This is a genomic window from Psychromonas aquimarina ATCC BAA-1526, assembly GCF_000428725.1.
GTDB lineage: Bacteria > Pseudomonadota > Gammaproteobacteria > Enterobacterales > Psychromonadaceae > Psychromonas > Psychromonas aquimarina.
Genome location: NZ_AUAM01000008.1, coordinates 1 through 56,767, shown reverse-complemented (window position 1 = coordinate 56,767; position 56,767 = coordinate 1). Strand labels below are relative to the sequence as shown.

The 56,767-nt window shown below is 44.3% G+C and carries 62 protein-coding genes (1 of these 62 cut by a window edge); 15 read left to right on the top strand and 47 right to left on the bottom strand.

Annotated features, from left to right (window positions below; translation table 11 throughout):
- The 3 genes in view from G337_RS0101435 to glnG are tightly spaced (at most 14 nt apart) and all read left to right on the top strand, a layout consistent with a single transcriptional unit that may run on beyond the window.
- Positions 1-198 carry the end of a DUF4124 domain-containing protein gene (locus G337_RS0101435; RefSeq protein ID WP_028862285.1) on the top strand. The gene continues 369 nt to the left of window position 1, outside the view, so 198 of the gene's 567 nt are visible here — the last part of the coding sequence; the start codon falls outside the window, past its left edge; it ends in the stop codon at positions 196-198.
- A gap of 12 nt (positions 199-210) precedes the next feature.
- Entirely contained in the window at positions 211-1,281 is a 1,071-nt protein-coding gene (glnL, locus tag G337_RS0101430; protein WP_028862284.1) for a nitrogen regulation protein NR(II), read from the top strand.
- 14 nt (positions 1,282-1,295) lie between these two features.
- A complete protein-coding gene (gene glnG / locus G337_RS0101425; RefSeq protein ID WP_028862283.1) occupies positions 1,296-2,696 on the top strand; it encodes a nitrogen regulation protein NR(I) in 1,401 nt (466 codons plus the stop codon).
- Positions 2,697-2,763: 67 nt separating this feature from the next.
- Here the strand turns inward: glnG and putP are convergent, their stop codons facing one another.
- From putP to recG, 3 genes are all read right to left on the bottom strand, one after another.
- A complete protein-coding gene (gene putP / locus G337_RS0101420; protein ID WP_028862282.1) occupies positions 2,764-4,260 on the bottom strand; it encodes a sodium/proline symporter PutP in 1,497 nt (498 codons plus the stop codon).
- Between the two features lie 175 nt (positions 4,261-4,435).
- The gene (locus G337_RS0101415; RefSeq protein WP_028862281.1) at positions 4,436-5,782 is read right to left on the bottom strand and encodes an AsmA family protein; all 1,347 of its coding nucleotides are present in this window, start codon (positions 5,780-5,782) and stop codon (positions 4,436-4,438) included.
- Positions 5,775-7,847, bottom strand: coding sequence for an ATP-dependent DNA helicase RecG (recG, locus tag G337_RS0101410; protein WP_157619152.1), 2,073 nt, complete (start codon positions 7,845-7,847; stop codon positions 5,775-5,777). The genes G337_RS0101415 and recG overlap by 8 nt, the downstream gene beginning before the upstream one ends.
- A gap of 135 nt (positions 7,848-7,982) precedes the next feature.
- Here recG and G337_RS0101405 point away from each other — a divergent pair, with 135 nt between their 5' ends.
- Positions 7,983-8,840: a phospholipase A gene (locus tag G337_RS0101405; protein ID WP_028862279.1), complete on the top strand. Its 858-nt coding sequence runs from the start codon at positions 7,983-7,985 to the stop codon at positions 8,838-8,840.
- A gap of 96 nt (positions 8,841-8,936) precedes the next feature.
- On the opposite strand, the gene G337_RS0101400 is transcribed toward G337_RS0101405, so the two are convergent.
- From G337_RS0101400 to G337_RS0101375, 5 genes are all read right to left on the bottom strand, one after another.
- Positions 8,937-11,162, bottom strand: a complete 2,226-nt coding sequence (locus G337_RS0101400; RefSeq protein ID WP_028862278.1) for a glycoside hydrolase family 3 protein — start codon at positions 11,160-11,162, stop codon at positions 8,937-8,939.
- Positions 11,163-11,427: 265 nt separating this feature from the next.
- Positions 11,428-12,822, bottom strand: coding sequence for a GTPase/DUF3482 domain-containing protein (locus tag G337_RS0101390; protein ID WP_028862277.1), 1,395 nt, complete (start codon positions 12,820-12,822; stop codon positions 11,428-11,430).
- Complete coding sequence (locus G337_RS25335) at positions 12,815-14,260, bottom strand: DUF2868 domain-containing protein (protein ID WP_051302881.1); 1,446 nt, start codon at positions 14,258-14,260, stop codon at positions 12,815-12,817. The genes G337_RS0101390 and G337_RS25335 overlap by 8 nt, the downstream gene beginning before the upstream one ends.
- Positions 14,261-14,282: 22 nt before the next feature.
- A complete protein-coding gene (gene trmH, locus G337_RS0101380; protein WP_028862276.1) occupies positions 14,283-14,972 on the bottom strand; it encodes a tRNA (guanosine(18)-2'-O)-methyltransferase TrmH in 690 nt (229 codons plus the stop codon).
- Positions 14,973-15,173: 201 nt separating this feature from the next.
- Positions 15,174-15,767: a superinfection exclusion B family protein gene (locus G337_RS0101375; RefSeq protein WP_028862275.1), complete on the bottom strand. Its 594-nt coding sequence runs from the start codon at positions 15,765-15,767 to the stop codon at positions 15,174-15,176.
- A gap of 149 nt (positions 15,768-15,916) precedes the next feature.
- Here G337_RS0101375 and oxyR point away from each other — a divergent pair, with 149 nt between their 5' ends.
- Complete coding sequence (gene oxyR, locus G337_RS0101370; protein ID WP_028862274.1) at positions 15,917-16,819, top strand: DNA-binding transcriptional regulator OxyR; 903 nt, start codon at positions 15,917-15,919, stop codon at positions 16,817-16,819.
- Between the two features lie 71 nt (positions 16,820-16,890).
- On the opposite strand, the gene rplQ is transcribed toward oxyR, so the two are convergent.
- The 28 genes from rplQ to rpsJ all read right to left on the bottom strand — a co-directional run bounded on the left by rplQ (position 16,891) and on the right by rpsJ (position 30,445).
- Complete coding sequence (gene rplQ, locus G337_RS0101365) at positions 16,891-17,271, bottom strand: 50S ribosomal protein L17 (RefSeq protein WP_019613700.1); 381 nt, start codon at positions 17,269-17,271, stop codon at positions 16,891-16,893.
- 37 nt (positions 17,272-17,308) lie between these two features.
- On the bottom strand, positions 17,309-18,295 hold the full coding sequence (locus G337_RS0101360) for a DNA-directed RNA polymerase subunit alpha (protein WP_019613699.1): 987 nt from the start codon (positions 18,293-18,295) through the stop codon (positions 17,309-17,311).
- Between the two features lie 25 nt (positions 18,296-18,320).
- Entirely contained in the window at positions 18,321-18,941 is a 621-nt protein-coding gene (rpsD, locus tag G337_RS0101355; protein ID WP_028862273.1) for a 30S ribosomal protein S4, read from the bottom strand.
- A gap of 33 nt (positions 18,942-18,974) precedes the next feature.
- Positions 18,975-19,364, bottom strand: coding sequence for a 30S ribosomal protein S11 (rpsK, locus tag G337_RS0101350; protein ID WP_019613697.1), 390 nt, complete (start codon positions 19,362-19,364; stop codon positions 18,975-18,977).
- A gap of 11 nt (positions 19,365-19,375) precedes the next feature.
- Positions 19,376-19,732, bottom strand: a complete 357-nt coding sequence (gene rpsM, locus G337_RS0101345; RefSeq protein WP_028862272.1) for a 30S ribosomal protein S13 — start codon at positions 19,730-19,732, stop codon at positions 19,376-19,378.
- Between the two features lie 130 nt (positions 19,733-19,862).
- Positions 19,863-19,976 (bottom strand): 50S ribosomal protein L36, encoded by a 114-nt coding sequence (gene rpmJ, locus G337_RS0101340; protein WP_005417265.1) that lies wholly within the window; start codon positions 19,974-19,976, stop codon positions 19,863-19,865.
- Between the two features lie 37 nt (positions 19,977-20,013).
- Positions 20,014-21,342, bottom strand: coding sequence for a preprotein translocase subunit SecY (gene secY, locus G337_RS0101335; RefSeq protein ID WP_019613695.1), 1,329 nt, complete (start codon positions 21,340-21,342; stop codon positions 20,014-20,016).
- A gap of 6 nt (positions 21,343-21,348) precedes the next feature.
- Entirely contained in the window at positions 21,349-21,783 is a 435-nt protein-coding gene (gene rplO / locus G337_RS0101330) for a 50S ribosomal protein L15 (protein ID WP_028862271.1), read from the bottom strand.
- A gap of 2 nt (positions 21,784-21,785) precedes the next feature.
- Positions 21,786-21,968, bottom strand: a complete 183-nt coding sequence (gene rpmD, locus G337_RS0101325) for a 50S ribosomal protein L30 (protein ID WP_028862270.1) — start codon at positions 21,966-21,968, stop codon at positions 21,786-21,788.
- A gap of 6 nt (positions 21,969-21,974) precedes the next feature.
- Complete coding sequence (rpsE, locus tag G337_RS0101320; protein WP_028862269.1) at positions 21,975-22,475, bottom strand: 30S ribosomal protein S5; 501 nt, start codon at positions 22,473-22,475, stop codon at positions 21,975-21,977.
- An 11-nt stretch (positions 22,476-22,486) separates the two neighbouring features.
- The gene (rplR, locus tag G337_RS0101315; RefSeq protein ID WP_028862268.1) at positions 22,487-22,837 is read right to left on the bottom strand and encodes a 50S ribosomal protein L18; all 351 of its coding nucleotides are present in this window, start codon (positions 22,835-22,837) and stop codon (positions 22,487-22,489) included.
- 9 nt (positions 22,838-22,846) lie between these two features.
- Positions 22,847-23,380 carry a 50S ribosomal protein L6 gene (rplF, locus tag G337_RS0101310; RefSeq protein WP_028862267.1) on the bottom strand — a complete coding sequence of 178 codons (534 nt, stop codon included), beginning with the start codon at positions 23,378-23,380 and terminating at the stop codon, positions 22,847-22,849.
- Between the two features lie 10 nt (positions 23,381-23,390).
- Positions 23,391-23,783 carry a 30S ribosomal protein S8 gene (gene rpsH / locus G337_RS0101305; RefSeq protein ID WP_028862266.1) on the bottom strand — a complete coding sequence of 131 codons (393 nt, stop codon included), beginning with the start codon at positions 23,781-23,783 and terminating at the stop codon, positions 23,391-23,393.
- A 26-nt stretch (positions 23,784-23,809) separates the two neighbouring features.
- Positions 23,810-24,115, bottom strand: a complete 306-nt coding sequence (rpsN, locus tag G337_RS0101300; RefSeq protein ID WP_028862265.1) for a 30S ribosomal protein S14 — start codon at positions 24,113-24,115, stop codon at positions 23,810-23,812.
- Between the two features lie 10 nt (positions 24,116-24,125).
- Complete coding sequence (gene rplE / locus G337_RS0101295; protein WP_019613687.1) at positions 24,126-24,665, bottom strand: 50S ribosomal protein L5; 540 nt, start codon at positions 24,663-24,665, stop codon at positions 24,126-24,128.
- 12 nt (positions 24,666-24,677) lie between these two features.
- Positions 24,678-24,992, bottom strand: a complete 315-nt coding sequence (gene rplX / locus G337_RS0101290) for a 50S ribosomal protein L24 (RefSeq protein ID WP_028862264.1) — start codon at positions 24,990-24,992, stop codon at positions 24,678-24,680.
- 10 nt (positions 24,993-25,002) lie between these two features.
- Positions 25,003-25,371: a 50S ribosomal protein L14 gene (gene rplN / locus G337_RS0101285; RefSeq protein WP_019613685.1), complete on the bottom strand. Its 369-nt coding sequence runs from the start codon at positions 25,369-25,371 to the stop codon at positions 25,003-25,005.
- A 163-nt stretch (positions 25,372-25,534) separates the two neighbouring features.
- Positions 25,535-25,786: a 30S ribosomal protein S17 gene (gene rpsQ / locus G337_RS0101280; RefSeq protein ID WP_019613684.1), complete on the bottom strand. Its 252-nt coding sequence runs from the start codon at positions 25,784-25,786 to the stop codon at positions 25,535-25,537.
- A complete protein-coding gene (gene rpmC, locus G337_RS0101275) occupies positions 25,786-25,977 on the bottom strand; it encodes a 50S ribosomal protein L29 (RefSeq protein WP_019613683.1) in 192 nt (63 codons plus the stop codon). The genes rpsQ and rpmC overlap by 1 nt, the downstream gene beginning before the upstream one ends.
- Positions 25,977-26,387 carry a 50S ribosomal protein L16 gene (gene rplP / locus G337_RS0101270; protein ID WP_019613682.1) on the bottom strand — a complete coding sequence of 137 codons (411 nt, stop codon included), beginning with the start codon at positions 26,385-26,387 and terminating at the stop codon, positions 25,977-25,979. The genes rpmC and rplP overlap by 1 nt, the downstream gene beginning before the upstream one ends.
- An 11-nt stretch (positions 26,388-26,398) precedes the next feature.
- A complete protein-coding gene (rpsC, locus tag G337_RS0101265) occupies positions 26,399-27,088 on the bottom strand; it encodes a 30S ribosomal protein S3 (protein ID WP_028862263.1) in 690 nt (229 codons plus the stop codon).
- A 3-nt stretch (positions 27,089-27,091) separates the two neighbouring features.
- A complete protein-coding gene (rplV, locus tag G337_RS0101260) occupies positions 27,092-27,427 on the bottom strand; it encodes a 50S ribosomal protein L22 (RefSeq protein WP_019613680.1) in 336 nt (111 codons plus the stop codon).
- Between the two features lie 8 nt (positions 27,428-27,435).
- Positions 27,436-27,711 carry a 30S ribosomal protein S19 gene (gene rpsS / locus G337_RS0101255; RefSeq protein ID WP_019613679.1) on the bottom strand — a complete coding sequence of 92 codons (276 nt, stop codon included), beginning with the start codon at positions 27,709-27,711 and terminating at the stop codon, positions 27,436-27,438.
- A 14-nt stretch (positions 27,712-27,725) separates the two neighbouring features.
- Complete coding sequence (gene rplB, locus G337_RS0101250) at positions 27,726-28,553, bottom strand: 50S ribosomal protein L2 (protein WP_028862262.1); 828 nt, start codon at positions 28,551-28,553, stop codon at positions 27,726-27,728.
- 11 nt (positions 28,554-28,564) lie between these two features.
- Positions 28,565-28,864, bottom strand: a complete 300-nt coding sequence (rplW, locus tag G337_RS0101245) for a 50S ribosomal protein L23 (RefSeq protein ID WP_019613677.1) — start codon at positions 28,862-28,864, stop codon at positions 28,565-28,567.
- Positions 28,861-29,466, bottom strand: a complete 606-nt coding sequence (gene rplD, locus G337_RS0101240; RefSeq protein ID WP_028862261.1) for a 50S ribosomal protein L4 — start codon at positions 29,464-29,466, stop codon at positions 28,861-28,863. Before rplD ends, rplW begins: the two co-directional genes overlap by 4 nt.
- Before the next feature lie 13 nt (positions 29,467-29,479).
- A complete protein-coding gene (gene rplC, locus G337_RS0101235) occupies positions 29,480-30,118 on the bottom strand; it encodes a 50S ribosomal protein L3 (RefSeq protein ID WP_028862260.1) in 639 nt (212 codons plus the stop codon).
- 15 nt (positions 30,119-30,133) lie between these two features.
- Positions 30,134-30,445, bottom strand: coding sequence for a 30S ribosomal protein S10 (gene rpsJ / locus G337_RS0101230; RefSeq protein WP_011771756.1), 312 nt, complete (start codon positions 30,443-30,445; stop codon positions 30,134-30,136).
- Between the two features lie 360 nt (positions 30,446-30,805).
- Between rpsJ and G337_RS0101225 the strand changes: the two genes are divergently transcribed.
- The 3 genes from G337_RS0101225 to G337_RS0101215 are packed head-to-tail and all read left to right on the top strand — an operon-like array spanning position 30,806 to position 33,837.
- On the top strand, positions 30,806-32,842 hold the full coding sequence (locus tag G337_RS0101225) for a tRNA(Met) cytidine acetyltransferase TmcA (RefSeq protein WP_028862259.1): 2,037 nt from the start codon (positions 30,806-30,808) through the stop codon (positions 32,840-32,842).
- Entirely contained in the window at positions 32,829-33,521 is a 693-nt protein-coding gene (gene rsuA / locus G337_RS0101220) for a 16S rRNA pseudouridine(516) synthase RsuA (RefSeq protein ID WP_028862258.1), read from the top strand. Before G337_RS0101225 ends, rsuA begins: the two co-directional genes overlap by 14 nt.
- A 1-nt stretch (position 33,522) precedes the next feature.
- Positions 33,523-33,837, top strand: a complete 315-nt coding sequence (locus tag G337_RS0101215) for an MGMT family protein (RefSeq protein ID WP_028862257.1) — start codon at positions 33,523-33,525, stop codon at positions 33,835-33,837.
- Here the strand turns inward: G337_RS0101215 and G337_RS0101210 are convergent.
- The 6 genes from G337_RS0101210 to G337_RS0101185 all read right to left on the bottom strand — a co-directional run bounded on the left by G337_RS0101210 (position 33,834) and on the right by G337_RS0101185 (position 44,712).
- Positions 33,834-36,005: an alpha/beta fold hydrolase gene (locus G337_RS0101210; protein ID WP_028862256.1), complete on the bottom strand. Its 2,172-nt coding sequence runs from the start codon at positions 36,003-36,005 to the stop codon at positions 33,834-33,836. The genes G337_RS0101215 and G337_RS0101210 overlap by 4 nt on opposite strands.
- A gap of 5 nt (positions 36,006-36,010) precedes the next feature.
- Entirely contained in the window at positions 36,011-37,906 is a 1,896-nt protein-coding gene (locus tag G337_RS0101205) for an acyl-CoA dehydrogenase family protein (RefSeq protein ID WP_028862255.1), read from the bottom strand.
- A 14-nt stretch (positions 37,907-37,920) separates the two neighbouring features.
- The gene (locus G337_RS0101200) at positions 37,921-40,056 is read right to left on the bottom strand and encodes a 3-hydroxyacyl-CoA dehydrogenase NAD-binding domain-containing protein (RefSeq protein WP_028862254.1); all 2,136 of its coding nucleotides are present in this window, start codon (positions 40,054-40,056) and stop codon (positions 37,921-37,923) included.
- Entirely contained in the window at positions 40,056-41,345 is a 1,290-nt protein-coding gene (locus tag G337_RS0101195) for a thiolase family protein (RefSeq protein WP_028862253.1), read from the bottom strand. Before G337_RS0101195 ends, G337_RS0101200 begins: the two co-directional genes overlap by 1 nt.
- Complete coding sequence (locus G337_RS25330; RefSeq protein WP_169719598.1) at positions 41,342-43,141, bottom strand: AMP-dependent synthetase/ligase; 1,800 nt, start codon at positions 43,139-43,141, stop codon at positions 41,342-41,344. The genes G337_RS0101195 and G337_RS25330 overlap by 4 nt, the downstream gene beginning before the upstream one ends.
- A 257-nt stretch (positions 43,142-43,398) precedes the next feature.
- Positions 43,399-44,712 carry an anaerobic C4-dicarboxylate transporter family protein gene (locus G337_RS0101185; RefSeq protein ID WP_028862252.1) on the bottom strand — a complete coding sequence of 438 codons (1,314 nt, stop codon included), beginning with the start codon at positions 44,710-44,712 and terminating at the stop codon, positions 43,399-43,401.
- 1,111 nt (positions 44,713-45,823) lie between these two features.
- On the opposite strand from G337_RS0101185, the gene G337_RS0101180 reads away from it, so the two are divergent.
- Genes G337_RS0101180 through G337_RS0101170 form a run of 3 tightly spaced genes read left to right on the top strand, consistent with a single transcriptional unit; the run spans position 45,824 to position 48,277 of the window.
- Positions 45,824-46,651 carry a DUF3100 domain-containing protein gene (locus G337_RS0101180; protein WP_211235772.1) on the top strand — a complete coding sequence of 276 codons (828 nt, stop codon included), beginning with the start codon at positions 45,824-45,826 and terminating at the stop codon, positions 46,649-46,651.
- Positions 46,644-47,093 (top strand): hypothetical protein, encoded by a 450-nt coding sequence (locus tag G337_RS0101175; RefSeq protein WP_028862250.1) that lies wholly within the window; start codon positions 46,644-46,646, stop codon positions 47,091-47,093. The genes G337_RS0101180 and G337_RS0101175 overlap by 8 nt, the downstream gene beginning before the upstream one ends.
- Entirely contained in the window at positions 47,093-48,277 is a 1,185-nt protein-coding gene (locus tag G337_RS0101170; RefSeq protein WP_028862249.1) for a M20 metallopeptidase family protein, read from the top strand. Before G337_RS0101175 ends, G337_RS0101170 begins: the two co-directional genes overlap by 1 nt.
- A 55-nt stretch (positions 48,278-48,332) precedes the next feature.
- Here G337_RS0101170 and G337_RS0101165 read toward each other — a convergent pair whose 3' ends face one another.
- Complete coding sequence (locus G337_RS0101165) at positions 48,333-49,304, bottom strand: LysR substrate-binding domain-containing protein (protein WP_028862248.1); 972 nt, start codon at positions 49,302-49,304, stop codon at positions 48,333-48,335.
- Between the two features lie 749 nt (positions 49,305-50,053).
- Positions 50,054-50,917 (bottom strand): YicC/YloC family endoribonuclease, encoded by an 864-nt coding sequence (locus G337_RS0101160; protein WP_028862247.1) that lies wholly within the window; start codon positions 50,915-50,917, stop codon positions 50,054-50,056.
- Positions 50,918-51,003: 86 nt separating this feature from the next.
- On the opposite strand from G337_RS0101160, the gene G337_RS0101155 reads away from it, so the two are divergent.
- Complete coding sequence (locus tag G337_RS0101155; RefSeq protein WP_028862246.1) at positions 51,004-51,576, top strand: GTP-binding protein; 573 nt, start codon at positions 51,004-51,006, stop codon at positions 51,574-51,576.
- On the opposite strand, the gene G337_RS0101150 is transcribed toward G337_RS0101155, so the two are convergent.
- The 3 genes from G337_RS0101150 to G337_RS0101140 form a co-directional block, all read right to left on the bottom strand.
- Complete coding sequence (locus G337_RS0101150) at positions 51,573-52,403, bottom strand: HDOD domain-containing protein (RefSeq protein WP_028862245.1); 831 nt, start codon at positions 52,401-52,403, stop codon at positions 51,573-51,575. The genes G337_RS0101155 and G337_RS0101150 overlap by 4 nt on opposite strands.
- Positions 52,404-52,483: 80 nt before the next feature.
- Entirely contained in the window at positions 52,484-52,924 is a 441-nt protein-coding gene (locus tag G337_RS0101145; protein ID WP_028862244.1) for an HIT family protein, read from the bottom strand.
- 11 nt (positions 52,925-52,935) lie between these two features.
- The gene (locus G337_RS0101140; protein ID WP_028862243.1) at positions 52,936-55,281 is read right to left on the bottom strand and encodes a fatty acid cis/trans isomerase; all 2,346 of its coding nucleotides are present in this window, start codon (positions 55,279-55,281) and stop codon (positions 52,936-52,938) included.
- A gap of 128 nt (positions 55,282-55,409) precedes the next feature.
- Here G337_RS0101140 and G337_RS0101135 point away from each other — a divergent pair, with 128 nt between their 5' ends.
- The 3 genes from G337_RS0101135 to dapB all read left to right on the top strand — a co-directional run bounded on the left by G337_RS0101135 (position 55,410) and on the right by dapB (position 56,757).
- Positions 55,410-55,628 carry a DUF1289 domain-containing protein gene (locus G337_RS0101135; protein WP_028862242.1) on the top strand — a complete coding sequence of 73 codons (219 nt, stop codon included), beginning with the start codon at positions 55,410-55,412 and terminating at the stop codon, positions 55,626-55,628.
- A 4-nt stretch (positions 55,629-55,632) separates the two neighbouring features.
- A complete protein-coding gene (locus G337_RS0101130) occupies positions 55,633-55,962 on the top strand; it encodes a DUF2956 domain-containing protein (protein ID WP_028862241.1) in 330 nt (109 codons plus the stop codon).
- Positions 55,963-56,025: 63 nt separating this feature from the next.
- A complete protein-coding gene (gene dapB, locus G337_RS0101125; RefSeq protein WP_028862240.1) occupies positions 56,026-56,757 on the top strand; it encodes a 4-hydroxy-tetrahydrodipicolinate reductase in 732 nt (243 codons plus the stop codon).
- The last annotated feature ends 10 nt before the right edge of the window (positions 56,758-56,767 follow it).

The window sequence follows — 56,767 nt, the reverse complement described above, 5'->3', positions numbered from 1 at the left end:
CAGCTGTATTTAGACGGAAAAGCCTTAGGCAGTCCGCAGATATCTCCGACAATGAGTGCTAGAAATATCGACAGGGGAACACATCAGGTACAGGTTCACCTGCTTGATGAAAAAGGGAATGTGCTGGCTAAAACACAGATAGTCACAGTTCATCTTCAACGCGCAACTGTTGGAGTCCTAAAAGCCAATATTAATTAATGAAAGGTAATAATGTTAAGCAGCCAGGCAGTAGATTTTCCTTTAGCAATACTCGAAGAAGCAAATACTGCTTTTGTTGTAATCAGCTCTGAACTGAAGCTGATTTATGCCAATCCGGCCAGTGAATTATTATTATCACAAAGTACCCAGCGCCTCTACCAGCAGAGTCTGCAGCAGCTGGCGGCGCATTACCATTTTAATCCGGCTTCAATTGAAAGACTGTTTATAAGTAAAAGTGCTTTTACCGAAAATGAAGTCACTTTACTGATTGATGGTTTACCTACTCTAATTGCTTTAAGCGCAACCCACCTGAACTTCGATAATAAGCAGCATGCCATTATTGAAATGCGCTGTATTGAGCAGCAGCGCAAATTCAGTCAGGTCTATTACCAGGAGCACCAGCAGAAAGCGGCCCAGGAACTGGTACGCGGACTTGCTCATGAAATAAAAAACCCATTAGGCGGATTACGCGGCGCGGCACAGTTATTAGAAAGTGAATTAGCGGATCCTGAACTTAAAGAATTTACCCAGATTATTATTGAGCAGGCAGACCGCTTGAGTGCGCTGGTAAACCGCCTGTTAGGCCCGCAGAAAATGGGCCTGCGCGCCGCAGATAATATTCATTCGGTACTCGAAAAAGTGCGTAAATTAGTACAGCTGGATCTGCCTGAGCATATTACAATCCATCAGGATTACGATCCAAGCATCCCCGATTTTGAAATGCAGTCCGATCAGCTGCAGCAGGCATTTTTGAATATTATTCAAAATGCTGTACAGGCGCTAATGCCGGACAACAGACACGGGGGGCAGATAACCCTGCGCACACGCACTGCACATCAAGTCACCATTAACGGGCTGCCGCAGCGCCTGGCAACGGAAATTAAAATTATCGACAACGGGCCGGGCATTCCCAGTCAGTTAAAAGACACGCTTTTTTACCCCATGGTAACCGGAAGAAGTGACGGCACAGGGCTTGGCCTGTCTATTGCACAGGAGCTGATTAAGCAGCATAACGGACGTATTGAATGCCGGAGCACACCAGGGCATACCGAATTTCTTATCTATTTACCCATGACACTTTAAAAGAGAACTAACAGATGGCAACAGCTTGGATAGTAGATGACGACCATGCAATTCGCTGGGTTTTAGAACGCACATTAAAAAGTGAAAATATTGAACACGCCAGTTTTCCTGACGGTGAATGTTTATGGCGCCAGCTGCAGATAGAGCAGCCGGAAGTGATCATCTCCGATGTACGCATGCCGGGTATTGACGGCTTAGCTTTAATGGAACGTATTCACGAACGTTTTCCGTTGATCCCGATTATTATCATGACTGCGCACAGTGATTTAGACAGTGCAGTCAATGCCTATCAAAGCGGGGCATTTGAATACCTGCCTAAACCCTTTGATATTCACGAAGCAACTGCACTTATTCAGCGGGCAATCAGCCACAGCATTGAATTAAAGCAGAAGAAGAAAAAGCCGGAACTGATGGTTTCAACACCGGAAATTATCGGTGAAGCCCCGGCAATGCAGGAAGTTTTTCGAATTATCGGGCGCTTATCGCGCTCCAGTATGAGTGTATTAATTAACGGTCAGTCCGGTACCGGTAAAGAACTTGTTGCCCATGCGCTGCATAAGCACAGTCCGCGCAAAGAAAAGACTTTTATCGCCCTGAATATGGCTGCCATCCCTAAGGAGCTGATTGAAGCAGAACTGTTCGGCCATGAAAAAGGCGCCTTTACCGGCGCGGCGGCTAACCGCCAGGGGCGCTTTGAGCAGGCAGACGGCGGCACGCTTTTCTTAGATGAAATTGGTGATATGCCCTTAGACGTGCAGACCCGTTTATTACGCGTGCTGGCTGACGGGCAGTTCTACCGTGTCGGCGGTCATCATGCCATTAAAGTGGATGTGCGGATTATTGCAGCCACCCATCAGAATTTAGAGAAAAAAGTACAAAGCGGCGATTTTCGCGAAGATCTTTTTCACCGCCTTAATGTGATCCGTCTGCAGCTGCCTTCACTGAAGGAGCGTAGAGAAGATATCAGTCTGCTCGCTCTGCATTTTTTAAATAATATCGCCACAGAATTAAATGTTAAAAGCAAACAACTTACACCGGAGACAAAGGAATACTTAAGCCAGCTTCCATGGCCGGGCAACGTGCGTCAACTGGAGAATATCTGCCGCTGGTTAACCGTAATGGCAAGCGGCCAGGAAGTGCATATTTCCGACCTGCCGCCGGAATTAAATGAGCAGGAAACTGAAGATCCGGACCAGGAAAGTCCTGTCTGGCAGAAAAACCTGCAGCAGTGGACACTAGCAGAATTAAAACAGGGTAAAGAAAATGTACTGGCAAATGCTTTGCCGGAATTTGAGCAGATCATGTTAAAAACGGCTTTAAGCTTTACTCAGGGGAAAAAACAGGAAGCGGCCAAACTGCTGGGATGGGGAAGAAACACTTTAACCCGTAAGCTGAAAGAGTTTAATATTTCGTAATATCAAACTCTTTCATTATGCCTCACTCTTGTAATCTGCACAGAAGCGAGGCAAATATCATGCACAACTAGTCAAATTCAGCTAAGTTCTTTTCAAACAAATCATACTGATCGGTAACTGATTTATCAGGAGCAGCCGTTGCTAAACTGGTTATTACAATAGCAGCGCCGGCAAAAATAATCCCCGGGACGATTTCATAAACATCAAAAATCCCGCCTGTTAACTGTTTCCAGACAACAATAGTAATACCGCCGACAATAATTCCCGCTAATGCACCATTTCGGTTCATTCGCTTCCAGTACAGACTTAATACCAATACCGGTCCAAATGCAGCTCCGAAACCAGCCCATGCATAAGATACCAGACCAAGTACCGAGCTGTCCGGATCCATTGCTAAGAACAGCGCCAGCAGTGATAATCCGATCACTCCCAGACGTCCAACCATCATCACTTCAGATGAAGAAGCCTCCGGGCGCAGAAGCTGTTTATAGAAATCTTCAGCTAAAGCTGATGACGATACCAGCAGCTGAGAATCTGCCGTACTCATAATAGCAGCCAGGATCGCCGCCAGTAGAATACCAGCGATAACCGGGTGGAAGATAGCATTTACCAGAAGCATAAATATTTTTTCGCCGTCAGCTAACTGCCCCGCCATATTACCTTCAATATATAAAAGGCCGACTAGACCCACTAAGATCGCACCAAACATAGAAACCGCAGTCCAGACCACTGCAATACGGCGTGCAGTGGTTAAATCTTTATTGGTCCGTGTTGCCTGAAAACGTGCAAGAATATGCGGCTGGCCGAAGTAACCTAAGCCCCAGGCTAGTAATGAAACAATCGCAATCCAGGATAACGGCTGACCGTCAATACCATTCCACAGCGTTAACAGTTCCGGGTTAATATTTGCTAAATCAGTGCTTAGCTGACCGAAACCACCCTGCATAGCGGCAATCGGCACAATTAACAGCGCGGCCGACATTAATAATCCCTGCACTAAATCGGTCCAGGAAACAGCTAAGAAACCACCGAACAGCGTGTAGGAAACAACACAGGCGGCACCGATAACCACTGCATAGGTATAGTCTAAACCAAATACAGTTTCGAATAATTTACCACCGGCAACCAGACCGGAGCTGGTGTAGAAAAGGAAGAACATTAAGATAAAAAAGGCGGCTATGGTCTGTACTAATTTAGATTTATCATTAAAACGGCGTGAGATAAACTCCGGCAGAGTTAATGAGTTGTCGGTAGTAATACTGTAGGTACGCAGGCGTTTTGCTGATAATAACCAGTTAGCCCAGGTGCCGATTAATAAACCGCCGGCCAGCCAGAGTGACTCCATACCGGCTGCATAAGCATAACCTGGCAGACCTAGTAATAACCAGCCGCTCATATCAGAAGCGCCTGCAGACAATGCCGCCGGCCATGGCCCTAATGTGCGCCCGCCCAAAAAATAATCCGAAGAGTTACTGGTGCGTTTATATGCGTAATAACCGATAAATAACATCCCGGCTAAATACGTTATAAACGTTGCCGTTATGGCAAAGTTGTTTTCAATCATGGGGTCCCTATTAAGATTAAAGTTAAAAACTGGCGGAGATTATAGCAAAATAGAGATTATTATTCTGACAACTTACAAAACCATTACTATTCATATAGTTAAGCAAGATACACGGGTAATCTTAGCCTCGACGGCGAAACACAAATGGAGTATGAATTACAGCATGGGAAATCAGTTACTGACTGACAGCATCTGTTTTTAACAACTGCTTTATCAGTAAGACGGCCTGATCATTTTTCGACAGGCGCCCTGAAACTTCAAACTGTTCAATAACTGCCGACGCCCACTGCAGATAAGCAAACTGCACGGAAAATGAACCGGCACGGCGCGCTTCTTCAGGCAGCGTCTTCACTTGGTGATTATGAAGCAGAGTAAAATTGGAAACACGGCTGTTGAAGTTTTTCACAACTAAGGGGAACTGCTGATTATTACTGCTGATGTTTATATTTGTTAACAGCATCTGCTTTACAAACAGGTTTTCAATCGGCAGTGGTTGTTTGTTATTTTCTGTATTTGAAACTGTTTCTATCGGCCGCTCAGCTAAAGGCGGAATTATTAAATCCATATCTGTAACCGCTAAATCGTGCACAGTTAGTGTTTTAACAGCTAAAGCAGGCTTCGCAGATAAGCGCATCGACAGTAAGATATCGGCCTGCAGCTGCAGTTCTCCAGAGAACAGTTCTGTGCTTAGACTTTTTATACTGAGCTTGTCTTTATTAAGTTCCATAACAAGCTGAGTATTATGCGCAGCGGCTGCCTGCTGTCCGTTCAGGCTGATATCCAGCTTATCCGCCTTAATATCCAGGCCGGCCTGCATGGTCTGCAGTGTAAAAAAGAAGTCCAGATTAAAGCCGGAAAGTCTCAGTTTTTCAGAGTTTGAATGCTGCGCAGAAAGCTCTTTGAACGCCAGTTTTAAATTACCTTTAAAAAATGCGGCCGCGAGCTGCTGATTTTCGATAAGCACAAGCTCTTTCGAACTTAAGGCCGCACCGTCTACAACTAGCAGCTGCTCAGCTTGGGTGATATCTACATTGAGATCCTTAACAGATAGTTTCTGTATTTTAAACTGCTTCCAGGGTATCTGCTGCGGCGCTTGAATATTAGAAGCGCTCTGCCTGCTGCTTGTATTTTCAGCGCCAAGTTTAGTAAAAGCAGAAACATCTCCGCGGATATTAACCCCGGTTAACTCTACGAGACCAAGTTCTAACTCGCGGTTCCACAGACTTAACTTGTTTATATTGATTTCCACATTATCAATATATACAAGTTCCCGGTTATCTGCCGCCAGCGACAGCCCCGAAAAAGAGATCCTGGATTCAGAGAGCAGACGGCTGTCAAGAGCTGCAAAGCTAACCTGATAACCTGTTGCCCTGTTTATCTGCCTGCTGATCAGCCCGCGGTAATCGTTGAGATCAAAAAAGTAAATAAAAGCCCCTAAAGAGAAGCTCAATACACTGGCTATCAAAACACAGCTCAGCAGGCGGCGATAAGCTCTGCACCTTGATAGAATAAGGCTAGGCATGAGCATACTGCCCTTTATCACCCAGCCAGCGCTTGGTCAGCGGTGTTATCAACTCGGGAAAAGAGTGCACGACCGTCTGCGCCAGCTCCTGTGTCTGCGGAAGTAAACTCTGATCACGAAGCAGATCTGCAATTTTAAATTCCGCAACACCGGTCTGCCTGGTACCTAAAACTTCTCCCGGACCACGAATAGCCAGATCCTGCTCGGCAATATAAAAACCGTCATTACTTTCACGTAAAATCTGCAGACGTTTCTGCGCAGTTTTAGACAGCGGATTTTTGTAAAGTAACACACAATGGCTGGCAACACTGCCGCGGCCGACTCGTCCGCGCAGCTGATGCAGCTGCGCTAACCCCAGCCTTTCCGGATTTTCAATTATCATCAAACTGGAATTAGGCACATCCACCCCGACTTCAATAACTGTAGTTGCCACTAACAGATCTAATTCACCGGCCTTAAAGTGTTCCATTACATACTGTTTTTCAATAGCTTTCATACGCCCGTGTACTAAACCAATGCGTAAATCAGGCAGAGACAGCTGCAGTCCATTCGCAGTTTCCTCAGCCGCCTGGCACTCTAACACCTCCGACTCTTCAATCAGGGTACATACCCAGTAAGCCTGACGCCCTTCATTCTTACAGGACTGATAAACACGCTGAATAATCTCATCGCGCCTTGAATCCGCCAGTGCAACGGTTTGAACAGCTGTTCTGCCCGGCGGCAGTTCATCGATTACCGACACATTAAGATCCGCATAGGCGGTCATAGCTAATGTTCGCGGAATAGGTGTTGCGGTCATGGTTAACTGATGCGGAGAAAAATCTCCAAACTGGCCTTTCTCACGTAACGCTAATCGCTGGTGCACGCCAAACCTGTGCTGTTCATCAACAATAATTAACGCCAGCTTATTAAATTGTACATTTTCAGAAAACAGTGCATGGGTTCCCACCACCATTTTCGACAAACCCAGGGTGATATTTTCTAACTGATCACGCTTTTCTCTGGCTTTCAATTTTCCAGAAAGAAAACCAACACGAATATCAAGCGGCTCAAACCACCTCTGAAAATTTAACAGGTGCTGCTCGGCGAGCAGCTCTGTGGGCGCCATTAAAGCGGCCTGATAACCCGCTTCAATTACACTTAAAGCGGCCAGTGCAGCAACTAAGGTTTTTCCAGAACCTACATCCCCCTGCACTAAACGCATCATAGGTACAGCCTGCTGCAGATCCTTCTGAATCTCACTGCAGACTCTGTTTTGCGCATTAGTTGCCGAAAACGGCAGGCTGCTTAATAACTGTTTTTGTAATAAACCTGTTTCATGAATAACAGCAGCCTGATGCCGCTGAGCATTAACACGCATGGTCAGCATACTCAGCTGCTGGGCTAATAACTCTTCCACAATCAGGCGCTGCTGCGCAGGATGAGTTTTTGCTTCCAGCTGTTCAATACAGGCATCCGACGGCGGACGATGAATATACTTAAGTGCATCGGCAAGGTTAATCGGATGAGGCAGCAGGTGTGTGGGCACTAACTCGGCAATTTGATTCTGCTGTAAATGGAGCAGCGCCTGCTCAGTTAAATTACGTAAGCTGTTCTGCTTTAAGCCTTCGGTGGTCGGGTAGATCGGCGTAAGCGTTTCTTCAACATGACTCTCCAGCCTGGCATCAAGGCGCGAATAATCGGGATGGGTTACTTCAAAGCCCTGATAACCACGACGAAACTCACCAAAGCATTTAATTAAAGTGCCCTGCTCTAAGCTGTTTTTTTGTGAAGCATTAAAATTGAAAAAATTCAGGGTGACGCTGCCGCTGCCGTCACTGATTTTACACTTTAATATGCGCCGTTTACCAAACTGTACATTGCAGCTTAACACCCTGCCCTGCACGCTAACCTGCATGCCGTCTTTCAGATCAGAAATCGGATAAATACGGGTGCGGTCCTGATAATGTAGAGGCAGATGAAAAAGCAGGTCAGATACATCATTCAAGCCGATTTTTGCCAGCCTCTCAGCCGCTTTAATGCCCACGCCTTTCAGGGCTGTTAAGGGAATTTTTTCTAATTTCATTTTGCCCCTCAAGCAGTTAGACTGTAAAACAAGTTCAAACAGTCTAGCTATTATAGCGTTTACATTCTCTTGTGCGTCCAAGTTTACTGGTTATACACAGATAAATAAATTTACATTATTATTAAGGCGATGGATATGCGTTTTCTATTTTCACTATTGATTCTTTTATACAGCTTTTCCAGCCTAGCTGAACAATCAGCGGTTGATAAACGTCTGCAGCAGGAAAAAAATCTCGAAGAGGTCAACTTTTCGATTACTCCTCATAAACCCACTTATATTCTGCCGTTCAATTATAATGATAAAATCGATAGTTATGATGTTTACCGAAATACCGGGGACGATCATAAGGCACAAAATATGGAGATGAAATTTCAGATCAGCTTCAAAATGCCGGTCGCCCAGAATATAGCAGATCTGCCGCTCTCTGTTTATTTTGCCTATACACAAGTCTCCTTCTGGCAGGCCTATAATACCGAGCAGTCATCGCCGTTCAGGGAAACCAATTATGAGCCTGAAGTTTTTGCTCTATGGCAGCAGGATAAAGAGCTGGGTGCAGGCTGGAAGTTTAAATTAGCGGCCTTAAGTTTTACTCATCAGTCCAACGGACGCAGCGAACCTATCTCACGAAGCTGGAACCGTTTTGACGCTAAGTTTTTATTTGAAAAAAATGATTTTACCTTTGTAGTAAATCCATGGCACCGCATTTCTGAATCAGCAGAAGAAGATAATAATCCCGACCTGCTTGATTATTACGGACACGGTAAAATCAGCGCTATCTATAAACGGGGCGACAATACTTTTACTGTAAGCAGCAGAAACAATATCGAGAGCGGCTTTAGTAAAGGATCAACAGAATTTTCCTGGAGCTTCCCGATTCACGGCAATCTGCGCGGCTACCTGCAGGTATTCAGCGGTTACGGCAACAGCATGATTGAATACAATGAGTATACCAACACTATTGGTTTAGGTATTTCATTAACCGACTGGTTATAAATCCTGCCAATTGGAATTACAGCAAATTAAAGCTTAAAAACAAAAACCCTAGCATTTAACTAGGGTTTTATTTTTACTCATCAGACTAAGTCATTTTTACTTGTACGAAAGACCAAATCCAAACTCATACTGGGTAATCGTGTCTTTTTCCGGCTCGGCAAAAGAAGGTACATCTTCTAAACCGAACTCTTCAACCACAGCAGTATTAAATGGTAAACCAAACGGCAGTTTACCCTGCGGTTCTGCACCATTTTTATTGGTAATTACATCTAAAAATGCTTGATCAGACGTACCGTAGTTAGCTGTGATAACAGCAATATCATCTGCAATATTACCCAGAGCGGTAGGACGGATCATAAACACATCAAGAATAACACGTTTACCCGAGTCAATCGCAGCCTTGATTAAGTCATACGTTGCGCCGCCAGTATACTCACATCGGCCGACGGCTTTTCCAGCAAGCGGATGTTCTTCCGGGTATGTCTCAGAATCAGGGTAACAAAGCTGTGCATCATTCATAGAATCCTTAGCCAGCTCATAATCACGCAGACCATCAACAGTACCGGCCTGAGCTGCAAACTGAGCATCAGACATAAAGCCCAGTTCACCCATCGGCATTATGACTGCAAATGGATTCCATGCAAATGCCTGCAGACCCGGCGTGTGCGTACGGATAATAATCGTATCAGCATCTGCCATTTCATCAACTACAGTCAGACCGTAGCCGGCAGCGAAATCTGCTTCGATGCCGCTTACATATACTTTGCCTAACTCTTTAACAGCAAGCGGTAAAACATCGCCTTCATTTTTCAATAAAGTAACAGAGCGGCGCTGCGAATCATCAGCGGCAGCCTGGAATTCAGCTTTACCAACAATCGCCTTGGCGGCAGCCGAGTCAACCATTGGCGACTCAAACAGCCCCTGTTTAAACTTATTCAGCATAATGCGTTTCACGGACATATTAATACGTTCGATCGATAATCGACCGCTTTCAATGCTCGCAAGCAGTGCAGACGGATCATCAATGCCGCCGAATGAATCAACACCAGCATCAACAAACAAAGCGGCTCTTTCAGCAGCCTCCAGATCTTCCACACCCCACGGCATAGCCAGGTAAGCAAACGGATTCATCGTGGAATCTTCTAATGTCTGCAGACCTTTGCGGCATGGGCCGTCAGCTTTACAGTCACCTGCTACCAGCCAGTCGGAGAGAATCACGCCGTCAAATTTTTCTTCACCGCGTAACACATCGGTCAACAGGTACTTATTGAAATTAAATCCGACTTCGTCAATAGCCACTCCTTTACCATCTTTAACATCAATCGGCATACCGTAATAGGGCATTACACCCGCGACACCGGCTTCAAAAGCGCCTTTAAACGGAATTTTGTGGTATTCAAAGTTATTACCCGGATAAACCTGCTTTCTGCCGACAAAGTAATGGGCATCAAGACCGTTTTCCTGCGGGCCGCCGCCGGCAAAATGTTTTACTACGCCCCAGACACCGCCTTTAACCAGATCCGTATCTGAATTCTGCAGCCCCTGCACATAAGCTTTGGTCATGCGTCGTGAAACATGCGCATCTTCACCAAAAGTACTGTTGTTTCGGCCCCATCTCGGTTCAGTGGCTATATCTGCTGTAGGATGCAGTGCCTGGTTAATACCGACCGCCAGGTATTCCTGGCGGATAATATCAGCAAACTCTTTAACCATCTCCACGTCATCAACTGCCGCCATACCCAGTGTTTCGGTCCATTTGGAAAACTCTCCGGCACCGATAGATGCGCCGCCGGCTTCATTAAAGTGGTTACGCGGATCGCTAGAGATTGAAAGCGGGATAGCAAGGCGGGTTTGTTCAGCTATTTCCTGAGCCCTGTTATTATCGTCCGCAATATCTTGTACTGCGCCCGCCTGGCGGGTGATAAATGTATTGAGAAAACGATCTTTAATTAAGACCGTATTGTTAGGGAACATAGGGGTGCCGCCCTCAAAGACCAAGCGAGATTCACTTTCACCTAGTGTTCCTGCAGAGATAGAGAATGTGCCGTGCATCATAGCACCGGCTTTTTCTTCTGTAGTCATTCGAGCAACAAGGTCATCTGCACGTTCAGAGGCACTTAAACGCCAGTCCTCAAACGGGTTAACTTCACCGTCTTTATTATGATCTTTAAACTGATAACCGTCTTTCTCGATAACAGTGAGAGATCCTGTGGTCAACTGCGGCTGCTGAAATTTACTGCTGTCATCGTTATCGGAATCATTACATCCGCTTAGAATAACGGCAGCGATCAATGCGCTTAATTTGGTGACTTTCATCTTCATGGGTCCTCCTGGACATCCGTAGTAAAAACTAGGATTATCATTACATGAAGTGTCATTTTTCTTTTATCTTCTACAGGCAAGATCTTACCTTTAATGTTCATCGCTCAACTATGCAGGCTGGATCACAAATCAGTTTGAAGGCGGAGCATTTAAAGTGCGGGGCCATTACGAACAATCGTTTTATATCAACAACTTACAAGCACAAGCCGTAGGTGGAAGTATCCATTAGGGAATGCCTGCAGACAGGCTCAGCACGGCACAGGAATCAGAGCAGACTTTCGCCTTTAACCAGCTCCTGACACAATTCTTTCATAAATAACAAACGCTTATTTTCTGCCGGTTCGATAGATTGAGAGCTCAAAGAGGACCACTCAGGGCGGCTGCGCGCTTTACGCAGCCATTTCGACCAGTTTTCCGGCAGTTCGTTTTCCCTGCGCTGTTCCGTTATCTGATAATCAATTTTTGCAAAACTAGCGTGGCCTCTTTTCTGCAGGGCCTGCAGCAGTTTCACCTGTCTTAACCACAGCACCTGCAGGGTAACATCATTTAAACAGATATAACGGGAGCCTTTAATCTTTGCCTGTATCTCGTCAAAGTAATGCTGCTTAACGCCCCATAACGCACCGGCAATGCCGCCGGTCACAGCGGCAGCACCTAAGGTCATACCGGCAGTGACTAAATCAATCGCCACACCAAGCCCCGCCCCTTTGGCAATATTACCGGTCAGTTTAATGCCGAACTCCTGCAGGTTGTCTGCAGAAAATAGATCCAGTTCCCAGCCGCCCTGCTCTACAGGCAGCTGACTGTTTCTTAAATCATCCTTACGGAACTGATACAGTTTTAATAATCTGCGTACACATTTTTTTTCCGCTTCGCGCACGACCTGCTGCAGCTTTGCGGTTGTCTGCTCTATTTCCTTCTCGCCGTTAAACGTTTTATAACGCAGAGAGGCGCATTCAATAAATAAACTACCTGCCAGTTCAGCAGCTGCATTAAACAGCTCTGACCACTGCTGACGGCGCTGATTAATCAACTCCTGGAGCAGCTCCTCTTTATCCGTCAGAAGGGTCTGCATTTTCTGATATATTTTCAGTTCATCGGCAAACTTAAAGTGCACATTATCGAAGCTCACAAAAGCATGAAAGTTCAGCCGTGCCAGCTGTGTTTTCCACTGCTCTAAATTGGCTGCGCCCTCTATGGTGAAATTTAAAACTGGAATAACCGGCTTGGCCGCATAACTGAGAATATGCAGTTCATCACGATACTTGCCTAGAACAGGCTCGCGCAGATCAATCACATAGAAAATAATATCGTTATTTAATAATGCTCTTAATACTTTTGCTTCCTGCTGCAGTTCAGGATAGTCAGATAAATGTGCTAAAAAATAATTAAGACGTTCAATACCGTCAACGGACTGCCCGTCAAAAAAAGTGCTTAACAGATAAAAGAGGCGCATCGAGTCTTCTAAACCCGGAGTATCAAACAGGGCTAAGTTCTTATTCTCATCAATAGCTAATGCACCGCCCTCTACGTGACGCGTGGTGCCGGCCTGATCAGCAACTTCACCAAACTCGGTATCACGCAGTAAAGTTCGAATCAATGAGGTTTTACCCGCATTCGCATGGCCGACCACTGCAACTGACAGTCCGCTGTTATTCATAAGCTTCTCCGCTGCCTGCTATGCAGTCTAACTGGATGACGTTATCTAAAGAAATATCTGCCTGCTGAGCAAGTCCGTACCAGTCACTGCGGCGTTTATTGAGTTTGTCTTCCGGCAGCAGAGCATCGTTAATCAGCAGCAGATAATAGGACTTATTATCCTGCCCTGTTAATGCTTTGATAAAACCAAGCAGTCCACGATCCGGGGCACGCTGCAGTGAAAGATACACAAGCACAGACTGCTGGCTGACATTAGTTATATCAGCCAGCAGTTTCTGCTGACTTTGGTAATCAGAAATATGCCTGAATAAATCACAATAGTCAGGAGCATATTGTTTTACGTGTTCCCTGGCCTGTATTAACTGCTTTTCTGACAGCTCAACAGCCAGCGGATAAAACTGCTCCGGTACCCCCTGAGTATGCTTTGCCGTGGTGCCGTGATAAGCCGGTTGAGTTACACAAGCGTCCGGATCACTAATACCCAGAGAAGTAACATTAGGTTTTAATAACTGCCGTAACTGCACATAATAGGGACTGCTTAAGGGCAGATTAAACTTCATCTGGGCGGAACTTAATAAAAATCGCATCAGCAGCAATAACAATAAACGCGGCAGCAGACCGTAAAATATCAGGCTGCTGATTAATAAGCTTGACCAGACAAAACGGGTATTCTCGGCATCGTTAAGTAAATTAACAGCGCCTAAATGACTCTGCTGTATCTGCTCAGCAGTCGGCACAGGAAAACCTAACAGCTTAGGCAGATAAGCCAGAGATTCTGTTAACCACTGAAAGCTCTGCACGGATAAAATACTGGTCTGCCAGATAAAATCCACCTGATGTGTTGCCAGCATCACAATCAGCATCAGCACTGCACCGCAGAAATAGGAAAACCATAACAGATGAGTCAAGCCAGAGAGCTGGTAACGCCCAAGTCCTCCGGAAAATGTAGCCTGAAAGTAGCACCTGAACAGAGTCCAGTAATGTGGATTCTGCTGGGACTGCTGGTTAAACCTTTTTTCAAAGAACTTTAAAGAAAACATACTCAAGCGCTGCAGCCAGCCGCTGTTTAATGTATATCCCTGGAAAAAAAACAGCCCCCATAATAGAAGCGTTAACAGATTAGGAATAAAGAACAGGGCAAATGCCCAGAAAAAGTTAACCTCAGTTCCCTGCGCACTAAAAAACAGCTGCTGTACACAGCCGGCACCTATGAAGAATATAATAAAACACAGGCAAAAAGAGAGATTTGTAAACAGACGTTTGAAATGCGCAAATAAAGGCGAAATCTGCAGGCGCAGATCTAATTGTGCGGCACGGCGCAGCAGCCGCTGTTCAAAGCTTAACGAGCTTTGATCCTCAGCATGCTCAGCTGAACAAGGAGAATCACCTTCAACGGCGCGAACCCCTTCGGCTAATAAAATCTGCTGAAATAGATTCACTGCTCAACTCTCCTCAGGCTGATTATTTCTTTGCACTGCGGATAGCTAACCACCAGTCTTGATCGGCATCAATCTGCCCTTCTTCGTCCAGCGGCGGGTAAGGCAGATTCTTCTCTTTACATAATTTAGTGAAAATAGGATGACCGCCTTCAAACAGTATACGATGCGCTTCATCAGCAGATAAACGGCATTCACCATCATACATTCCGGCTAATTCACGCTGACGCTGTGCTTCATAGAGAATAAGCGCCGAAGCAACAGATACATTTAGTGACTGACACATGCCGACCATAGGAATAATTACATCCTGATCCGCAAGTGCTAATGCTTCTTTGCTGATGCCGTGCTTTTCCTGGCCCATTAAAATTGCTGTCGGCTTGGTATAATCAACTTCACGGAAATCTACTGCAGTATCGGAAAGATTAGTGGCAATAATCTGCATGCCCTGTGCACGCAGCTCTTTAACAGCATCATCTAAGTTATCGTATGAATGTACATTTACCCAGTTCTGACTGCCGGTCGCGGTGCTGCCGGAAAGACGTTTTGCTTTCTCTTCCCACGTTGCATGCACATCACTCACACCGACCGCATCGGCAGTACGTACAATAGCAGCTAAGTTATGCGGCTTATGCACCTGCTCCAAAAATACCGTCAGTTCTGGTTGGCGATGATTCAGCATTTGCGTAATACGGGCAAGACGTTCAGGTGACATAATAATTCTCAATAATGGGTAAAGTTTAAGAGCGGTATTATATACCCATTCTACTTCAAGATGCGAGCCAGTGAACACCTTGAGCAAGCCTGAAAAGTATCAAGCAGTCATTGGAGCTGGCGAGGTGAACGGGACATTCACCTCATAATATAGCTATGCTGGTTGGAGATGCGGCAGGCAGCGCAGCTATAGATAACAGTATTAGTCTCTTAGCGGGATGTAATTACTGCGTGCATAATCTGGACGGGCGGCTTTCAGCACTGCAGCTTCTTCTTCTGTCAATTTTCCGACAGGCAGACCTAACACTCTATGGGTCAGCTGTTCTCGAGCATCAATTGCAATAGACAGTTTAATAATACGCCCGCTGCCTTTGATTTCCTGAGTTTCAAATGCCGGTACAAGCACAGCAGAACGCAGCAGGTTACTGACAGCCGGTTCATTCATCGGCAGCGGCAGAACGTTTTTACGCTGAATAATAAATTCACGCAGCACAGCTTTTTCTTCAAAGTCTAACTGACGGATCATTTTATTACGTGAAGCAAGAATAGTGCGCTTTTGATATTTACCGCTTAAACAGCTGAATAAAGATATCACCAGACGTGTTACTAAATATGAACCGGTCAGTAATGCCAGGATCCAGGCATAAGGCGCATAAATGTCTGCCCACTTATCTGCACCGGGAATACGCAGTATAGATGCAGGTGCGGCTAATAATACCGCACTAAGAATGCACATCCATGCCATAGCCAGCGTGATGCCCTGCTGCTCTTTTACACGTTCAATAAACTGCATCATAGTTAAGCTCCTTGCCAAAAATTTGTTATACAGTCTATTCAAAGCAAAAAATATGCCATAGCAATCAATAATTAACAATTATTCCTATATATGCCCGACATTAGTTGCTGTATCCTTATTTTCTAATATTTCAACTTCAAAGGAACAGTATGAATTTTAGAGATTTAGAGTATTTAATCGCACTGGAGGAGTTGAAACATTTCCGCAAAGCCGCTGAAAAATGTTTTGTCAGCCAGCCGACATTAAGCGGGCAGATTAGAAAACTGGAAGATGAATTAAATGTGCAGCTGATGGAGCGCTCATCGCGCAAAGTTATATTTACTCAGGCCGGTCTGGATATTGTTGCCAAGGCAAAAACCATATTATTAGAAGCTCGCTCCTTAAAGGAGATTGCTAAGAGTCATAATGAGCCGATGCAGGGCACCCTGCATATCGGGCTTATCCCAACCGTTGCTCCTTATCTGCTGCCGCTGATTATCCCGACAATAAAAAAGCATTTTCCGGAATTGGAGTTATACCTGCATGAAAATCAGACTCATGTTTTATTAAAGCAGCTTGAACAGGGAGAACTGGACTGCCTGATGCTGGCAGTCTTACCTGAAATGGAGTCATTTCAGCAGTATAAGCTTTATGATGAGCCGCTTGAGCTGGCCCTTGCCGAAACACATCGCTGGGCAAAAAAATCCTCAATTGACTTAAATAAGCTCCGCGGAGAGCATCTGCTGATGCTTGAAGACGGACATTGTCTGCGCGATCAGGCGATGGGATTTTGTTTTGCCGCCGGTGCAATTGAAGACAACAGTTTTAAAGCAACCAGTTTAGAAACACTGCGCCATATGATCAGTGCTGAAAACGGTCTGACTCTGTTACCGCAGCTGGCGATCCCGGCTAACCGTCATCAGGCAGGCATTAAATATATTCCCTTTAAAGAACCTGTACCATCACGGGAGGTTGGACTGATCTGCCGGCGCAACAGCGTGCGCAAAGTATGTTTTGAACAGTTGTCGAACCTGATCAGTAAAACCGTTGAGACAAAATTAGACTGTTATTAAAATTTAATAAATAACAGATACAAAAAAGCCGAACATAAGTTCGGCTTTTTTACTGCAGCATTAAAAGAGGCTTACGCTTCTTCGTCAGCTACTACTGGGCGGTCTACTAAAGTGATGTAAGCCATTGGAGCTTTATCACCAGTACGGAAACCACATTTAATGATACTAGTGTAACCACCAGGACGAGTCGCGTAGCGAGGACCTAGTTCATTAAATAATTTTGCTACCGCTGCATCATCACGAAGACGAGCAAACGCTAAACGACGGTTAGCAACGCTATCCGTTTTAGCTAGTGTAATTAACGGCTCAATTACACGACGCAATTCTTTTGCTTTAGGCACAGTAGTTTTAATAACTTCGTGCGTAGCAATAGAGATTGCCATATTACGAAACATAGCCTGACGATGACTGCTGTTTCGGTTAAGTTGACGTCCACTTTGACGATGGCGCATAACCTAATCCTTATTATTCGTTATTCGGATGACTGGACTAATCTTCGATAAGACTTGCAGGCGGCCAGTTTTCTAGGCGCATGCCCAGAGAAAGTCCGCGAGATGCAAGAACATCTTTGATTTCAGTTAGAGACTTCTTACCTAAGTTAGGTGTTTTAAGAAGTTCAACTTCAGTTCTTTGTACCAGATCACCGATATAGTGAATCGATTCTGCTTTCAAACAGTTAGCAGAACGAACAGTTAATTCTAAGTCATCTACTGGGCGTAAGAGAATAGGATCAAACTCAGGTTTTTCTTCCTTCTCAACCGGCTCACTAACATCACGTAAATCAACAAACGCGTCTAACTGCTCAGCTAAAATTGTAGCTGCACGACGAATTGCTTCTTCAGGATCAAGTGTTCCGTCCGTTTCCATATCGATGACAAGTTTGTCTAAATCGGTACGCTGTTCAACACGAGCAGATTCAACATTGTAAGCAATACGCTCAACAGGGCTGAAAGTCGCATCTACTAGTAGACGACCAATTGGACGCTCATCTTCTTCAGTATGAATACGTGATGAAGCTGGAACATAACCGCGACCTGATTCAATTTTAATACGCATGCTGATTTCAGCATTGCCTGTTAAATTACAGATCACATGTTCTGGGTTGACTATCTCTACATCACCATCATGAATGATGTCGCCTGCAGTAACAGGACCAGCGCCAGATTTAGTTAAACTAACTAGAACTTCGTTTTTACCTTCAAGCTTAACAGCCAGGCCTTTAAGGTTAAGAAGAATCTCAAGGATATCTTCCTGTACGCCTTCTTTGGTGCTGTACTCATGTTGTACACCATCAATTTCGACTTCTGTTACCGCTGTGCCGGGCATAGACGATAATAGGATACGACGAAGTGCGTTACCTAATGTGTGACCAAAACCACGTTCAAGCGGCTCTAAAGTCACTTTAGCTCTAGTTGCATTGACTTGTTCGATATCAACTAATCTTGGTTTTAGAAAATCAATTACAGAACCCTGCATTTGTGTCCTCTCTTAGCAGTTAACTTTACTTAGAGTAAAGCTCGATGATTAACTGTTCGTTAATCTCAGCAGATAAATCTGAACGTTCAGGTTGACGTTTAAATTCGCCTTCCATCTTCGTTGTATCAACTTCAACCCAACCTAAAGCTTCACGTTGACCAGCGATCTCTAGTGCAGCGCCAATACGTGACTGCTTTTTAGCTTTTTCACGAATTGCGATCACGTCGCCAGTTTTTACGTTGAAAGAAGGGATGTTTACAACTTTACCGTTCACTAAGATAGCTTTATGGCTAACTAGCTGACGAGATTCAGCGCGAGTAGCACCAAAACCCATACGGTATACAACATTGTCTAAACGGCCTTCAAGAAGTTGAAGTAAGTTTTCACCAGTGTTGCCCTGTAAACGAGCTGCTTCTTTGTAATAGTTACGGAATTGCTTTTCTAGTACACCGTACATACGACGAACTTTTTGCTTTTCACGTAGTTGTAAACCGTAGTCAGATAGACGAGGTTTACGAGCACCATGAACACCAGGTGCGTTATCAATCTTACACTTAGATTCAATCGCGCGGACACCAGACTTTAAGAAAAGATCTGTTCCTTCACGACGGCTAAGCTTAAGCTTAGGACCTAAATATCTTGCCATTGTTCTTTCTCCAGTTACCTTGGAAGGTCGCTATTAAACGCGACGTTTCTTCGGTGGACGACAACCATTATGTGGGATCGGTGTAACGTCAGTAATATTAGTCACACGGAAACCCGCCGCGTTTAGTGCGCGAATCGAAGATTCACGACCAGGTCCAGGTCCGTTTACAAAAACTTCTACGTTTTTAAGACCGTACTCTTTAGCTGCTTCAGCAGCACGTTCTGCAGCAACCTGTGCAGCGAACGGAGTAGATTTACGTGAACCACGGAAACCAGAACCACCGGCAGTTGCCCAAGAAAGAGCATTACCTTGACGGTCTGTAATAGTTACGATTGTGTTGTTGAAAGAAGCATGGATATGAGCCATACCATCAGCAACTTGCTTTTTAACGCGCTTGCGAGCACGAGTTGGAGTCTTAGCCATTATCTCTTACCCTATTTCTTGATTGCTTTGCGCGGACCTTTACGAGTACGAGCATTCGTTTTAGAACGCTGTCCACGTACAGGCAAGCTGCGACGATGACGAAGTCCACGGTAACAGCCAAGGTCCATTAGACGCTTGATGTTCATAGAAACTTCACGACGTAAATCACCTTCAACGGTGAACGTAGCTACTTCAGTACGAAGAGCTTCGATTTGCGATTCTTCCAGATCACTTAGTTTAGCTGATTCTGCAATACCGGCCGCCGCACAGATTTTCTGTGAGCGAGTTTTACCGATACCGAAGATTGCAGTTAATGCAATTACAGCGTGCTTATGATCAGGAACGTTAATGCCAGCGATACGGGCCACTATGCACTCCTTAAAAGTTAACGATTCATTTGCGAAAAGCCCGGTAGGATACTCTACAAATGATAATTTATCAAACAAAATACAGCTTAGATAACAAAGTTACCTAAGCTGCTGATATCCAAAATCTAAATTAGCCTTGGCGCTGTTTGTGCTTTGGCTCTACACAGATAACACGCACAACACCGTTGCGCTTGATAACTTTGCAGTTACGACAGATTTTTTTAACGGATGCACGAACTTTCATTGCAACACTCCGTAGTTAGTATAACTATCAGACCGGCTTATTTGCCGTAATCTTTCAAGTTAGCTTTTTTCAAGACAGAATCATATTGATTAGACATCAAATGAGTCTGTACCTGTGCCATAAAGTCCATGATAACAACAACGATAATTAATAACGAAGTACCACCGAAGTAGAACTGCGTATTCATTGCAACCATCATAAACTCGGGAATCAAACAGATAAAGGTAATATATAACGCACCTGCTAATGTCAGGCGAGTCATCACTTTATCAATGTAACGTGATGTTTGTTCTCCGGGACGAATTCCTGGAATAAAGGCACCGCTTTTCTTCAGATTATCTGCCGTTTCACGTGGATTAAACGTAAGTGCAGTATAAAAGAAGCAAAAGAAGATAATTGCGGCAGCATATAACATCATATGCAGCGGTTGTCCCGGCTGTAGCGCCAGAGAAACATCCGATAACCAGCTTAAACCTTCAGTCTGACCAAACCAGGCAGCGATTGTACCAGGAAATAAGATAACACTCGAGGCAAAGATTGCAGGAATTACACCAGCCATATTCAATTTCAATGGAAGGTGCGTGCTTTGAGCAGCAAAAACTTTACGCCCTTGTTGACGTTTTGCGTAGTTAACAACGATACGTCGCTGACCACGTTCAACAAATACAACAAATGCCGTTGTCGCAAATACGATAACGATTAATGCTAAAAGCACTAGAAGATGAAGTTCACCTTGTCGCGCCTGCTCTGCAGTCTGCCCAATTGCTTGAGGAAGACCTGCAATAATACCTACAAAGATAATGATAGAAATACCATTACCGATACCGCGCTCAGTTATTTGCTCACCCAGCCACATAAGGAACATTGTTCCTGTCACTAAGCTCACAACTGCCGTTACATAGAAGCTCAGACCTGCATTTTCAACAAGTCCAGGCATCATTGTCGGCAAACCAGTAGCAATACCAATTGCTTGGAATGTACCTAATACCAAAGTACCGTAGCGTGTATATTGATTTATCTTACGACGACCAGATTCGCCCTCTTTCTTCAGCTCAGCTAAAGGAGGATGAACAACCGTCAACAGCTGGATAATAATCGATGCCGAAATATACGGCATAATACCCAGTGCAAAGATAGATGCACGCTCAAGCGCACCACCAGAGAACATGTTAAACATCTCTATGATGGTACCCTTTTGCTGCTGAAATAAATCAGCTAGGACAGCGGCGTCAATACCAGGAATTGGAACAAAAGAGCCCATACGGAACACTAAAATTGCGCCTAAAACAAACAAAAGTCGTGTTTTAAGTTCGCTTAAATTACTGCCTTGTACTGCTTTTGGATCTAATCCTGGTTTCTTAGCCATTACCTATTATTCCTCGATTTTTCCGCCCGCAGCTTCAATTGCAGCACGTGCACCCTTCGTTACACGAAGACCCTGTACTGTAACTGAGCGAGAGATTTCACCAGATAGAACTACTTTTGCAAACTTAACAGTGTTTACAAGTAGACCTGCCTGTTTCAGCGTTTCAATAGTTACTACATCACCTTCAACTTTAGCAATTTCGTTCAGACGAACTTCACCGCTAACAAGAGATTTACGTGATGTGAAACCAAATTTTGGTAAACGCTGTTTCAAAGGCATTTGACCGCCTTCAAAACCTGGACGAACAGAACCGCCTGAACGAGACTTTTGACCTTTATGACCGCGGCCACAAGTTTTGCCAAGTCCAGAGCCGATACCACGACCTACACGTTTAGCAGCAGGCTTAGAGCCGGCTGCCGGAGATAGAGTATTTAGTTTCATAATTACCCCTCAACCTTAACCATATAGTAAACTTTATTAACCATACCGCGTACTGCTGGAGTATCTTCTAACTCAACAGTATGACCGATGCGACGCAGGCCTAGACCTGTTAATGTTGCACGGTGCTTTGGTAAACGGCCAATTCCACTTTTGGTTTGGGTTACTTTAATCGTTTTAGTAGCCATGCTTAATTACCCCAGAATATCAGTAACGTTTAGACCACGCTTAGCCGCGATCTGCTCTGGAGAATTCATATTCTCTAGTGCGTCAAGCGTAGCGCGAACAACGTTAATCGGGTTAGTTGAGCCGTAAGCTTTAGCAAGTACGTTCTGTACGCCAACAACTTCTAATACGGCACGCATTGCACCACCTGCGATGATACCAGTACCTTCAGATGCTGGCTGCATGTATACCTTAGAACCAGAATGACGGCCCTTGATAGGATGCTGCAGAGTGTTACCTTTTAATTGGATTTCGCTGATATTGCGACGTGCTTTTTCCATAGCTTTTTGAATAGCTGCAGGAACTTCACGTGCTTTACCATAACCGAAACCAACACGACCACTACCATCACCAACTACTGTTAGTGCTGTGAAGCTAAAGATGCGACCACCTTTAACTACTTTTGAAACACGGTTTACTGCGATTAGCTTTTCGTTCAGATCACCGGTTTGAGATTCTACTTTTGACATCATCAGTACCCTTAGAACTGTAGACCAGCTTCACGAGCTGCTTCAGCTAGTGCTGCTACGCGACCGTGGTATTGGAAACCGCTACGGTCAAAAGAAATTTTAGTAATTCCTTTCTCTACCGCGCGTTCTGCAACTAATTTACCAATTAGTTGAGCTGCTTCTGTGTTACCACCGTTGCTTAATTGTGCACGCACTTCTTTTTCTAATGTAGAAGCGCTTGCTACGACTTGTGCGTCTGCTGTAATTACCTGCGCGTAAGTATGGCGAGGTGTACGGTTTATCACAAGACGAGTTGCACCAAGCTCTTGCAATTTCTTACGTGTGCGGGTAGCACGACGAAGACGAGATGCTTTCTTATCCATAGTCTTACCTTACTTTTTCTTCGCTTCTTTACGACGCACATTTTCATCAGCGTAACGAACACCTTTACCTTTATAAGGCTCTGGCGGACGGAATGCACGAATCTCTGCAGCTACTTGACCTACTTCCTGCTTATCAGAACTTTCAAGAACGATTTCTGTCTGGCTAGGAGCCGTCGCAGTTACGCCTTTAGGTAATGTATAAACAACAGGGTGAGAGAAACCTAAAGTCAGGTTGATCTCTTGGCCTTTAACTTGTGCACGGTAACCAACACCTTGAAGAAGAAGAGTCTTCTTAAAGCCTTCAGCTACACCTACAACCATGTTGTTAACGTTAGCACGAGCAGTACCTGCTTGTGCCCAGGCGTCTTTCACGCCTTCAACAGGTGCAAATGTAATTACACCTTCTTCTTGTTTAACAACAACAGCATCATTAAGAGTACGAACTAATTCGCCTTTACCACCTTTTACAGTGATCTCTTGACCGTTTACTTTAACTTCTACGCCAGCAGGAACAGTAATCGGTGCCTTAGCTATACGAGACATAGATTACTCCTTAAGATACGTAACAGATGATTTCACCGCCGATGCTAGCTTTACGCGCAGCTCGGTCAGTCATTACACCTTGAGAAGTTGAAACAATCGCGATACCTAAACCAGCCATAACCTTAGGAAGATCGTTCGCACCTTTGTAGATACGTAGACCTGGACGGCTAACTCGTTTTAAAGTATCGATAACTTTTTTGCCTTCGAAGTACTTAAGAGTAACTTCTAATTCAGGCTTTGTGTCACCAGCAACAACAAAATCAGTAACGTAACCTTCTGCTTTAAGCACAGCTGCAATTGCAACTTTTTGCTTAGAAGAAGGCATCTTTACAGACACTTTGCTTGCTGCTTGACCGTTACGAATACGCGTAAGCATATCCGAAATAGGATCTTGCATGCTCATAACTATTTACTCCGTGATTTAATTGATTACCAGCTGGCTTTCTTAAGGCCAGGGATTTCTCCGCGCATCATATGCTCACGAACCTTAATACGGCTCATGCCAAATTTACGAAGAAAACCATGTGGACGTCCAGTTACGTTACAACGATTACGTTTACGTACCGGGCTTGAATCACGAGGTAGCGTTTGAAGCTGTAACACTGCATCCCAACGAGCTTCGTCAGTTGCATTGATATCATTAATAGTTGCTTTTAATGCCGCACGTTTTTCTGCGTATTTAACAACTAGCTTCGCACGTTTTACTTCACGCGCTTTCATTGATTGTTTAGCCATAACTTACACCTTACTTACGGAATGGGAAGTTAAAGGCAGTAAGCAATGCACGCCCTTCTTCGTCAGTCTTAGCTGAAGTAGTAATTGTGATATCTAAACCACGTACTTTATCAACTTTATCGTAATCGATTTCAGGGAAAATGATTTGCTCACGTACACCCATAGAGTAGTTACCACGACCATCGAATGACTTAGCATTCAGGCCGCGGAAATCACGTACACGTGGAATAGCGATTGTTACCAAACGCTCAAAAAATTCCCACATACGCGAACCACGTAGTGTTACTTTACAACCAATCGGGTAGCCTTCACGAATTTTGAAGCCAGCCACTGAGCGACGTGCTTTAGTGATTACCGGCTTTTGACCTGAGATTGCTGCCATATCTGACGCTGCGTTCTCTAGGACTTTTTTATCAGCCAGTGCTTCACCAACACCCATGTTAAGGGTGATTTTCTCTATTCGAGGGACTTGCATGACAGACGTATAGCCGAATTGCGTTTGCAAATCAGACACCACGTTGTCTTTATAGAAATCATGCAGTTTCGCCATCGTAAACTCCAGTTACTTCACAAGTTCATTATTAGATTTGAAAAAACGTACTTTTTTGCCGTCTTCAAGTCTAAATCCAACACGATCTGCTTTACCCGTTTCCGAGTTGTAGATCGCAACATTTGATACTTCGATTGGTGCTTCCTGTTCGATAATACCACCAGTTACGCCCGCTTGCGGGTTTGGCTTTTGGTGTTTCTTAACAGTGTTTACACCTTCAATAATTACTTTACCGTTAGATAAAACTTTAGAAACTTTCCCAGTTTTACCTTTATCTTTACCGGTAATAACAATTACTTCATCGTCACATTTAATTTTTACTGCCATTTTCGGTTCCTTACAGTACTTCTGGCGCCAGTGAAACAATCTTCATAAAATTATCATTACGAAGTTCACGAGTTACAGGGCCAAAGATACGTGTTCCGATTGGCTGGTTTTGTGCATTCAACATAACCGCGGCGTTGCGGTCAAAACGAATTACAGAACCATCGGGACGACGTACACCTTTTCTGGTACGCACAACCACAGCTGTGTGAACATCACCTTTCTTCACTTTACCGCGAGGAATTGCTTCTTTTACAGAAACTTTGATGATGTCACCGATTGCTGCATAACGGCGATGCGAGCCACCAAGGACCTTAATACACATTACGCGTCGAGCGCCTGAATTATCGGCGACATCCAGCACACTTTGCATTTGGATCATTACAGTGCTCCGCTATATTTAGCTAAATTACTTTCTAAGAGTTGTGTTCCCTTTCTTGAAGGGAGCGGCATCATACCACCAACTTTTATAGAAAGATAGTCTAAAAAAACGGCACTCAAAAATGAGCGCCGTTTTCAAATATGCAAATAAGGCTTAATTTGAATTAAGCTTTACTTACCACTTCTACCAATGTCCAAGACTTAGTCTTAGAAAGTGGACGGCATTCGCTGATTAATACAACGTCGCCTTCACTACACTGGTTAGTTTCATCATGCGCATGTAACTTAGTCGTACGCTTCATGAATTTACCGTATAACGGGTGCTTCACTTTACGTTCGATAGCAACAACGATAGATTTATCCATCTTTGCACTGATTACTTTTGCTTGAAGAGTACGAGTTTTAGATTCGCTCATTACGCACCTGCCTTCTGATTTAATACTGTCTTAACACGGGCGATGTCACGGCGTACTTGTTTAACCAAGTGTGCCTGTGCTAACTGACCTGTGTTTAACTGCATACGTAAGTTAAACTGCTCACGTAATAGGTTTAGAAGTTCAGCATTAAGCTCTTCAACGCTTTTTTCTTTAAGTTCGTTAGCTTTCATTACATCACCTTACGAGTTACGAAAGTTGTTGCCAATGGCAGTTTAGCAGCTGCTAGAGCAAATGCTTCACGAGCCAATTCTTCTGGAACACCTTCCATTTCATAAAGAACTTTACCTGGTTGGGTTTGAGCAACCCAATATTCCACGTTACCTTTACCTTTACCTTGACGAACTTCTAACGGTTTGCCGGTAATCGGTTTATCAGGGAACACGCGGATCCAGATTTTACCTTGACGTTTTACATGACGAGTCATTGCACGACGTGCTGCTTCGATTTGACGAGCAGTAATTCGACCACGACCGACAGCTTTTAGTCCAAATTCGCCAAAGCTTACTTCCGTACCTTTCGAAAGACCACGGTTGCGGCCTTTGAACATTTTACGGAACTTCATACGTTTTGGTTGCATCATTAGCGTATCTCCTACTTACCGCGGCTTTTGCGCTTTGGTTTAGACGGCTGTTGTTCTTGTTGTAGTGGTAAACCACCTAGAACTTCACCTTTAAAGATCCAAACCTTAACACCGATAATACCGTAAACAGTAAGCGCTTCTGAAGTTGAGTAATCGATATCAGCACGAAGAGTATGTAGAGGTACACGACCTTCACGATACCATTCAGCACGTGCGATTTCTGCACCACCTAAACGACCACTTACTTGAACTTTAATACCTTTAGCGCCTAGACGCATAGCATTTTGTACCGCACGCTTCATAGCACGACGGAACATTACACGACGCTCTAACTGAGAAGAGATAGAATCTGCTACTAGTTTTGCGTCAAGTTCAGGTTTACGAACTTCTGAAATGTTGATTTGAGCTGGAACGCCGGCCATTTTAGCAATAGCTGTGCGTAGCTTTTCAACATCTTCGCCTTTTTTACCAATTACAACACCTGGACGTGCAGTGTGAATAGTCACACGAACACTTTTAGCCGGACGCTCAATTGTAATCTTAGACAAAGAAGCATTTTTCAGTTTCTCTGTTAAGAATTTACGGATTTCAAAGTCACTGTATAAGTTATCTGCGAAATCTTTCTTGCCTGCATACCAAGTAGAGCTAAATGCTTTAGTGATACCTAGGCGAATACCGTTAGGATGAACTTTCTGTCCCATTGTTTAACCCCTGTCTGATACCACAACTGTGATATGGCAAGAACGCTTCATGATGCGATCGGCACGGCCTTTCGCACGCGGCATGATGCGTTTCATCGTTGGACCTTCATCAACACAAATTTTGCTGATTACTAGCTCATCAATATCCGCGCCTTCATTATGCTCAGCGTTTGCAATTGCAGAATCTACAACTTTCTTAACCAATACTGCCGCTTTTTTAGGGCTGTAAGATAAAAGTTCTAGTGCTTTTTCTACTGGAAGACCACGTACTTGATCTGCTACCAGACGCGCTTTCTGTGCCGAAGAACGAGCGAATAAATGTTTAGCTAAAGCTTCCATAATTTCCCTTATTTCTTCGATTTCTTATCCGCGACATGGCCGCGGTAAGTACGAGTTGGTGCAAATTCACCCAGTTTTTGACCAACCATTTCGTCGGTTACAAATACTGGCACGTGTTGACGCCCGTTATGGACAGCGATGGTCAGACCAATCATATCTGGAATGATCATTGAACGACGAGACCAAGTCTTAATAGGCTTTTTCTCACCGCTTTCCATCGCTTTCTCTACCTTCTTCAGCAAGTGTAGGTCAATGAATGGACCCTTCTTGAGAGAACGTGGCATGGCGATACCTCTGCTTATTTCTTATTACGACGACGAACAATGTACTGATCAGTACGTTTGTTCTTACGAGTTTTGTAGCCTTTAGTTGGCATACCCCAAGGAGAAACAGGATGACGACCACCACTTGTTTTACCTTCACCACCACCATGTGGGTGATCTACCGGGTTCATTACAACACCACGAACGGTAGGGCGAACACCACGCCAACGCGTAGCACCAGCTTTACCTAGTTGACGCAGCATATGTTCTGCATTACCAACTTCACCGATTGTTGCACGACACTCAGCAGGGATTTTACGCATTTCACCACTACGTAAACGTAGAGTAACGTAAGCACCATCACGAGCTACAATTTGGCTGTATGCACCAGCTGAACGTGCAATTTGTGCACCTTTAGCAGGTTTCATTTCTACAGCATGTACTGTTGTACCCACTGGGATATTACGCATCGGTAAGCAGTTACCTACTTTGATTGATGCATCTTCACCAGACTGGATTTGATCACCAGCAACCAGGCCTTTAGGAGCCAGGATGTAGCGACGCTCACCATCAGCGTAAAGAACTAGTGCAATGTTTGCACTACGGTTTGGATCATATTCCAAACGCTCTACTTTTGCCGGGATACCGTCTTTATTACGTTTAAAGTCAACAATACGGTAGTGATGCTTGTGACCACCACCGATGTGACGAACCGTAATACGACCGCCATTATTACGACCACCAGATTTAGATTTAGACTCTAAAAGCGGTGCGTATGGCTTGCCTTTGTGCAGATCGTTATTTACCACTTTAACTAAGTGGCGACGACCTGGAGACGTAGGCTTACATTTTACAATAGCCATCTATAATTCCTCTATTCAGCGCCAGCGAAATCGATGTCAGCACCTTCAGCCAGGCTAACGTATGCTTTTTTCCAGTCGCTGCGGCGACCCATACGTTGACCTGTACGCTTGGTTTTACCCTTCACGTTTAGTGTGCGAACACCAGTAACTTCGACTTCAAACAGTTTCTGAACTGCCGCTTTGATTTCTGCTTTAGTCGCAGTACCTGCAACTTTGAATACCATAGTGTTATGGTTTTCAGCAGATAAAGTTCCCTTTTCAGAGATATGCGGGGCTAGGATAACTTGCAGTAAACGTGCTTCACTGATCATGCTAGGCTCTCCTCAATCTTTTTCACTGCATCAGCAGTTACTAAAACTTTATCAAATGCGATTAGGCTAACTGGATCAATACCTTGAACGTCACGAACGTCTACTTTGTAGAGGTTACGTGCTGCTAAGAATAGATTTTCATCTAATTCTTCAGTAATGATAAGAACATCTTTAAGATCCAGTTCTTTTAATTTAGCTTTCAGCTCTTGAGTTTTAGGAGCTTCAACACTGAAGTTTTCTACAACGATTAGACGATCCTGACGAACTAATTCAGACAGAATGCTTTTCACTGCACCACGGTACATTTTTTTGTTAACTTTCTGGCTGTGGTCCTGTGGACGCGCAGCGAAAGTTACACCACCGCCAACCCAGATTGGGCTGCGAATAGTACCTGAACGAGCGCGGCCCGTACCTTTTTGACGCCATGGCTTCTTACCACCACCACGTACATCGCTACGGTTCTTCTGAGCACGAGTACCTTGACGAGCACCAGCTGCATATGCAACGACTACCTGATGTACTAGGGCTTCATTGAATTCACGTCCAAAGGTAGCGTCAGAAACTTCAAGAGCACTTTGTGCATCTTTCAATACCAATTCCATACTAGATCCTTGGTTATGCTTTAACAGCAGGTTTAATGAACACATCGCCGTTTTTCGCACCAGGTACTGCACCTTTAATGAGCAGTAAGTTGCGTTCAACGTCTACGCGAACAACTTCAAGGTTTTGAGTCGTAACACGCTCAGCACCCATATGACCAGACATTTTTTTGCCTTTGAAAACACGACCCGGAGTTTGACACATACCAATCGAACCATTTGAACGATGTGATAGTGAGTTACCGTGAGTTGCGTCCTGCATAGAAAAGTTCCAGCGTTTAACACCGCCTTGGAAACCTTTACCTTTAGACTGACCTGTAACGTCTACTTTATTTTTTTCGTTGAAAAGCTCAACGCTTAGCTCAGCACCGACTTTGATATCTGCACCTTCGTTGTCAGCAAGAGTAAACTCCCACAGACCACGGCCAGCTTCAACACCTGCTTTCGCAAAGTGACCAGCTTCCGGCTTGTTTACACGGCTAGCTTTTTTTGAGCCAGCTGTTACTTGAATAGCGTTGTAGCCATCAGTATCAAGTGTTTTCACTTGAGTAACACGGTTAGGTGAACATTCAAGAACTGTAACTGGGATAGAAACACCATCTTCAGTGAAGATGCGAGTCATACCAACTTTACGACCTACTAGACCGATTGTCATTGTTTAAACTCCTTTCTAACCCAAGCTGATTTGAACATCAACGCCAGCAGCTAGATCTAGCTTCATTAGTGCGTCAACAGTCTTTTCAGTTGGTTCTACGATATCAATCAAGCGCTTGTGAGTGCGGATCTCATACTGGTCACGTGCATCTTTATTTACATGCGGTGATACCAGTATTGTGAAACGCTCTTTACGAGTTGGTAGTGGGATAGGACCACGTACCTGAGCACCTGTGCGCTTTGCAGTTTCAACGATCTCCGCCGTTGATTGATCGATCAGTTTATGATCAAAAGCTTTAAGGCGGATACGGATTCTTTGGTTCTGCATGGACCAAAACTCCAATAGTTAAAAATACAACATACAAACAAACACCTGACAACCTATACAAGATAGATCTCAAGTGCTCATTCAAACTAGTAGCTCCCCAATCGGGAGTCATTTTGATAACCTTATGAACTGGTTATGGGGCTTTAGCCCGCTTACCATATCGGCAAGTGCGGTGCATGATATAGTATTTGTGCACTAATGCAAGTTTTTCTTAGTGTTTTGTTTAAAATATATGCATAAAGATCTTCGTGTACTATTCATGAAGATATTTACAAACTGCAGTTAACCGCTACGCTGACCTAAAATCCGTTTAACGATGGTATACTGCGCCTATTAATGCTTCTCTGAACAGGATCTCCAGTGCCGTCAATTCTTTCATTTGCAGATACACTCCAGCACCTGGCTGCAGCAGACAACCATCGCTGCTTATTACGCCTGCAGGGTGAATCAGACTGGTGTTTATCACAAGCACTTCAGTTAATTAAACAACGGGCACAGCCCTACTTCTGGTACGGCAATGCTCCGGATGAAATCTGCAGCACTTCTTTCAAACAGATACTGGGACGAGAGACACCATTACTGGTCATTAATGCGCTTGAACACTTTGATGCAAACGCCTTTGCAGCTTGTGAAGGAACATTACGCGGCGGCGGATTATTGATTCTGCTTAGCCCGACTGAAATAGCAGATGAAGATCTTTTCTATCAATATATCAGCTCGCAGCTGTCTGCCTGCAGATTTATTACGATCCGCCAGGATCACCCTCTTCCCGATCTTGAATACCCGCACCGCGTTAGCACAATTAACAACCCGCTTAATCTGACACAGCAGCAGACCGCCGTTGAAGCCGTAATCAAAACAGTAACAGGCCATCGACGACGCCCTCTGGTATTAACCGCGAACAGGGGGCGCGGCAAGTCAGCTTCACTGGGTATTGCGGCGGCTGAGCTATTAAAAAGAGGCAGTAAACGAATTTTAGTCTGTGCACCAAACAAGCAGGCAACGGCAACACTTTTTAAACATGCAGACCTGATATTAAATAACAGCGAAAACAACTGCTTCGCAATTATCGACAAAAACAAGTCTATCGAGTTTATCGCTCCCGACAGTCTACTTGCAGAGAAGCCAAAGTGTGATCTGCTGATGATTGATGAAGCGGCGGCTTTGCCTGTACCTACACTCGAGACACTGGTAAAACATTATTCCCGCGTTGTTTTTGCCACCACTCAGCATGGTTATGAGGGATCCGGACGGGGTTTTGCTCTGCGTTTTCAGAAACGCTTAAATGAAATTGCACCACAGTGGCGTCAGCTTCACCTCGACCAGCCTATACGCTGGGCCGAGAATGATCCTGTGGAAAACTTTACCCTGAACAGCTTATGTTTAACGAAAAGCCTTTGCGAAAAACCTTTGTACAATAATAAGCAAAGTCTTCAATTCGAAAAGTTAAATGCTCTGCAGCTAGCATCAGACAAAGCACTTCTACAGGAAGTATTCTCTTTATTAGTCCTGGCACACTATCAGACTAAACCTTCTGACCTTGAAAAACTACTTAATGACCGCTCTCTGCATATATTCATTATTAAACAGAATAAGCAGCTTCTCGCGGTAGCACTTATTAATGAAGAAGGCGGGCTTGATGAAGAACTCTCAAGTAAAATATGGCTGGGAAGTCGTCGTGTACAGGGAAATCTCATCGCTCAGTCCCTCACTTTTCACTGCGCCTTTAAACAAGCGGCCTGTGAGTCTTATGCACGTATCCAGCGAATTGCAGTTCACCCTGAATGTCAGCATCAGGGATTAGGTAAACTGTTTATAAGCCGCTTAATTAACTGGGCTGAGTGCAGTCAATTTGACCATATCTGTGCCAGTTTCGGGGCAACTGCTGATTTACTGGCATTCTGGCAGCAGCAGGCATTCACCACTTTACGCATCGGCTCTACTAGGGACAGCAGCAGCGGCACACATTCCATTATTGTTAACCTGCCGCTGTCCGAAAAAGGCAGAATATTACACAGCGCAGTGCGGGAACAGTTTCAGCAGCAGTTTCCTGTCCAACTGAGTCGACACCTGCAGCATATAGAAGCAGAGCTGGTTTTAAGCATATTAAATGAGTTTTCAAAAACTGATCCGAAAGCTGAGCAGTTACTTAGTTATATAGAGGGTAACCGTCCTTACGAATATGTTGAGCAGATGCTGAGCGAATTAGTTATCAACTCAAGCCTAAATAACTTAACCAAAGAGCAGCAGTCGCTTACAATACAAAAAATAGTACAGAACAACAGTTGGCCTGAAGTGTGTAAAAAACACAATTACAGCGGAAAAAAAGAAGCACAGAGTAAGCTTAAATGTGCAGTTAAACAGTTATTAAAAGAAGAAACCAATGAGATTAGATAAATACATCTGCCAGTCGACCACTTTAACCAGAAGCCAGGCTAAAAAGGCAATAACTCAAGGGCGCATCAGCAGCTCAGAAAATACGATCCGCAGCACAGCTTATAAAGTGTCCGAAAATGAACAGATCAGTTTTGATGGAAAAGTAATTAATGTGCGCGGTATACGTTACATTATGCTTAATAAACCAGCGGACTTTATCTGTTCAACAGTTGATGAGCAGCTTCCCAGTATTTTAAATCTGCTTGATGTAGAAAAACGTGAACAGCTGTTTATTGCCGGCCGCTTAGATGCAGATACCACAGGTTTAACCCTGATTACAGATGACGGTCAATGGTCGCATAAAGTGACCAGCCCTAGAAATAAATGCTCAAAATGCTACCGTGTCGGCCTTAATGCGCCAGTCGGTGAAGATGCAGTCGCTTTATTTCGAGAAGGCATACAGCTGAAAAATGAAGCTAAACCCTGTTTACCTGCCGAGCTGCAGATCATCTCAGAAACAGAAGTATTACTGACTATCAGTGAAGGCAAATATCATCAGGTTAAACGTATGTTTGCAGCAGTCGGTAATCATGTAGTGGAATTACACCGTGAGAAGATCGGCAGTATTGAATTGGACAGCTCACTTGATTTGGGTGAATGGCGTTACCTGACCGATGCCGAAGCACAGAGCATTGCATAAAATGAAAACCTTTAATGAGTTATGTTATGACTTATTAAAACAGATCCCCGAAGGTAAAGTTGTTACCTATGGGGATATTGCTCATGCGCTTAACTGCAAAGCTTACCAGGCAGTGGGTAATGCGATGGCAAATAATCCAAACCTGATAATTGTGCCCTGTCACCGGGTGGTTAAAAGTACAGGTGAAATAGGCCAGTACGCTTTAGGTACAGCCAGGAAAGTAGAATTATTAAAGTCGGAGGGAATTGAAATCGAGCACCTGAAGATTAAAAACCTGGCTAAATTCCGTTTTCACTTTGCTCATAGCTGCAGCTAAAGCGTCTCTAAAAATTTCTTCACAACTTTAAATACTTCCAGACTTGCATGCCCGCGAACAATAACATGGCGTTTAAAAACTATCTCTTCAAGCTTTTTATAGGGCGATCTGACCTTATCAAGAATTTCCACGGCACCGGACGGATCAACAACCGGATCTTCGCTTCCCTGCACTATCAGTAAAGGAGCACGAACTTCCGGCAGCTTACTGCGGCAGGACTCCTGCAGCTCCAGCAGGCGGCGCAGACCACCGATATATATCTGCTGGTAGTTACAGTCAGGACTTTCAGAATCATTGTCGACAAACTTCAATGCCCCGTCTGTAAAGGAGATACTTTCCATCATCTTATTCCAGCTGTCTAAAAGCGGTGAAAACTGCGCAGACTTCTGACGCAAATTCAGCGCCGGATTAATAGCGATAACTCCCGCCACCTTTTCAATATCTCCGCAGCTTTTCAAAATCGCCAGCAGTGCACCGGCAGAAAATCCGCTGAGCACTACCTTAGAATGATAATGTGAAAGAACCGCATACCCCCGTTTAAATGATTCTAACCAGGATTTCAGCGTTGCTGTATCCAGCTCCTTCGGGTGGGTGCCGTGACCAGTTAGGCGCACCAGATAAACCCCGTAACCCAGCTGGTTTAAGTACCCTCCCAGCTCAATCATCTCACCGGGTGAAGCCAGAAAACCATGTGCCAGCACAATCCCGAGCTTATCTGCATCACCTTTAAGGTGACGCGGCTTACCCGCTTCTCTGCTTTTTGTGCGGTTCTGCTCAAAAGAACGCATTCTTTCCGCTTCGTAAATAGAACGGTCTCTTTCTGCAGCGGTTTCCGCCACCTGTTGAGAAAGCTTGTCCGTAGAGCCGGCCGTCAGTTTTCTGATGGCGCAGACATACTTTCTCATCACTTCAAATTCATTAGCCAATACACTGGTGGTATTCTCAATACGCATTCGATGAAAGTGTGACGGTTTTGCTATTTTATTCTGATCAACAAACAGGCCGCCGTTTTCTCTTAATGCAGTTCCTTCAGCTTCAACCAGTTCCATCATTTTATCATAGGGCAGGTAAGGTTCATCGGAGACAAGATTAATAATCCCCTCTCTAAGGCTTAGGTGAACCCGGCGGTTATTTCTGCTTTTAATCAGAATAATCGCCAGATATATCACCTTTTTAAAGTCATTTTCCGCCATGCCGCTGTCCGGCACATAACGTAAAGCGGTAGCAACCAGATGATCCATATTAATTGCCAGCCGGTTGTAGACTCGATACATAAAAATGCGGGTAAGACGATGGCGCATAATCACCATCAGCCAGTCCATGGTTTTAGATGCAGATAAAAAAGGCAGGCAGTACCTGAAAAAACGCCGGTAAGGCCGGGTAAAACTACGCACATCAATGGGATGACCGAAAGAGATCGAGATATCGCACTCTTCTAGTATTATTCTGCCTTCAACCAGCAGCTCTTCTTCAACCTCAGGCGAGATGTCTTTAAGCAGCAGCTGTACCCCGGTTGATAATAAATTTTTGCCCGGACGAAGCGGGTAATAACTGATGTTAACCGGAACAATACATAAGTCCTGCGGAGCAAGATCCCCCGGCCCATAAAGATTATAGGTTTCCTGATAATAATTAATCAGCTCTTCATTATTATCAGCAATCGCTCTTTTGTACTCCTGCTTCATCAGAAATGTTTTCAGCGCTAAAATCGCAGCTCCGGTGTGAGGGGCACGTACAGAATCCGGCAGGCGCAGCTGCAGACGGCGTCCTTCAACCACCTTCTTATTTTTTATCATCGAACCTTCGGGATAAATAACCCAGTTATAGGTACCGCTCATCAGTTCCGATATTATTTTTTCATCCCGCCCTTCAAGGTTTAAGGGGTGCGCTCCCACGGATTCAAGAAAACTACCAAAGGGACCAACAAAAAGTGAGCTGTCAGCTAAAGAGTGCACCATCTGGCCGTTAAATTTATACAAAGCCTGCGGCAGCAGTGCAGTTTCCATCCGGGTAAAGTGATTAACTACAAATAAAGTAGGGTTAGTACGCAGATTTTCCAGCCCCTCAGCCGAAATCGTTGAACCTGTAAATTTTTCAATAATTCTAATCAACAGGCTCGATAAGCGGAATGAGCGGCTTGGCTTGGCAAGGGTAGGCTCATGAGGCATTGCCGCTACTCCTTAGGGCCTACGGGGTAGATCCCCTCTTCAAGCCAGGAAAAGTCTTTTCTTAATATCGCCGTACTAATCTGCTTCGCCGTTTTTCTCTGTCCGGAAAAAACCGCCTTAAACTCCGCTTTAATACGCCTACGAGCCTGTCGACAGTGGTGATCTGCTAAAGTTACCGCATTGTTATGACCTTTTAAAACCTGACTTTCGGCATAGGAGCAGACAGCAGCCATAGCAAACAGCTCTGAGCCTATCGTCATTAGATGCCCAAGAATCTCCTGACGCAGCTCTAACTTCTCACGATGCACTCCCATCTGTAGAAATAGTGTTCTTGCCAGCCTATGAGCAGTACGCTGACAATAATTGATATGCCCGGCTAATTTCCCTTTATGAGAAAAACGTGCAAACAGAGTTAAATTAATAAACTGTCTGGGATACCAGACGGCATATTCTTTTAACAGCTTAACAACTGCAGTTTTTTTAGCCGCAAAGTCTGCCCCGGGCTTAATCAGATCTGCGGCTAGTTTAAGGTGGGTGTCCAAAGCCTCGCGGCTTAAAAACAGTTCCATAATATCTGATGTTCCCTCGATAATACGGTTAATTCGGCAGTCACGCAGCATACGCTCCACTGGAAATGGTAATTCACCACGCGCTTTTAATGAAGATGCTTTTTCATAACCGCGTCCGGCAAACATCTGTACCGTTTCATCCATTACCTGCCAGGCCATTTCACTGCAGAACAACTTAGCCATAGCGGCTTCCATACGAATATCGACATTACCTTTATCAGCCAGATGACTGGTCATCCAGGTCACTGCTTCCATAGCAAAAGCCGTAGAAGCAATAAAGGCTAAACGGTTAGAGCCTTTTTCATGCTCTGCAACTGCAGATCCCCACTGTACACGCGTTCCTCCCCAGCGCCGCGCCATATTGACACACTGCTTAGCCATACCGGCACTTGCCGCCGGCAGGGTGAGACGCCCGGTATTAAGTGTCGCTAATGCGATTTTTAAGCCGCGCCCCTCTTCTAAAAGCAGGTTCTCAACCGGCACCTGCACATCGGTAAAGCGCATCAGTCCGTTTTGAATACCGCGTATACCCATAAAATCACAGCGGTGAACCAGCTCAATGCCGGGGCTTTTTCCTTCAACAATAAATGCAGAAATCTGTTTAACCTCTTTTCCGCGGACCATTTTAGGTGCAGTGCAGGCCATCACCACCAGATAATCGGCAATCAGACCATTGGTACACCACAGTTTTTCACCGTTAATAAGATAATGCGTGCCCTGCTCATTAAGAGTTGCAGTGGTTTCCATATGCGCAGGATCCGAACCAACACAAGGTTCGGTTAAAGCAAAAGCTGAAATAGCCCCCTCCCTGAAACGGGGAAGGAAGCGCTCTTTCTGCTCCTGGGTACCAAATAACTTAAGCGGCTGCGGTACGCCGATACTCTGGTGAGCGGATATCAGCACCGCAGTTGAACCACAGTGACTGGCTATCGCCATCATCACCCGGTTGTAATTAACCTGCGTTAAACCAAGACCGCCGTATTCCTTGGGCACCTTCATGGCAAAGATGCCGATTTCAGCCAGCGCCCGGATCGCCTGATCGGGAATGGTGCGGGTTTCGTCAACTAAATCAGCATCAAGCTGTTCGTGAAGAATCTTGCCGACCTGCATAACTAACTGATCACCTATTTTTTTATCTTCATTACTCTGCACAGGAAAGGGGAAGAGTATCTCTTTTTTAAACTCCCCCATAAATAACGACTTACCAAAACTAGGGTGATGCCATACTGATTCCCTAGCACTTTCAGTAATATGTAATGACGAGGCTTTTGCATCACTCATTTTCGAAGTATCAATGATTACTTCATTTTCTTCCTTATCTGGTAAGCTCATAAAAACTCCTTTTACTACGAATAAAATCCCCGTCCGGCATCCGCTAATTCACGCAGGTATGGACTCACTTGATAACGCGGATCTGCCTGTGCATTAAAGACTTCGCACTTTTTCACAATAGTGTCCAACCCGACAGAATCTGCCCAGCGGCATAACCCTCCCCGCCATGGAGGAAATCCGGTTCCCATTACCATAGCCAGATCTAACTGTCCGGCATCAGCAACTATGCCTTCCTGCAGACAATAAGCAGCTTCATTGACCATAATAATCAGCAGACGGTCTATCATCTCCTGGTGATCATGCTCTTTAGGAGCAGCCCTTGAGGGGGCCTGATAAATCAATGAATTTACTTCACTTTTTTTATTATGATAATGATAAAAACCCGTCCCGCCTTTTTTACCAAGAAGTTTATAATCTTCATAAACTGTTTTTAATAAAGAGCAGACAGCCATACGCTCTCCAAATCCCTGTTCAAGAATCTGCGCAACTTTATAACCGACATCAATACCAACCTCATCGGCAAGCTGAAAAGGTCCCATCGGCATACCAAAATCAGTAACAGCCTGGTCAATACTGTCAACAGCGGCTCCCTCTTCAAGCAGATAAGCAGCCTCGTTCATATAAGGCAGTAAAATCCGGTTAACCAGAAATCCCGGACAGTTGCCGACTACAACGGGTATTTTTCCCCAGCCTTTAACCGTTGCCACCGCCCTGGCAACGATCTCTTCACTGCTTTCCTCCCCGCGGATAATCTCTACCAGAGGCATACGGTTAACCGGATTAAAGAAGTGCATGCCGCAGAAATTCTGCGGTCTTTTTAATACCCCGGCCATTTCAGAAACCGACAGCGCCGAAGTATTGGTACATAATAAAGCAGACTCACAAAGGTATTCTTCAGCTTCTGCAAGCACCTGCTTTTTGACCTCCATATTTTCAACAACGGCTTCTATCACCACATCAGCCCTGGAAAATCCCTGATAATCAATGCCGGCACCAATACGGTTCATCGCTCTGTCAATCTGTTCCTGTTTAATACGGCGACGTTTTTTTAACTGTGCAAAATATCTAGCCGCCTCTGCATACCCCAGAGAAATCGCTTCCCAGCTGATATCTTTCATCCGGACCGATAAACCGCGATGACTCATCAGCCAGGCGATCCCCCCGCCCATTACTCCAGAGCCTAAAACCGCCCCCGATGACGGCGCCGTGATTTCTCCAGTGAAATCTGAACCAGACTCTTTTTTCACCTGTTCATTTAAAAAATACAGACTGATAAGATTTTTGCTGATATCTCCAACGGCAAGTTTTGCAAAAGCCTCTAATTCACGCTCGATACCCTGCTCAAAACTGCACGACTGCGATAAAACATCCAGAGCAGCCAGCGGTGCCGGATACATACCTTTAGTTGTTTTTAAAACATTTTTTGTCGCCTGCTTAATAACAAAAGAGCGCCCGATAGAAGTCTGCAGCAGACGGCTGATCAGATACTGCATTTTTCTTTTCGGTTTTCTGTTTTTTTTCAGTGAAGCGCAGAAAATGCTGTCGCGTAACTGCAGGAAGAAGTTCTGCTGCTCCACTTCTAAAAGCGCGGCCGTTACCACCTTATCCACCAGTTTAATTTTACTGGCTTTCCTGGCATCAACTGTTTTTCCCGGCAGTATTATTTTCAGCGCTTCGGGTAACCCGATTAAGCGCGGCAGTCTTTGTGTACCTCCCCATCCAGGGATAATGCCCAGCTGCACTTCGGGAAGACCAATTTTAGTTTTGGGGTTATCGGTCGCCAGGCGAAAATCACAGGCAAGCGCTAATTCACAGCCGCCTCCTACACAGGCACCGTTGATAACAGCAACCGTCGTCTGCGGCAGATCGGCAATACGTGAAAACATCTGCTGCCCCGCCTGCGCCTTATCTCGTGCGATAGTGACAGTCCGGATCGCCTGCAGCTCTTCAATATCCGCACCGGCAATAAAGATATTGTTTTTCGCACTTTCAAAACTCACTACTTGATAAGAGCGCTCCTGCGCAATATCAGATAACACCTGATCTAGCTCAGCCATCACACTGCTGGAAAGTTTGTTAACTTTCTCTCCGGGAAGATCAAAAATAACCCTTATCAGCCAGTCTTGTTTTTCAACTCGAATAGTTTTCATTATTCAACCTCCAGCGCCAGTGCGGCACCCTGCCCGCCGCCTATACAAAGAGTAGCAAGCCCACGTTGTAAACCTCGACGGCGCAGTTCATGGAGCAAAGTTAAAATCAGCCGCCCGCCCGTTGCACCAACCGGATGACCAAGTGCAATTGCACCTCCGTTGACATTTAACTTTTCTCTGTCGATGGTGCCAAGCGCCTTTTCTCTGCCTAAATACTGCTGAGCAAACAGATCACTGGCAAAGGCGCGTTCGTTAGCAATGACCTGTACCGCAAAAGCCTCATTCAGTTCAATCAGATCAAAGTCACTCATCTGCAGACCGCTCTTGCGCATCAGGCTGGATGCCGCATAAACCGGTCCTAATCCCATGCGTTCCCCTTCAAGTCCTGCGTAGCTATACTCTCTAAGATAACCTAAAGGTTTCAAGCCGCGCTCCTTAGCTTCGGATTCCGCCATCACAGTAAAAGCAACAGCACCGTCGGTTATCGGACAGGCATTACCCACGGTAATGCTTCCGGCAACCCGGTCAAAATAGGGGCGTAACTTAGCCAGTGCTTCAAGCGTCTGTTCCTCGCGAGGGCCGTTATCTTTATGCTGTACAGTTTTATAATGCGGCATCACCGGAACGGGAATAATCTCATCTGCAAGGCGGCCCGCCGACAATGCGGAAAAAGCACGCTGATGACTGAGAAGAGCAAAATCATCCTGCTCCTGTCTGCTGACTGCAAATTCACGGGCAAGCACCTCCGCAGTTTCCCCCATATTCAGTCCGCAGAAGGGATCCGTTAATCCCAGTTCAATACCAATAACCGGTTTTAAGAACCCGGGACGAAAAGTGGAAAGTACCCGCAGCATAGCTAATGGGCTTCTGGCCCCCATTAATTTTACAAATAATCCGGTCATCCTAGGGCCGAAAAGCAGCGGGATCTGCGACATAGATTCAGCCCCGCCCACCACAGCTGTATTTATTTCGCCGGCGAAAATTTTATTGGCCGCTGTGGTCATCGCCTCCATTCCGGAAGCGCAGTTGCGGTTAACCGTAAAAGCCACTGTTTCGCTTGGAAAGCCGCCCTGCAGAGCGATAACCCTGGCGATATTAGCAGCATGTCCCGGCTGGGCAACATTTCCCATTATCACTTCATCAATATCACTATAATTGAGCTCCGAGCGGGCCATCAGCTCACGCACAATCACCCCGCCAAGCAGATCCGCTTTGATATCCTTAAAAACAGTTCCGGCCTTACAAAAAGGGGTTCGATAACCTTCGATTACTGCCAGCCTCTCTTTCATAGTTCCTCCTCTACTTCTAAACCATCCTCATCCTGTACGGCAACTGCATACATAGAGTCAATCAACTCGCCGTAAAGCTCCGCGGTTTTGCCTCGACAAAGCTTCATAGTCGGAGTCAGCAGACCCGACTCAATCGTCGCCTCCTCGGTAATAAAGCGAAAAGCTCTAATTTTTTCCCATTCATTAAGCGGTTCGTTTACCTTATCGATATGCTGCTGCAGTGACTTCATTATGCAGCACTGTGCATCCAGCGGATCGGTGCAGCCGCGCAGCTTCTTACTGCAGTTCATACAGGACTTTAATGCCTGCGGCTCGGCAAAAATAAGTACTCCAACAAATGATTTACCCTCAGCAATAACGGCGGCGGCATCAATCAGCGGATGTTTAATCAAGGCCTGCTCTAACGGAATAGGGCAGACAAATTTGCCCGTAGAGGTTTTAAACATTTCAGTCAGGCGCCCGGTTATCTTCAGATTGCCCTGACCGTCAAATTCTCCCCGGTCTCCTGTGTGAAACCAGCCCTGCTCATCAAAACGCTCCGCCGTTTTGTCAGCAAGTTTATGATACCCCTGCATAACATTAGGACCTTTACAGCAGATCTCTTTGTCGGCGCCGCGAATATCCACCTCTACCCCGGGAAAGGCCGGACCGACAGTACCGGGAACATTATGTCCAGGATAATTAGCTGTTAACACCGGAGAGGTTTCCGTCAGGCCATATCCCTGATAAACCGGAATACCGGCATTAATAAAAAAGCGGCAGAGCAGCTCATCAAGCGGTGCTCCCCCCACTATCACAGCAGTCAACTCCCCCCCAAGACCAGCACGAATTTTCTTAAAAAACAGCGCATCAGCAAGCACCTTACTGATACCATGCGGGCAGTCCTCATGAGCGACCCGCCACCCCCATTCGCCGATCATTTTTGTCAGTGCATTTGAGGTGCCGATTTTCTCCTGCAGTCTGGCAAACAACTTTTCCAGAATACGCGGCACCATAGTCATCACAGTCGGTTTTACCTGCGGCAGGTACTCTTTGAGTTTCTGCACATCATCTGCAAAATAAACGGGGATGCCCTGACAGAAGTAGGTATATACCACAATACGTTCAAAACAATGGGCAAGAGGAAGCGCACTTAAAGCACGATCCTTACCGGGATCCAGCGGGTAACGTTCAACTGCACCGATAATCTGGCTGCAGATATTACGATGAGTAAGAATAACGCCTTTCGGATCTCCAGTACTGCCGGAGGTATAAATAATCGTAGCAGGATCAGAAAAGTTAACTTCATCAAGCAGACGTGTGTATAACTCCGGGTCGGTGAGGGAAAGCTGATCACCTTTTTTAAGCACCTCATTAAAGGTGATGCTGTTTTTGTGGTTTTGCTCTACATCACGCAGAACAACTGCTTTTAAAGACGAGCAACCCTCTTTAGCTGTTTCCCACAATAACGGCTCATCAATATATGCAAAGCGGGCGTCGGAATCTTTAAGCTGGTATAACAGATTTTTTTTACTGATTTTCGGGAATACTGCTGTACTGATTCCGCCGGCAGCCATAACGGCAATATCAACCATCAGCCACCAGGGGCTTGACGGAGCAATTACTGCGACCACATCTCCGCGCTTTAAGCCAAGCGCACGAAGACCTAAAGCTAGACGCCGGATTGTTTCTAAAAAATACTCTGAAGAAACGGGTTCAAAGCCGTCTGCCCTCCTATAGAAAAATGCGCCGCTGCGGCGAAAAGTGGTAAAACACTGCTGCACTGCCGAGGGTAAGTCTGAATCTTCGCTGATCATTAAAGTACTCTCCCCAAAAATTTTCCACATATAAGAGTATAGGGCTGCTTTGCTATTGGGCAAATTTACAAGGGCTTATAAGTTGTTAAAAGTTATAAATAAATCGCGTTTCAGAAAACAACAGCGAATAACCAGAAAGAGAGGGAGGCGGTCTGAAATCAGGCAGTAATTTCTTTGTGTAAAAGCAGGTAAAAAAACAAAGCCCCGTTATTAAATCAATAACAGGGCTTGATTGTACTTTGCAGACAGGCTGTTATTTACAGCACCATACCCGCAAACAGGAAGCCGTAAGCAATACTGAAAACCATGCTTAGCAGGCCGGGAGCCATAAAACTGTGATTGAAAATATATTTGCCTATTTTAGTTGTTCCGGTCTGATCAAAATCGATCGACGCAATAATCGGCCCGTAGTTAGGAATAAAGAAATAGCCGTTAACCGCAACAAAAGTCGCGATAATAACCAGAGGCGGTAAACCCAGAGCAATAGAAACAGGAACCAGTACTGCAGTTGTTGCACCTTGACTGTTAACCATAACTGACAGTGCGAACATAGCAAAAGCAATCGTCCACGGCGCAACTTCAACTAATCCCGATACCACCTCTTTAACCATTTCACCATGACCGCCGATTAACGTATCCCCCAGCCAGGCAATACCAAAAATTGCCACTACAGCACGTGTCCCTGCATGGAAAACCGAGCCCTGAGTAACAGCATTACCATCCGGCTTACAAACCAGAATAATCACTGCGGCTACTGACAACATAACTATTTCAATAGTGTGTGCCATGCCCATGGCAGCGCCGTCAAACTGCGGACGAAGCGACGGAAATGCGCCCATAATCACCACTGCAAATGCACCAAATAAAAACAATCCAACAGCTTTTCCAGCACCAGGTTTAATTGCTATCTCCTCATGATCCACATCCATTTCCATTTCTCTACGGAATTCAGGATCCTGCAGGCGGCGCTGGTATTCCGGATCATCCTTAAGTTCTTTACCTAATTTATTAACAATAATACAGGCACAGGCTAAACCGAGAAAAGTAGAGGGAATGGTTACTAATAAGACATCTGCCAGAGTAATACCCTGCGGCTCTAAAAATGCAACTAAAGCAACAACAGCGGCTGCAATAGGACTAGCAACAATCGCAAACTGTGAGGCAATAACTGCCATGCCCAGCGGACGCTCTGGACGGATGCCGCTGCGGCGGCTCACTTCAGCAATAACCGGAAGCACCGAATAGGCCACATGTCCGGTTCCCGCAAGCATGGTAAATATATAAGTAACAAGAGGTGCGATAAAGGTAACCTGTTTCGGGTTTTTGCGCAGAATATTAGAAGCAATTTTAATTAACAGCTCAAGGCCTCCGGCGGCCTGCATGGATGCAGCGGCGGCAACCACAGCTAAAATCATTAACATCACGTCAATCGGCGGACTAGTCGGATGCATTCCAAAAACAAAACTTAATATCGCGAGACCGACCCCGCCCATAACACCAAGACCAATTCCCCCTATTCGTGCGCCTACCAAAATACAGACCAGAACAACCGACAGCTCAATAATGAACATACTAACCCCTTTTTTACTACATAAAACTATAAAGTGAACACTCGAGTACAGGCCTGCAGTTCCACAGACCCAAATGGTTAACATTTACTCAAATAGAGGCACAGCTAGATTGTTCAGCTACAATCCATCTCAATTCAAATAACGGCAACCAGTGGATTGTATCGGATAGTTTGAGAAAAATTTCAGCTGCAGATCAAATAAAATAATGCGCAGACAGTTAAACTTTGACAAATGATAAGCCGATGATTTTAAAGGGAGCACTAGCAGACAAAAACGACAGCTATACAGTGCTGAAAACAAAAAAATCCTGCCATAACAGGCTGTTTTAGCAGCTTTACAAAATTAACATCAGTGTGTTTATCAAGCTTAAATTAACCAGGGACTTTTCTCTCGCTGTTTACTGCCGCTTTTTCGCTAGTAGACTGCTTTTATTTATTGCTTTTAACAGACCAGAGTCATCCATTAAAGAAACGATTAACCCTCACATCCAAGCACTATCAAACTTTTTTATTTAACGCACTTTACTTAGATAAGAATAAACAGGCACCTTTCAGTGATGGGTATCACATATACTCAGTGATAATAAAACACCTCCAGAAATACAGATGATTTATTTATTTGCTAATAGGTTGATGATAAGGAAGCTCTGCTGCTTTTCCATAATAATCTAGGATGTACCTCTATAAGGGTAAGAAAATCACTGCATAAGCAAAGTTATCAGGCTGCTGAAAATAATTGTCATTATGGGCCTCAGAAACAGTCAATACGATGCAGTGGAAACTGCTCCATTATTAAACTTAGTTGCTACGGTTATTACGGGCAAGTAAGCCGGGTGCACTCAGCATAAAACATTAATAAGAAACAGCACTCGATATGCTCGTTAGTTAAGCGCTTATAAAATGACAGTAAACAGACTCTCTTTGTCATCGCCGCCGCAGCAAACTCTCATTACTTTGCCTAGGCTGTTTATTAAGGCTTCATATTATTTTGACCGCTTTGACCGTTTGAAATAAGTTATAACTTTTGGGTATATTGGGAGTTGACTTAGATCATAATTGCATTTTTTCACCTCGATAAGATCCTCCTAAATTAATAGATGAGGTGTAATGTTGTGGGTGATATTAAGGGCTTAAAGCCCGTTATAAAGACGACGATTATTGTTGCGGTTGTGATTTTTGTTGCGCAGTTTGTAATTGGTCAGCAGGTAATCTCCATTGGCTCGGTTTCCATACCTATTCTGCCGATGTTATTTGCCGTTATGATAGGTATGTTTATTTCGTTGGCTGTTGTTAGAAAAAAAATAGCTGTTTGGGGCAAGATCTTTACACAAAAAGAAGAATCATTTGCATCAAAAATGGTTGGTTTTTCTTTGTTAATTCTTGGTACTCAATATGCGGGAATGATTATTCCTAATATTGATAATATTATGAAAGCAGGTGTTCCTCTTTTATTTCAAGAACTGGGTAATTTATTACCTATTGTAATCGCAATACCTTTGGCTATTAAGTTTGGTTTAGGGCGTGAAGCTATTGGTGCTTGTTCGTCTATCAGCCGCGAACCTTCGATAGCAGTGATTCAGGGAAAATATGGTACGGGTACTCCGGAATATATCGGTGTATTAGCTATTTATCTTTGTGGTTCAGTGATTGGTACTCTGTGGTTTAGTGTTCTGGGCAGTCTGGGGGGGTTAACAGGCCTGCATCCATTTGCGCTGGCTGCTGGCAGCGGTGTTGGCAGCGGCTCTATGCTGAGTGCCGCTTCTGGTGCTTTAGTTAGTACATTGAGTCCAGAAATGGCAGGCCAGGCTTTAAGTATTGCAGCAGCTTCAAATTTACTTTCATCAGTAGTTGGTGCCTTGTCTTTAACGTTTATCGGCATACCTTTGGCTGAATTTATGTATAAAGTGTGCAATAAGAAGAAGGAGCTAGTAAATGCTTAAGTCTATTGATGATATGAAGTTTGTGTTTCTTGCTTTATTCCTGGCAATTTTTACTCAAACAGTAACCGATGGAACCCCCTTATTTAGTATGTGGGACAGCTTTATCGCTATGTCTATTATTGTGTTTTTGTCACTAGTCGCAAAGCATTATCTAGACTCTCCATTACCTACTTTTGCTTATGCAACAATAATCGGTATTGTTATCTGTCTGCCGGATACAATAGTTAGAATATTTGTACTTGATTCGATTGGTAAAGTCGGCTTCCTTTCATGCTGTGTTCCTCTTTTAGCTTTTGCCGGCTTATCGGTCGGCGGCAGAATGGAAGAGCTTAAAAAGTTATCCTGGAAAATTATTGTCTTGTTTTTAGTCGTATCGACCAGCTGTTTCTTTGGTGCTTCGCTTATCGCCCAGATCGGTTTTTCAATGAAAGGAATTATTTAATGCTAAGTCAATTTGAATTAAATGAAAACCTGTTAAAGCTTCAAGAGTTTAGTGTTAATACTCGTCGTGATCTTCATAAAATTCCGGAACTTTCAGGTGAAGAAATAGAAACATCAAAGTACTGCCGAACCTTAATGACTGAGTTTGGTTACACATTATGTACTTACGATGGTTACACTGGTTTTACTGCTGATCTGATTGTTGATCCGTCATTAACTACTATTGCTTTCCGTGCAGATATGGACGCATTGGAAATGGATGATCTTACCAACGATGAAAACAGCTCCCGGAATGAGGGCCGTGCACATAACTGCGGTCACGATACTCATATGGCAATTGCGTTGACTGCAGCTAATTACCTGTCGAAAAACACCGCTGAATTACGTCACAACGTGCGCTTTATCTTCCAGATGGCGGAAGAAGATATGCGTGTTGATGGTGCCAGTAAAATGGTCGAACTGGGTTGTATGGAGGGGGTATCTGAAGTTTACGCACTTCATAACGATGCGGCACAAGAGTGCGGTACTGTTTTGGTAAACAACGGCATTATGTCCTCATACGGTTATGCATGGACCCTCGACATTGAGGGTAAATCTGCACACGGTTCGACACCGCATAAGGGCCTTGATGCGATTCGTGAAGGTGCGCGGATTATTGAAGATATGGACTATATTGTTGCTAAACAGACCAATCCATTCTCTCCTGCAGTATTTGTATGCGGTATGTTTAACGGCGGCTCAGTAGCAAATTCGGTTGCCGCTAATGTACAGGCACGCGGCACCATTCGTTCTATGGATGAAGAAACAAACCGCATTTTACAGGATAGTTTTAAGTCAATAGTGACTCAAAGCGAGTTACGCGGCTATAAGACCAGCATCAGTCACTGCGGCTACCCGGCAGTGATCAATAGTTCGTTTGCTTATGATCGTGTTGTTCAGGCAGCCGGGGAAACGGTACCTTCCAGCCTTATTGATGAGAATTGTACACCGATGACCGGCAGTGAAGACTTCAGCTTAATGGTTAATGCCGCGCCCAACCAGTGTGGCGCGATGTTCTTTTTAGGCTCTGGGAATAAGAACAAGGGAATTTGTAATTACCTTCATTCTAACCCGTATTTTGTTGATGAAGACTTCTTAATGATAGGGGCTCAGATTTTTATTAACCTGGCAGTCAGCAAAAAGTAGTTCCTTTACATTAATCATCTTTAACAAGCATCAGTCAGTTGACTGATGCTTGTTTTTAATAATTTGGAAGATCAAAGCTTTGAGACATTTTCACTATCTCCTTGGTGGTTAAACTTGAGATACTTTCCATCACTTCTCTTGTGAGGTGGGGTGCAAAGTGCTCTATAAAGTCATACATGTATTTTTGTAAGAACACATTTCTGCTGTAGCAGATCCATGCATAACTGGACGGGATAAGGTTTTCAATGGAAATAGCTACAACATCCTGATCACAAATATTGTCAGCAGCAACCTTAGCTATAATTCCAACTCCAAGTCCCATGCTCACATACTGTTTTATCACGTTAATATCCATCGCTGTCATAAAGTATGTAGGTGTAATACCTTTTTCTGCGAAAGCTTTATCTTGAGCTACGCGCCCGGTTGATCCGCTCTCGTAACTAATAAGGTTGTATTCGCTTATTTTCTCAAGGGTAATATCCTTTTCATCTTTAAGCGGATGATCTGCCGGAATGATTAAGCTTAAAGACCATTTGTAAGCTGGTAATATAATCATATCAGTATCTAATTCAACTTCTTGAGCCACGATAGAAAAATCTGACTGTCCTTTTTTAAGAACAGCTCCTTTTTCATCCGGGTGAGCAGATCCGATATGAAAGCTTATATTGGGATGCTTTTTCACGAAGTGGTCAACAGTGGCTGGCAGTAAAAAACGGGCGATGCTGTTGGTAGTGTAGATATTGAGGCACCCTTCTTCGGGGTTTAGAAAGTCACGGGCCATCGCATGCATATTTTCTTGAATTTCAAGTATTTTAAACGCTTCGTTAATGAGCTTTTGTCCGATAGGTGTTATTGAGTGCAGGTTTTTACCTTTGCGCTCAAAGATTTTTAAACCAAGTTCAGATTCTAGGAGGCCAATCTGCTTACTAACACCGGGTTGAGCAGTAAACAGGCTTTTTGAAGCGGATGATATATTGAGATTGTTGTTTACAATTGCTTTCAGGTATTTTAATTGTTGCAGTTTCATGCTGAGCACCCTTCCCTACGATGTATTTTGAGTTACATATTGACTAACCGGTTGAGATATATCCCTTTGATCACATAACGTTATAAAATTTGTACACTTGTGTTTAGCTTGAGACTTTTATTTCGGACTATTTTTACCATAGTGTCTCTATCTGCATAAAGCTTACCTGTAAGTTTTTGCCCGGATTTAGTATTAATTCCTACCTGTATAATTAATCAATAAAGCTTGAAACCATAAAAACAAGCCTAAGGAGGTTAAAATAAGATCAGTCAATATACAATATTAATGTAAGCATAAGCAGGATATAAAATAGAAAATAATACACAGCTTGACAGATAATTCATTATTACCTCATCTGGCAGTATAAGTTAAAGCTGGTGCGGCGGCATTTTTGATAATGTTTGAAGGCTGTTTAAAAGCAGTAATTACACAGAATTATCTGCAGCGTCAGTTCGCTATACTTGGCTAATATCATCTTTTTATGTTTGTTATTGGAAGTGAACCTTATCATCCAATATGTTTATCAGATTTGGGACGACAAAATACAAGCCGTCACCATCTGCGAATACTCCTGCTTTGCCCGTTACTTTAGCTTCTACTTATTCTACAGCTAGCTTGCCGTTAGTGCGCTCACTCCCGTTAAACAGCGGGTGACAGTTACCCGCCATATAAACACGGAGCACGACAGCAAGAAAACACAAACACAGTAAAATCAAGGCATAAGAAGCAGTAAAAAACCTATAGGAACACTATTCTATGTTCTGAACCTGCTCGCGCATCTGTTCGATTAAAACCTTACATTCAACAGCAGCGGCTGTAACATCAGTATTAATTGCTTTTGAGCCGAGGGTGTTCGCTTCACGGTTAAATTCCTGCATCATGAAATCTAAACGGCGTCCAACTGCTCCGCCTTTTTTCAATACATTGATACTTTCACCAATATGCGAATCTAAACGGTCTAACTCTTCGGCAACGTCTGATTTCTGCGCCAGCAGAACTAACTCCTGCTCAACGCGAGTGCTGTCTAAATCAACTTTAGCATCGTCGAATTTTTTAAGGATACGCGCTTTCTGCCAGGCATGTACTTCCGGCATAAATGAACGAACTTTTTTGGCCTGTTCAGCGATTCCTGCTAAACGTTTTTCGATAAATACAGCAAGGTTAGCGCCTTCAGCAGCTCGAGACTCAACAAACTCATTCAGCGTTTCTTCAAAACCAGTCATCAGCTCAAGGGTAATTGCATCAAGATCCTGCTCCGGAGCCTGCATCACGCCGGGCCACTTCAAAATATCAAGCGGATTTAGTGTACCGCTGCCGGCTTTTTCAATCACCCATTGTGCATTCTGAATAAGCTGAGCAGCAAAATCCTGATTCATGCATAATGCACTTTCATCCGCGCCGCCGGCTTCAAAACGTAAGCTGCATTCAACTTTGCCGCGCTGTAAGCGTTTGCGAAACGCTTCTTTTAATTTAACTTCTAAACCACGAAATTGTTCAGGAAGGCGAAAATAGGTTTCTAAATAACGTTGGTTTACTGAACGGATTTCCCAGACTGCAGTCCCCCAATCACCTTTGAATTGCTTACGTGCAAATGCCGTCATGCTGTAAATCATAATCACCTCTCTTATTTTGAAAGCGCAGTATAACTGAGATATGGTGAAATATGCTACGATGGACAGCCATTACGGAGTATATTTTCATGAAAACCTCAATTGCATGTCATATTATTGCTGGATTTTTAGGTTCAGGTAAAAGTTCCTTTATAAAACAGCTGATTTCCTATAAACCCTGCCATGAAAAATGGGCTGTTCTGGTTAATGAATCGGGAAGCAGTCAATATGAAAAAGATCTCTGCAGCCATAATCAGGTTTTTATTAAAGAGGTTTACGGCGGGTGTTTATGCTGCAGTGCCGGTATGCCGTTTCGGGTTGCCTTAAATAACTTAATTAAAGAAGTTAACCCGGATCGGATTTTTATTGAGCCGGCCGGTGCTGGACATCTGGAAAATATTCAACATCTCTTACAAAGTCAGTTTTACCTGCCGGTGTTAACCTTAACCCCCTGCATCTGCCTGTTATCCTATAAACAGCTTAAAGATCAGAAATATGCCCAGAATGAAAGTTATCTGTCCCTGATCAGACAAGCTGATAAATTATGCATTAAAGCAGATCAGGATGAATTTCCGGCAAAAGAAATGGCCCGCAAATATGCGAAGCCGCTTTATCTGTTAAAAGGTAATGCTGACGATTTAGACTTTATTAAACAAAGTTAATGCGACATTAAACGGCCAAGCTCCTCTCCCGCTTCAATCATGCCGTCAAATTCATCGACCAGCCCGTCTTTATTCAGATTGAGATAATCCGTTAATGTCGGCGGGAAACGTGCCACTATCATTTCCGGCGGCAGGTTTGCCCCCCATGCAAAACTGGCGAATACCGATAGACGAATTAAGATCGCTTCTTTAGAAGGAGTTTCGTAAGAAAGCGGATCCAGCTGCTGTTCTATTGCATCGCAGAATACCGCAGAAAAATTCCAGTGTTTAGCCAGTTCCGCACCTACTTGACTGTAATCAAAACCAAATATTTCACGCTGAGCAGAAAGGCGCGGTTCACCGGTTTCAATCGCCATGGCAACTAATGAGCACTCTTCCGGCTTTAAAATCTGCAGTAATAATTCACCAATATTATGCATCATGGCGCAGGTAAAGGCGGTTTCCTGGTTAAGATTGGTATGCTTAGCCAGCGATTTAGCAATACTTGCAGTAGTAAAGGTATCCTTCCAGAACTTGTCTTTATCAAACCCCGGAGTTTCGGGAAAAACGTTTGACAATGAAGTAGCCACAACAATGCGGCGAACCTGATTGAAACCTAAACGAATCACTGCCCGTTCAATCGATTCAACCTCTTTGCCGCGCCGATAAGCGACAGAATTCGCCATGCGGATCACTTTCGCACTAATCGACTGGTCCATGCCTATTTTTTTAGCTATATCTTCAACGCGGGCGTCTTCGTCCGAAAAGCTTTCCATGAGTTCCAGTAATAAAATGGGTAAAACAGGCAGCTGTTTTACTTCACTGAAAAGCTGTGAAAAATTAAGCATTTGATGCTTCCTTTAATCTTTGCTGTGTAAACTACCAAATTAAGCCGAATCAACAATTAAATCAATCATAGAAGAAAGCTTTATTGAGGAGACGCAAACTGTAAGTCATTAATATTTTTATCTTCGCAGAACTGTTTTAATTTTGCCTGAATTTTAAACACATCAGCAATATTATAGCTCTGCTTAAAATCTGTTCCCCAGACAACACCCGGCCAGCAGGGATCTGATTCGCTGCGGGCAATAATATGTACATGCATCTGCTTAACAATATTACCAATACAGGCGACATTCAGTTTAGCGCACTCAAAATTATTATTAACAAATTCACTAATTAAATTTATTTCCGCCTGCAGCTGAGTCTGTTCCTGACCGCTTAGCTGGTACAATTCCTGATGCTGTGTTTTCGGCACAATGATCATCCACGGAAAATGGCTGTTGTTAAGTAATAACCATAAGCTGCCGGCGCTTTCAGCCAGTTTAAAACAGTCGTTATGCAGACGCGGGTCCAGTTGAAATGTCATATTTTTCCTTATTAACGATTTTCTAATCGGTTATAGTCAAACAAGCCGTAACTTATCGGATCTGCCTGGAAATGGAGCTGATGAAGTTTATCACTTATCTGCCAGAACTCCGGGTTAGTGCGGCGTACTGAAAAGCGTGACAACAGCTCAGTAAAGCGTGCACTGCTCTTAGCTGCCGTAAGCTGGTTAATAAAAGTCAGCTTATCTCTTTCATGCACCCGAAAGATCAGACTTGGATAATTGCCTATCAAGCCCTTATATATACCAGCTGTATCTAATAAAGGTAAGCGGTTAGCTTTTTCATTAAGTAAACTTGATACATTTTTATGAGCATTATGACGTAATAAAGTATAAAGGCGATCTTTACCTTTTTCTGACTCGATCAGAATAAAGCTCATTTCCGGCAGTTCCCTGACAACGCGGTTATCCAAAGCATTTAAACGTTTAAGAGAGAGATCCTGCAGAGGGATCATATATTTAAAGTTATTGTCTATTTTCTGCTGAGAGTTATAAACATAATTTTTCAGCAGGCTCAGAAGCTCCTCTTTTACAAAAGGCGTCTGGTAAGAAATTCCCGTAGGACGAGAATAAAGCAGACTCTGATCTTCCAGATAATTAGCCAGCTCACTGGTTGAATCTAAGTACCAGCTTGCCATCTCATGCGGGCGGCTTTCATTAGGCAGGAAAGAGATAAAATTCATCTCGCTTTCAATACGCAGAAAGTCCATATACAAGCGAGTTGTCAGCTGATGACCGATATTGCCGAACACATCATAACCGGCAACCAGTAAATAATGGATCCGCTCTAATACCGGATAGTCAATAATCCATGCTGTTTTAGGCTGCTTACCGACACTGCCTTTAACAACACTGGCGCTGTCAAAATGGCGGAAGACTGTCAGCGCCGAATTCTCATTGCCCGACCAGATATCTGTCAGCTGTAAACCAGACTGCAGATCCATATTCTCCTCGATAAACTTACTTTTTGCCTTAATATAGCGGGTCTGGCCGGCGGCATAACCTAACCAGTCGCGAACAGAGAGTGTTTCACTGCTGGTTTCTGAAGGCAGGCGTAAATTATCAGCCTGCTGAAGTATAAACTGATCCGCTGTAACACGAGTTTCCAGCTCTGGATTAACAAAAAACACCCAGAAATTATCATTAATAACATTCAGCGCAATACTTCCCCGGCAGACCGGCCCTTTAATAAAACCACTGATAGTAAAAAATGCTTCATCGAGCATAAAGCTGTAACGTGAATAACTTGGAATCGCCTGAAAGACTACAAAGGGACTCGCGCTTCGATAATCGGGTAAAACCTCTACCTCAAAATCATTCTTATAAAAGAGCTCATCCCAGCGTTTCTCGCGTTTACTGTTAAGTGCATAGGGCATGTGGGTTTTGGATAAAACCGTGCCCGGATCCAGCCTTAGACGATAATAAACATTATCTGTTTCAGGGGCATCATAGGGTCGGCGCGTGGCTATCTCCTGAATCGGAAAACCCGGTGCTGTTGATGAACGCACTAAACGGAAAAACAGCGGCTTCAGTCCTTCTTCAACTGTTATTTCATCAAAATACAGATGCGCCAGAAACAGATGCTCATAAATATAACGGCTGGATAACTGCGCTTTTAATGAATTATCATTAAGCTTACTTTCCCACTTTGTCACTGCATGCTGCACTGCGGCAGATAACGCAGGCGGCTGCGACATCGGTGCCCCTTGACCAACCCAGGTTTCAAGTACTTTAAACTCTTCTTTACTCAGATTCGGCAGGCCGTAGGGCATGCCTGCCAGCGGATAATCTTCCTGATATTCATCCAGCGTATCCAGTGTCGGACATTGTTCGACTCGGTTCAGATGGTAATTAAACTCTTCCGGGAGGCGCCCTGCTTCGGGCTGCTTGTGTTTGTTTTTCTGTACAAGTAACTGATACAGAACGCTGCCCTGCAGATTAGCAAGCAGTGTCTGATCGCGTTCATTTAAAACCGCAGAGAAACCTTTTTCACGCCATTGTTCACTGCTGGATGCATCAATAAACAGGCGTGTCGGATCCGCGGCCAGAATTCGCCCGGAATTATAAACCTTAGCCTTTGACGCACCGCGGTCAATCCCTTCAGCAGAGGATAGTTTTAGCTGGCAGGGGGCGTCATAACAGCCGTGACAAACCACGCAGCGCTTTTCAATAACAGGCTGCACCTGCTGTTCAAACTGCACAGCAAGCGGATGGTCAACGGGCAGTAACCGGTCACGGGTCTGCGGACTTCCATAATCCTGATTTAGCTGTTCACTAGCATCTGAACACGCCATTAATATTAAACAGCAGATGCTGATAAAAAGACCTTTAAAACTCATGATTACATTCTCTAAAATTGCTAGACTAACTTGCTAAATGATATACAACTTTTAATCACTAATCAGCTGCTTAGGTTTGATAACTAAACACTCCTGTCTACAGGAGTAAATAACGTAAGGATTTTCCTATGAAATTTAGTCCATGTACGAGCCAATGTACAAGCGACGGCGACTTTTGCCGGGGGTGCGGGCGCAGCCATAATGAAATTAGAGAGACTTCGGCACTATGGGCTAAAGTGGCGGCGCATATGTTTGAATATGGATACGATGATCCTGAAAATTTTTTAGAAACCCTTAATAACAAATCATTAAGACGATTAACTGTCCTTCAGGAAAACAGGCGCTGATAAAATGGCTAAAAACAAAAAAAACGAGATTTCAGCAGAAACTCAGGATGAAGCGCTGGCAATTGCCAAAAAAACACAAAAACCGGGGCAGACTAAAGAGCAGACACGCTTAATTGCTCAGGGTATTCAGAAAGGCATTGCCGAATACAAAAAAACAGCCAAAGAAAAACTCCGCCAGGCTGACAAGGCGAATAAAAAGAAAAAAAGACAACAACAGCAGCAGGTAACAGAAGTCGAGATAGAGACAACAGAAGAAAAAAACAGTAAGTTACCCTGGGTTTTATTAGCGCTAAGCTGGGCTGCTTTCGGCATTTATTTTTTATCTCAAATATAATAAGCCGATAAATACACAAACTGATAGAGTTAATGTCATTGCCGTAAAACATAAGGAATAAACATGGTTAAAGTTATCGTAAATGGTGCCAGAGGACGTATGGGCAGCGAAGCCGTTAATGCAGTTAATAACGATCCTGAACTGCATCTAGCTGGTCAATGTGATTTTGGTGATGACCTGGCGGCGCTGATTAAAGAGACCGGCGCACAGGTGGTTGTGGATTTAACCGCTGCTTCTGCAGGTTTTACTAATACGCAGATTATCCTCAATGCCGGCGCCTGCCCTGTTGTCGGCACCAGTGGTTTTCAAATTGAACAGGTAAATGAACTGCAGGCATTAGCAGCTGAAAAACAGCTCGGAGGTCTGATCGCACCAAACTTCTCGCTGGGTGCAGTATTAATGATGAAGTTTGCAGCCCAGGCGGCTAAATACCTTCCAGATGTAGAAGTTATTGAAGCACACAGCCCGCAGAAGGAAGAAAGTCCGTCAGGTACAGGTATCCGCACTGCGGAATTAATTGCCCAGGCGCGCACTAAGGCAGCCGTAAAATGCAGCGATAAGGAGCTGATAGAAGGCGCCCGTGGTGCTGAACTGCACGGTGTGAAATTACATTCAGTACGTTTACCGGGCATAGTTGCACAGCAGACTGTATTTTTCGGCGGATTAAGCGAAACACTGAAGATAGAGCATAATTCGCAGCATAGAGAGTCATTTATGCCGGGTATCTGCTTAGCCTGCAAAGAAGTAGTGAAACGCAATGAACTGGTTTACGGCCTGGAACACCTGATGGATTAATAAATCCATT

What these genes read in the sequence shown, in the direction of transcription:
- glnL (WP_028862284.1), top strand. Translation starts at nt 211, where the DNA reads ATGTTAAGCAGCCAGGCAGTAGATTTTCCTTTAGCAATACTCGAAGAA.
- glnG (WP_028862283.1), top strand. Translation starts at nt 1,296, where the DNA reads ATGGCAACAGCTTGGATAGTAGATGACGACCATGCAATTCGCTGGGTT.
- putP (WP_028862282.1), bottom strand. Translation starts at nt 4,260, where the DNA reads ATGATTGAAAACAACTTTGCCATAACGGCAACGTTTATAACGTATTTA.
- G337_RS0101415 (WP_028862281.1), bottom strand. Translation starts at nt 5,782, where the DNA reads ATGCCTAGCCTTATTCTATCAAGGTGCAGAGCTTATCGCCGCCTGCTG.
- recG (WP_157619152.1), bottom strand. Translation starts at nt 7,847, where the DNA reads ATGAAATTAGAAAAAATTCCCTTAACAGCCCTGAAAGGCGTGGGCATT.
- G337_RS0101405 (WP_028862279.1), top strand. Translation starts at nt 7,983, where the DNA reads ATGCGTTTTCTATTTTCACTATTGATTCTTTTATACAGCTTTTCCAGC.
- G337_RS0101400 (WP_028862278.1), bottom strand. Translation starts at nt 11,162, where the DNA reads ATGAAGATGAAAGTCACCAAATTAAGCGCATTGATCGCTGCCGTTATT.
- G337_RS0101390 (WP_028862277.1), bottom strand. Translation starts at nt 12,822, where the DNA reads ATGAATAACAGCGGACTGTCAGTTGCAGTGGTCGGCCATGCGAATGCG.
- trmH (WP_028862276.1), bottom strand. Translation starts at nt 14,972, where the DNA reads ATGTCACCTGAACGTCTTGCCCGTATTACGCAAATGCTGAATCATCGC.
- G337_RS0101375 (WP_028862275.1), bottom strand. Translation starts at nt 15,767, where the DNA reads ATGATGCAGTTTATTGAACGTGTAAAAGAGCAGCAGGGCATCACGCTG.
- oxyR (WP_028862274.1), top strand. Translation starts at nt 15,917, where the DNA reads ATGAATTTTAGAGATTTAGAGTATTTAATCGCACTGGAGGAGTTGAAA.
- rplQ (WP_019613700.1), bottom strand. Translation starts at nt 17,271, where the DNA reads ATGCGCCATCGTCAAAGTGGACGTCAACTTAACCGAAACAGCAGTCAT.
- G337_RS0101360 (WP_019613699.1), bottom strand. Translation starts at nt 18,295, where the DNA reads ATGCAGGGTTCTGTAATTGATTTTCTAAAACCAAGATTAGTTGATATC.
- rpsD (WP_028862273.1), bottom strand. Translation starts at nt 18,941, where the DNA reads ATGGCAAGATATTTAGGTCCTAAGCTTAAGCTTAGCCGTCGTGAAGGA.
- rpsK (WP_019613697.1), bottom strand. Translation starts at nt 19,364, where the DNA reads ATGGCTAAGACTCCAACTCGTGCTCGCAAGCGCGTTAAAAAGCAAGTT.
- rpmJ (WP_005417265.1), bottom strand. Translation starts at nt 19,976, where the DNA reads ATGAAAGTTCGTGCATCCGTTAAAAAAATCTGTCGTAACTGCAAAGTT.
- secY (WP_019613695.1), bottom strand. Translation starts at nt 21,342, where the DNA reads ATGGCTAAGAAACCAGGATTAGATCCAAAAGCAGTACAAGGCAGTAAT.
- rplO (WP_028862271.1), bottom strand. Translation starts at nt 21,783, where the DNA reads ATGAAACTAAATACTCTATCTCCGGCAGCCGGCTCTAAGCCTGCTGCT.
- rpmD (WP_028862270.1), bottom strand. Translation starts at nt 21,968, where the DNA reads ATGGCTACTAAAACGATTAAAGTAACCCAAACCAAAAGTGGAATTGGC.
- rpsE (WP_028862269.1), bottom strand. Translation starts at nt 22,475, where the DNA reads ATGTCAAAAGTAGAATCTCAAACCGGTGATCTGAACGAAAAGCTAATC.
- rplR (WP_028862268.1), bottom strand. Translation starts at nt 22,837, where the DNA reads ATGGATAAGAAAGCATCTCGTCTTCGTCGTGCTACCCGCACACGTAAG.
- rplF (WP_028862267.1), bottom strand. Translation starts at nt 23,380, where the DNA reads ATGTCTCGTATAGCTAAGGCACCGATTACTGTTCCTGCTGGCGTAGAA.
- rpsH (WP_028862266.1), bottom strand. Translation starts at nt 23,783, where the DNA reads ATGAGCATGCAAGATCCTATTTCGGATATGCTTACGCGTATTCGTAAC.
- rpsN (WP_028862265.1), bottom strand. Translation starts at nt 24,115, where the DNA reads ATGGCTAAACAATCAATGAAAGCGCGTGAAGTAAAACGTGCGAAGCTA.
- rplE (WP_019613687.1), bottom strand. Translation starts at nt 24,665, where the DNA reads ATGGCGAAACTGCATGATTTCTATAAAGACAACGTGGTGTCTGATTTG.
- rplX (WP_028862264.1), bottom strand. Translation starts at nt 24,992, where the DNA reads ATGGCAGTAAAAATTAAATGTGACGATGAAGTAATTGTTATTACCGGT.
- rplN (WP_019613685.1), bottom strand. Translation starts at nt 25,371, where the DNA reads ATGATCCAAATGCAAAGTGTGCTGGATGTCGCCGATAATTCAGGCGCT.
- rpsQ (WP_019613684.1), bottom strand. Translation starts at nt 25,786, where the DNA reads ATGAGCGAATCTAAAACTCGTACTCTTCAAGCAAAAGTAATCAGTGCA.
- rpmC (WP_019613683.1), bottom strand. Translation starts at nt 25,977, where the DNA reads ATGAAAGCTAACGAACTTAAAGAAAAAAGCGTTGAAGAGCTTAATGCT.
- rplP (WP_019613682.1), bottom strand. Translation starts at nt 26,387, where the DNA reads ATGATGCAACCAAAACGTATGAAGTTCCGTAAAATGTTCAAAGGCCGC.
- rpsC (WP_028862263.1), bottom strand. Translation starts at nt 27,088, where the DNA reads ATGGGACAGAAAGTTCATCCTAACGGTATTCGCCTAGGTATCACTAAA.
- rplV (WP_019613680.1), bottom strand. Translation starts at nt 27,427, where the DNA reads ATGGAAGCTTTAGCTAAACATTTATTCGCTCGTTCTTCGGCACAGAAA.
- rpsS (WP_019613679.1), bottom strand. Translation starts at nt 27,711, where the DNA reads ATGCCACGTTCTCTCAAGAAGGGTCCATTCATTGACCTACACTTGCTG.
- rplB (WP_028862262.1), bottom strand. Translation starts at nt 28,553, where the DNA reads ATGGCTATTGTAAAATGTAAGCCTACGTCTCCAGGTCGTCGCCACTTA.
- rplW (WP_019613677.1), bottom strand. Translation starts at nt 28,864, where the DNA reads ATGATCAGTGAAGCACGTTTACTGCAAGTTATCCTAGCCCCGCATATC.
- rplD (WP_028862261.1), bottom strand. Translation starts at nt 29,466, where the DNA reads ATGGAATTGGTATTGAAAGATGCACAAAGTGCTCTTGAAGTTTCTGAC.
- rplC (WP_028862260.1), bottom strand. Translation starts at nt 30,118, where the DNA reads ATGACAATCGGTCTAGTAGGTCGTAAAGTTGGTATGACTCGCATCTTC.
- rpsJ (WP_011771756.1), bottom strand. Translation starts at nt 30,445, where the DNA reads ATGCAGAACCAAAGAATCCGTATCCGCCTTAAAGCTTTTGATCATAAA.
- rsuA (WP_028862258.1), top strand. Translation starts at nt 32,829, where the DNA reads ATGAGATTAGATAAATACATCTGCCAGTCGACCACTTTAACCAGAAGC.
- G337_RS0101215 (WP_028862257.1), top strand. Translation starts at nt 33,523, where the DNA reads ATGAAAACCTTTAATGAGTTATGTTATGACTTATTAAAACAGATCCCC.
- G337_RS0101210 (WP_028862256.1), bottom strand. Translation starts at nt 36,005, where the DNA reads ATGCCTCATGAGCCTACCCTTGCCAAGCCAAGCCGCTCATTCCGCTTA.
- G337_RS0101205 (WP_028862255.1), bottom strand. Translation starts at nt 37,906, where the DNA reads ATGAGCTTACCAGATAAGGAAGAAAATGAAGTAATCATTGATACTTCG.
- G337_RS0101200 (WP_028862254.1), bottom strand. Translation starts at nt 40,056, where the DNA reads ATGAAAACTATTCGAGTTGAAAAACAAGACTGGCTGATAAGGGTTATT.
- G337_RS0101195 (WP_028862253.1), bottom strand. Translation starts at nt 41,345, where the DNA reads ATGAAAGAGAGGCTGGCAGTAATCGAAGGTTATCGAACCCCTTTTTGT.
- G337_RS25330 (WP_169719598.1), bottom strand. Translation starts at nt 43,141, where the DNA reads ATGATCAGCGAAGATTCAGACTTACCCTCGGCAGTGCAGCAGTGTTTT.
- G337_RS0101185 (WP_028862252.1), bottom strand. Translation starts at nt 44,712, where the DNA reads ATGTTCATTATTGAGCTGTCGGTTGTTCTGGTCTGTATTTTGGTAGGC.
- G337_RS0101175 (WP_028862250.1), top strand. Translation starts at nt 46,644, where the DNA reads ATGCTTAAGTCTATTGATGATATGAAGTTTGTGTTTCTTGCTTTATTC.
- G337_RS0101170 (WP_028862249.1), top strand. Translation starts at nt 47,093, where the DNA reads ATGCTAAGTCAATTTGAATTAAATGAAAACCTGTTAAAGCTTCAAGAG.
- G337_RS0101165 (WP_028862248.1), bottom strand. Translation starts at nt 49,304, where the DNA reads ATGAAACTGCAACAATTAAAATACCTGAAAGCAATTGTAAACAACAAT.
- G337_RS0101160 (WP_028862247.1), bottom strand. Translation starts at nt 50,917, where the DNA reads ATGATTTACAGCATGACGGCATTTGCACGTAAGCAATTCAAAGGTGAT.
- G337_RS0101155 (WP_028862246.1), top strand. Translation starts at nt 51,004, where the DNA reads ATGAAAACCTCAATTGCATGTCATATTATTGCTGGATTTTTAGGTTCA.
- G337_RS0101150 (WP_028862245.1), bottom strand. Translation starts at nt 52,403, where the DNA reads ATGCTTAATTTTTCACAGCTTTTCAGTGAAGTAAAACAGCTGCCTGTT.
- G337_RS0101145 (WP_028862244.1), bottom strand. Translation starts at nt 52,924, where the DNA reads ATGACATTTCAACTGGACCCGCGTCTGCATAACGACTGTTTTAAACTG.
- G337_RS0101140 (WP_028862243.1), bottom strand. Translation starts at nt 55,281, where the DNA reads ATGAGTTTTAAAGGTCTTTTTATCAGCATCTGCTGTTTAATATTAATG.
- G337_RS0101135 (WP_028862242.1), top strand. Translation starts at nt 55,410, where the DNA reads ATGAAATTTAGTCCATGTACGAGCCAATGTACAAGCGACGGCGACTTT.
- G337_RS0101130 (WP_028862241.1), top strand. Translation starts at nt 55,633, where the DNA reads ATGGCTAAAAACAAAAAAAACGAGATTTCAGCAGAAACTCAGGATGAA.
- dapB (WP_028862240.1), top strand. Translation starts at nt 56,026, where the DNA reads ATGGTTAAAGTTATCGTAAATGGTGCCAGAGGACGTATGGGCAGCGAA.